Annotated in this window: 57 protein-coding genes and 4 tRNA genes (1 of these 61 cut by a window edge); 35 read left to right on the top strand and 26 right to left on the bottom strand. The window is 69.7% G+C overall.

Translation table 11 applies throughout. From position 1 onward, the window contains the following. From ACFWDI_RS21050 to ACFWDI_RS21020, 7 genes are all read right to left on the bottom strand, one after another. Positions 1–363, bottom strand: the start of a protein-coding gene (locus tag ACFWDI_RS21050; protein ID WP_385305920.1) for an ABC transporter permease. It extends 510 nt beyond the left edge of the window; 363 of the gene's 873 nt are visible here — the first part of the coding sequence; it begins with the start codon at positions 361–363; the stop codon falls past the left edge of the window. Next, positions 360–1,715, bottom strand: coding sequence for an ABC transporter substrate-binding protein (locus ACFWDI_RS21045; RefSeq protein WP_385305918.1), 1,356 nt, complete (start codon positions 1,713–1,715; stop codon positions 360–362). Before ACFWDI_RS21045 ends, ACFWDI_RS21050 begins: the two co-directional genes overlap by 4 nt. 15 nt (positions 1,716–1,730) lie before the next feature. Further along, positions 1,731–1,958, bottom strand: coding sequence for a ferredoxin family protein (locus ACFWDI_RS21040; protein WP_266533934.1), 228 nt, complete (start codon positions 1,956–1,958; stop codon positions 1,731–1,733). 33 nt (positions 1,959–1,991) lie between these two features. Further along, complete coding sequence (locus ACFWDI_RS21035; RefSeq protein ID WP_385305917.1) at positions 1,992–2,762, bottom strand: GntR family transcriptional regulator; 771 nt, start codon at positions 2,760–2,762, stop codon at positions 1,992–1,994. Between the two features lie 130 nt (positions 2,763–2,892). Continuing rightward, on the bottom strand, positions 2,893–3,600 hold the full coding sequence (locus ACFWDI_RS21030) for a GPP34 family phosphoprotein (RefSeq protein ID WP_385305915.1): 708 nt from the start codon (positions 3,598–3,600) through the stop codon (positions 2,893–2,895). Next, the gene (fahA, locus tag ACFWDI_RS21025; RefSeq protein ID WP_385305913.1) at positions 3,597–4,829 is read right to left on the bottom strand and encodes a fumarylacetoacetase; all 1,233 of its coding nucleotides are present in this window, start codon (positions 4,827–4,829) and stop codon (positions 3,597–3,599) included. Before fahA ends, ACFWDI_RS21030 begins: the two co-directional genes overlap by 4 nt. A gap of 84 nt (positions 4,830–4,913) precedes the next feature. After that, positions 4,914–6,932 carry a CocE/NonD family hydrolase gene (locus ACFWDI_RS21020; protein ID WP_385305911.1) on the bottom strand — a complete coding sequence of 673 codons (2,019 nt, stop codon included), beginning with the start codon at positions 6,930–6,932 and terminating at the stop codon, positions 4,914–4,916. Positions 6,933–7,111: 179 nt separating this feature from the next. Here ACFWDI_RS21020 and ACFWDI_RS21015 point away from each other — a divergent pair, with 179 nt between their 5' ends. From ACFWDI_RS21015 to ACFWDI_RS20995, 5 genes are all read left to right on the top strand, one after another. Continuing rightward, complete coding sequence (locus ACFWDI_RS21015; protein ID WP_385305910.1) at positions 7,112–8,122, top strand: polyprenyl synthetase family protein; 1,011 nt, start codon at positions 7,112–7,114, stop codon at positions 8,120–8,122. Positions 8,123–8,302: 180 nt separating this feature from the next. Beyond that, a complete protein-coding gene (locus ACFWDI_RS21010) occupies positions 8,303–9,313 on the top strand; it encodes a CHRD domain-containing protein (RefSeq protein ID WP_385305908.1) in 1,011 nt (336 codons plus the stop codon). A 174-nt stretch (positions 9,314–9,487) separates the two neighbouring features. Further along, positions 9,488–10,741, top strand: coding sequence for an outer membrane lipoprotein carrier protein LolA (locus tag ACFWDI_RS21005; protein WP_385305906.1), 1,254 nt, complete (start codon positions 9,488–9,490; stop codon positions 10,739–10,741). A gap of 96 nt (positions 10,742–10,837) precedes the next feature. Then, a complete protein-coding gene (locus ACFWDI_RS21000) occupies positions 10,838–11,776 on the top strand; it encodes an ABC transporter ATP-binding protein (protein WP_327325436.1) in 939 nt (312 codons plus the stop codon). Next, on the top strand, positions 11,763–12,641 hold the full coding sequence (locus ACFWDI_RS20995) for an ABC transporter permease (RefSeq protein WP_385305904.1): 879 nt from the start codon (positions 11,763–11,765) through the stop codon (positions 12,639–12,641). Before ACFWDI_RS21000 ends, ACFWDI_RS20995 begins: the two co-directional genes overlap by 14 nt. 167 nt (positions 12,642–12,808) lie before the next feature. Here the strand turns inward: ACFWDI_RS20995 and ACFWDI_RS20990 are convergent, their stop codons facing one another. Beyond that, positions 12,809–14,131: a M28 family metallopeptidase gene (locus tag ACFWDI_RS20990; protein WP_385305902.1), complete on the bottom strand. Its 1,323-nt coding sequence runs from the start codon at positions 14,129–14,131 to the stop codon at positions 12,809–12,811. 267 nt (positions 14,132–14,398) lie between these two features. On the opposite strand from ACFWDI_RS20990, the gene ACFWDI_RS20985 reads away from it, so the two are divergent. Continuing rightward, the gene (locus ACFWDI_RS20985) at positions 14,399–14,635 is read left to right on the top strand and encodes a hypothetical protein (RefSeq protein ID WP_385305901.1); all 237 of its coding nucleotides are present in this window, start codon (positions 14,399–14,401) and stop codon (positions 14,633–14,635) included. Positions 14,636–14,684: 49 nt separating this feature from the next. Here the strand turns inward: ACFWDI_RS20985 and ACFWDI_RS20980 are convergent, their stop codons facing one another. The 3 genes from ACFWDI_RS20980 to ACFWDI_RS20970 all read right to left on the bottom strand — a co-directional run bounded on the left by ACFWDI_RS20980 (position 14,685) and on the right by ACFWDI_RS20970 (position 17,247). After that, positions 14,685–15,134 (bottom strand): VOC family protein, encoded by a 450-nt coding sequence (locus tag ACFWDI_RS20980; protein ID WP_385305899.1) that lies wholly within the window; start codon positions 15,132–15,134, stop codon positions 14,685–14,687. A 125-nt stretch (positions 15,135–15,259) separates the two neighbouring features. Beyond that, the gene (gene rarD / locus ACFWDI_RS20975; protein WP_385305897.1) at positions 15,260–16,261 is read right to left on the bottom strand and encodes an EamA family transporter RarD; all 1,002 of its coding nucleotides are present in this window, start codon (positions 16,259–16,261) and stop codon (positions 15,260–15,262) included. A gap of 125 nt (positions 16,262–16,386) precedes the next feature. Continuing rightward, positions 16,387–17,247 (bottom strand): SDR family oxidoreductase, encoded by an 861-nt coding sequence (locus ACFWDI_RS20970; RefSeq protein ID WP_385305896.1) that lies wholly within the window; start codon positions 17,245–17,247, stop codon positions 16,387–16,389. A 93-nt stretch (positions 17,248–17,340) separates the two neighbouring features. On the opposite strand from ACFWDI_RS20970, the gene ACFWDI_RS20965 reads away from it, so the two are divergent. Next, positions 17,341–17,715 carry a helix-turn-helix domain-containing protein gene (locus ACFWDI_RS20965; protein WP_327325442.1) on the top strand — a complete coding sequence of 125 codons (375 nt, stop codon included), beginning with the start codon at positions 17,341–17,343 and terminating at the stop codon, positions 17,713–17,715. Between the two features lie 34 nt (positions 17,716–17,749). Here ACFWDI_RS20965 and ACFWDI_RS20960 read toward each other — a convergent pair whose 3' ends face one another. The 5 genes from ACFWDI_RS20960 to ACFWDI_RS20940 form a co-directional block, all read right to left on the bottom strand. Beyond that, positions 17,750–18,799 (bottom strand): 2-oxoacid:ferredoxin oxidoreductase subunit beta, encoded by a 1,050-nt coding sequence (locus tag ACFWDI_RS20960; protein ID WP_385305893.1) that lies wholly within the window; start codon positions 18,797–18,799, stop codon positions 17,750–17,752. Continuing rightward, the gene (locus tag ACFWDI_RS20955; protein WP_385305892.1) at positions 18,792–20,732 is read right to left on the bottom strand and encodes a 2-oxoacid:acceptor oxidoreductase subunit alpha; all 1,941 of its coding nucleotides are present in this window, start codon (positions 20,730–20,732) and stop codon (positions 18,792–18,794) included. The genes ACFWDI_RS20960 and ACFWDI_RS20955 overlap by 8 nt, the downstream gene beginning before the upstream one ends. 249 nt (positions 20,733–20,981) lie before the next feature. Further along, entirely contained in the window at positions 20,982–21,641 is a 660-nt protein-coding gene (locus tag ACFWDI_RS20950) for a LuxR C-terminal-related transcriptional regulator (RefSeq protein WP_385306086.1), read from the bottom strand. Between the two features lie 216 nt (positions 21,642–21,857). After that, positions 21,858–23,180, bottom strand: coding sequence for a sensor histidine kinase (locus ACFWDI_RS20945; RefSeq protein ID WP_385306084.1), 1,323 nt, complete (start codon positions 23,178–23,180; stop codon positions 21,858–21,860). A gap of 212 nt (positions 23,181–23,392) precedes the next feature. Next, positions 23,393–24,634, bottom strand: coding sequence for a sensor histidine kinase (locus ACFWDI_RS20940; protein WP_385305891.1), 1,242 nt, complete (start codon positions 24,632–24,634; stop codon positions 23,393–23,395). A 219-nt stretch (positions 24,635–24,853) separates the two neighbouring features. Between ACFWDI_RS20940 and ACFWDI_RS20935 the strand changes: the two genes are divergently transcribed. The 12 genes from ACFWDI_RS20935 (at position 24,854) to ACFWDI_RS20880 (ending at position 36,216) form a co-directional block, all read left to right on the top strand. Continuing rightward, on the top strand, positions 24,854–25,264 hold the full coding sequence (locus tag ACFWDI_RS20935) for an NADH-quinone oxidoreductase subunit A (RefSeq protein ID WP_385305890.1): 411 nt from the start codon (positions 24,854–24,856) through the stop codon (positions 25,262–25,264). Next, positions 25,255–25,950, top strand: coding sequence for an NADH-quinone oxidoreductase subunit B (locus ACFWDI_RS20930; RefSeq protein WP_385305888.1), 696 nt, complete (start codon positions 25,255–25,257; stop codon positions 25,948–25,950). The genes ACFWDI_RS20935 and ACFWDI_RS20930 overlap by 10 nt, the downstream gene beginning before the upstream one ends. Next, the gene (locus tag ACFWDI_RS20925; RefSeq protein WP_385305886.1) at positions 25,947–27,116 is read left to right on the top strand and encodes an NADH-quinone oxidoreductase subunit C; all 1,170 of its coding nucleotides are present in this window, start codon (positions 25,947–25,949) and stop codon (positions 27,114–27,116) included. The genes ACFWDI_RS20930 and ACFWDI_RS20925 overlap by 4 nt, the downstream gene beginning before the upstream one ends. Then, positions 27,113–28,081: an NADH-quinone oxidoreductase subunit H gene (locus ACFWDI_RS20920; protein ID WP_385305885.1), complete on the top strand. Its 969-nt coding sequence runs from the start codon at positions 27,113–27,115 to the stop codon at positions 28,079–28,081. The genes ACFWDI_RS20925 and ACFWDI_RS20920 overlap by 4 nt, the downstream gene beginning before the upstream one ends. Beyond that, positions 28,081–28,749 carry a NuoI/complex I 23 kDa subunit family protein gene (locus ACFWDI_RS20915; RefSeq protein ID WP_385305883.1) on the top strand — a complete coding sequence of 223 codons (669 nt, stop codon included), beginning with the start codon at positions 28,081–28,083 and terminating at the stop codon, positions 28,747–28,749. The genes ACFWDI_RS20920 and ACFWDI_RS20915 overlap by 1 nt, the downstream gene beginning before the upstream one ends. After that, positions 28,746–29,306 carry an NADH-quinone oxidoreductase subunit J gene (locus tag ACFWDI_RS20910; protein WP_385305882.1) on the top strand — a complete coding sequence of 187 codons (561 nt, stop codon included), beginning with the start codon at positions 28,746–28,748 and terminating at the stop codon, positions 29,304–29,306. Before ACFWDI_RS20915 ends, ACFWDI_RS20910 begins: the two co-directional genes overlap by 4 nt. Beyond that, complete coding sequence (gene nuoK, locus ACFWDI_RS20905; RefSeq protein ID WP_385305880.1) at positions 29,306–29,695, top strand: NADH-quinone oxidoreductase subunit NuoK; 390 nt, start codon at positions 29,306–29,308, stop codon at positions 29,693–29,695. The genes ACFWDI_RS20910 and nuoK overlap by 1 nt, the downstream gene beginning before the upstream one ends. After that, positions 29,692–31,698, top strand: coding sequence for an NADH-quinone oxidoreductase subunit L (locus tag ACFWDI_RS20900; RefSeq protein ID WP_385305878.1), 2,007 nt, complete (start codon positions 29,692–29,694; stop codon positions 31,696–31,698). The genes nuoK and ACFWDI_RS20900 overlap by 4 nt, the downstream gene beginning before the upstream one ends. A 27-nt stretch (positions 31,699–31,725) precedes the next feature. Then, the gene (locus tag ACFWDI_RS20895; RefSeq protein ID WP_385306083.1) at positions 31,726–33,279 is read left to right on the top strand and encodes an NADH-quinone oxidoreductase subunit M; all 1,554 of its coding nucleotides are present in this window, start codon (positions 31,726–31,728) and stop codon (positions 33,277–33,279) included. Further along, entirely contained in the window at positions 33,276–34,817 is a 1,542-nt protein-coding gene (locus tag ACFWDI_RS20890) for an NADH-quinone oxidoreductase subunit N (RefSeq protein WP_385305876.1), read from the top strand. The genes ACFWDI_RS20895 and ACFWDI_RS20890 overlap by 4 nt, the downstream gene beginning before the upstream one ends. Before the next feature lie 146 nt (positions 34,818–34,963). Continuing rightward, a complete protein-coding gene (gene htpX / locus ACFWDI_RS20885; RefSeq protein WP_385305874.1) occupies positions 34,964–35,827 on the top strand; it encodes a zinc metalloprotease HtpX in 864 nt (287 codons plus the stop codon). Further along, complete coding sequence (locus tag ACFWDI_RS20880; protein WP_385305873.1) at positions 35,824–36,216, top strand: YccF domain-containing protein; 393 nt, start codon at positions 35,824–35,826, stop codon at positions 36,214–36,216. Before htpX ends, ACFWDI_RS20880 begins: the two co-directional genes overlap by 4 nt. 79 nt (positions 36,217–36,295) lie before the next feature. Here the strand turns inward: ACFWDI_RS20880 and ACFWDI_RS20875 are convergent, their stop codons facing one another. Continuing rightward, on the bottom strand, positions 36,296–37,513 hold the full coding sequence (locus ACFWDI_RS20875; protein ID WP_385305871.1) for an APC family permease: 1,218 nt from the start codon (positions 37,511–37,513) through the stop codon (positions 36,296–36,298). Positions 37,514–37,599: 86 nt separating this feature from the next. Between ACFWDI_RS20875 and ACFWDI_RS20870 the strand changes: the two genes are divergently transcribed. Further along, positions 37,600–37,869, top strand: a complete 270-nt coding sequence (locus ACFWDI_RS20870; RefSeq protein ID WP_385305869.1) for a GlsB/YeaQ/YmgE family stress response membrane protein — start codon at positions 37,600–37,602, stop codon at positions 37,867–37,869. A gap of 119 nt (positions 37,870–37,988) precedes the next feature. On the opposite strand, the gene ACFWDI_RS20865 is transcribed toward ACFWDI_RS20870, so the two are convergent. The 3 genes from ACFWDI_RS20865 to ACFWDI_RS20855 all read right to left on the bottom strand — a co-directional run bounded on the left by ACFWDI_RS20865 (position 37,989) and on the right by ACFWDI_RS20855 (position 39,810). Continuing rightward, the gene (locus ACFWDI_RS20865) at positions 37,989–38,657 is read right to left on the bottom strand and encodes an alpha-ketoglutarate-dependent dioxygenase AlkB family protein (RefSeq protein ID WP_385305867.1); all 669 of its coding nucleotides are present in this window, start codon (positions 38,655–38,657) and stop codon (positions 37,989–37,991) included. Then, positions 38,654–39,160, bottom strand: a complete 507-nt coding sequence (locus tag ACFWDI_RS20860; RefSeq protein WP_385305865.1) for a methylated-DNA--[protein]-cysteine S-methyltransferase — start codon at positions 39,158–39,160, stop codon at positions 38,654–38,656. The genes ACFWDI_RS20865 and ACFWDI_RS20860 overlap by 4 nt, the downstream gene beginning before the upstream one ends. A gap of 161 nt (positions 39,161–39,321) precedes the next feature. Further along, on the bottom strand, positions 39,322–39,810 hold the full coding sequence (locus ACFWDI_RS20855; RefSeq protein ID WP_327325461.1) for a YajQ family cyclic di-GMP-binding protein: 489 nt from the start codon (positions 39,808–39,810) through the stop codon (positions 39,322–39,324). Between the two features lie 196 nt (positions 39,811–40,006). On the opposite strand from ACFWDI_RS20855, the gene ACFWDI_RS20850 reads away from it, so the two are divergent. Beyond that, a tRNA-Tyr gene (locus tag ACFWDI_RS20850) sits at positions 40,007–40,088 on the top strand. A 156-nt stretch (positions 40,089–40,244) separates the two neighbouring features. On the opposite strand, the gene ACFWDI_RS20845 is transcribed toward ACFWDI_RS20850, so the two are convergent. From ACFWDI_RS20845 to ACFWDI_RS20835, 3 genes are all read right to left on the bottom strand, one after another. Continuing rightward, entirely contained in the window at positions 40,245–40,742 is a 498-nt protein-coding gene (locus ACFWDI_RS20845) for a GyrI-like domain-containing protein (RefSeq protein ID WP_385305863.1), read from the bottom strand. Positions 40,743–40,807: 65 nt separating this feature from the next. Then, a complete protein-coding gene (locus tag ACFWDI_RS20840; RefSeq protein WP_385305861.1) occupies positions 40,808–41,464 on the bottom strand; it encodes an SDR family oxidoreductase in 657 nt (218 codons plus the stop codon). Positions 41,465–41,523: 59 nt separating this feature from the next. After that, positions 41,524–42,756 carry an amidohydrolase family protein gene (locus ACFWDI_RS20835; protein WP_327325464.1) on the bottom strand — a complete coding sequence of 411 codons (1,233 nt, stop codon included), beginning with the start codon at positions 42,754–42,756 and terminating at the stop codon, positions 41,524–41,526. 237 nt (positions 42,757–42,993) lie between these two features. Between ACFWDI_RS20835 and ACFWDI_RS20830 the strand changes: the two genes are divergently transcribed. The 8 genes from ACFWDI_RS20830 to ACFWDI_RS20795 all read left to right on the top strand — a co-directional run bounded on the left by ACFWDI_RS20830 (position 42,994) and on the right by ACFWDI_RS20795 (position 47,789). Continuing rightward, a tRNA-Thr gene (locus ACFWDI_RS20830) sits at positions 42,994–43,066 on the top strand. A gap of 46 nt (positions 43,067–43,112) precedes the next feature. Continuing rightward, positions 43,113–43,185: transfer RNA gene (locus ACFWDI_RS20825), tRNA-Met, on the top strand. An 85-nt stretch (positions 43,186–43,270) separates the two neighbouring features. After that, positions 43,271–43,435, top strand: a complete 165-nt coding sequence (gene rpmG, locus ACFWDI_RS20820; protein ID WP_003956487.1) for a 50S ribosomal protein L33 — start codon at positions 43,271–43,273, stop codon at positions 43,433–43,435. Between the two features lie 124 nt (positions 43,436–43,559). After that, positions 43,560–44,012 carry a MaoC family dehydratase N-terminal domain-containing protein gene (locus tag ACFWDI_RS20815; protein ID WP_385305859.1) on the top strand — a complete coding sequence of 151 codons (453 nt, stop codon included), beginning with the start codon at positions 43,560–43,562 and terminating at the stop codon, positions 44,010–44,012. Continuing rightward, positions 44,012–44,440, top strand: coding sequence for a MaoC family dehydratase (locus ACFWDI_RS20810; RefSeq protein WP_362678292.1), 429 nt, complete (start codon positions 44,012–44,014; stop codon positions 44,438–44,440). Before ACFWDI_RS20815 ends, ACFWDI_RS20810 begins: the two co-directional genes overlap by 1 nt. Positions 44,441–44,581: 141 nt before the next feature. After that, on the top strand, positions 44,582–45,139 hold the full coding sequence (locus ACFWDI_RS20805; RefSeq protein WP_385305857.1) for a TetR/AcrR family transcriptional regulator: 558 nt from the start codon (positions 44,582–44,584) through the stop codon (positions 45,137–45,139). An 83-nt stretch (positions 45,140–45,222) separates the two neighbouring features. Beyond that, positions 45,223–46,665, top strand: coding sequence for an MFS transporter (locus ACFWDI_RS20800; RefSeq protein ID WP_385305856.1), 1,443 nt, complete (start codon positions 45,223–45,225; stop codon positions 46,663–46,665). Between the two features lie 68 nt (positions 46,666–46,733). Beyond that, a complete protein-coding gene (locus tag ACFWDI_RS20795; protein WP_385305855.1) occupies positions 46,734–47,789 on the top strand; it encodes a UDP-N-acetylmuramate dehydrogenase in 1,056 nt (351 codons plus the stop codon). Positions 47,790–47,893: 104 nt separating this feature from the next. On the opposite strand, the gene ACFWDI_RS20790 is transcribed toward ACFWDI_RS20795, so the two are convergent. After that, entirely contained in the window at positions 47,894–48,526 is a 633-nt protein-coding gene (locus ACFWDI_RS20790; RefSeq protein ID WP_385305854.1) for an NAD(P)-dependent oxidoreductase, read from the bottom strand. 88 nt (positions 48,527–48,614) lie between these two features. Here ACFWDI_RS20790 and ACFWDI_RS20785 point away from each other — a divergent pair, with 88 nt between their 5' ends. Beyond that, complete coding sequence (locus tag ACFWDI_RS20785; RefSeq protein WP_385305853.1) at positions 48,615–49,208, top strand: TetR/AcrR family transcriptional regulator; 594 nt, start codon at positions 48,615–48,617, stop codon at positions 49,206–49,208. Here the strand turns inward: ACFWDI_RS20785 and ACFWDI_RS20780 are convergent. Then, positions 49,201–50,256: an adenosine deaminase gene (locus tag ACFWDI_RS20780; protein WP_385305852.1), complete on the bottom strand. Its 1,056-nt coding sequence runs from the start codon at positions 50,254–50,256 to the stop codon at positions 49,201–49,203. The genes ACFWDI_RS20785 and ACFWDI_RS20780 overlap by 8 nt on opposite strands. Positions 50,257–50,392: 136 nt before the next feature. Then, positions 50,393–51,619 (bottom strand): pyridoxal phosphate-dependent aminotransferase, encoded by a 1,227-nt coding sequence (locus tag ACFWDI_RS20775; RefSeq protein WP_327325473.1) that lies wholly within the window; start codon positions 51,617–51,619, stop codon positions 50,393–50,395. A gap of 170 nt (positions 51,620–51,789) precedes the next feature. Between ACFWDI_RS20775 and ACFWDI_RS20770 the strand changes: the two genes are divergently transcribed. From ACFWDI_RS20770 to rplA, 5 genes are all read left to right on the top strand, one after another. Next, a tRNA-Trp gene (locus ACFWDI_RS20770) sits at positions 51,790–51,862 on the top strand. Positions 51,863–51,970: 108 nt separating this feature from the next. Next, positions 51,971–52,258: a preprotein translocase subunit SecE gene (secE, locus tag ACFWDI_RS20765; RefSeq protein WP_385305850.1), complete on the top strand. Its 288-nt coding sequence runs from the start codon at positions 51,971–51,973 to the stop codon at positions 52,256–52,258. 75 nt (positions 52,259–52,333) lie between these two features. After that, on the top strand, positions 52,334–53,323 hold the full coding sequence (gene nusG / locus ACFWDI_RS20760; protein ID WP_385305849.1) for a transcription termination/antitermination protein NusG: 990 nt from the start codon (positions 52,334–52,336) through the stop codon (positions 53,321–53,323). 167 nt (positions 53,324–53,490) lie between these two features. Further along, positions 53,491–53,925: a 50S ribosomal protein L11 gene (gene rplK / locus ACFWDI_RS20755; protein ID WP_307661693.1), complete on the top strand. Its 435-nt coding sequence runs from the start codon at positions 53,491–53,493 to the stop codon at positions 53,923–53,925. A gap of 86 nt (positions 53,926–54,011) precedes the next feature. Beyond that, positions 54,012–54,734 carry a 50S ribosomal protein L1 gene (rplA, locus tag ACFWDI_RS20750; protein WP_385305847.1) on the top strand — a complete coding sequence of 241 codons (723 nt, stop codon included), beginning with the start codon at positions 54,012–54,014 and terminating at the stop codon, positions 54,732–54,734. Positions 54,735–54,868: the final 134 nt, after the last annotated feature.

Raw genomic sequence — 54,868 nt, 5'->3', positions numbered from 1 at the left:
GGGGAAGAGCAGGATCGCCACCGGGACCAGGGCGATCGCCGGGATGGGGCGCAGCACCTCCAGGACCGGGCCGAGCAGGTCGGCGGCGAGGCGGGAGCGGGCGATCGCCGTGCCCACCGTTACTCCCGCGACCGCCGCCAGTGCGAAGCCCGTGACGATACGGGTGAGGCTGTCGGTCAGGTCCTGCCAGTACGGGCCGCTGCCGATCCGTTCCCCGAACTCTCGCGCGACGTCCAGGACCGTCGGGAACTGCTCGAAACGCAGCCACACATTCACGTCGAACGCGGTCAGCAGCTGCCACAGGCCGAGCGCGCCGGCGAGCGAGAGGGCGCGCAGGGCGTACCGCGGCCAGGCGGCGGTCATGACGCCGACGCCTGCTTCAGCGCATCGGCGTACGGGACGGTACGGGCACCCGGGTGCCCCGCGACAAACGCGGCGGCCGTGGACGGCGCGACGAAGGGCCGCAGTGTCGTGCCGTCCGCCACCCATACCGCCTTCTCGGCGAACCAGAGCGTTCCGGTGGAGGCGTCGGGGACATACGCCGCCCGCACCGCATCCCGATGAGCGGAGACATAACGCAGCAGCTCCGCAGGGGAGTTGAAGGGCTGCGTCACGGTCTTGCCCGTCAGCCACACCTCACTCCTCGCGGCAGCGGACGTGGCGGTGAGCGCCTTCGCATAGCCGTCGCCGTACGCCCGCTTCACATACTGGTCGTCGACGAACGCGTCCACATCCACGTCGCCCACCAGCTTCGCCGACTTCAGCACCGGCACGTCCTTCTTCAGGGCGTCCACCAGCCGCGGCTTGAGCGTCGGGTCGAAGGTGGCGATGCCGTTCGCGCCGTTGTACAGGTAGACCACCTCGGGCGGCAGTCCGGTCGCCTTGGCCACGGACTCCGCGGCCGCCACCGGGTGCGCACGCAGATACTCCGTCGCGTCGGCCTGCGCCCGCAGGAAGTCCTCGAGCACCGCGGGCCGCTTCTTCGCGAAGTCCTCGCGCGCCGTGACGCCGTGGAACGTCGGCAGGTTCAGCTCCGCCCCGTCGTACAACGCCTTCGCCCGGCCCTGGAACGCGAGCAGCCCCGGCCACGCCACGAACTGCGAGAGCGCGTCCACGCTGCCCGCCTGCAGTGCGGAGGCGCCCACCGCCGGCTGCTGGTTGAGCTTGCGGATGTCCTTCTCCGGGTCGATGTCCGCCCGCTGCAGCGCCCGTACGAGCGTGCCGTCGGCCGCCGAACCGACACTCGTCGACACCTTCTTGCCGCGCAGGTCCTTCAGCGACGCCACCTTCGAATCCGGTGCCGTCACCACCGTGTTGAGCCCGCCGCGCAGGTTGTAGCCGGTGACCGAGACCAGCCGCGTCGGCCGGTTCAGCTGTTTGCCGCGGGCCGCGTTGATCAGCAGCGGGAAGTCGCCCATCGAACCGATGTCGATCTTTCCGGCGGTCATCTGCGCGGTGATCGGCGCGCCCGTGGCGTAGTCCTGCCACTTCACCTTGTAGGTGACGCCGTCACGCTTGCCGCGGGCGGCGAGCTCCCGCTCGAAGTAGCCGAGCGAGCGCAGCAGTGTGCCGGCCGTGACGGTGTTGATGGTCTTGGACTGGTAGCCGACCGTGACGGTGACGGTCGAGCCGTCGCCCGCCTCCGCGGAGCCGCCGCAGCCGGTGAGCGGCAGCAGCAGGGCGGCGGCGAGGAGCGCAACTGGCTTGCGTGGCATGGGAGTTCGTACCTCTCAGCGAAGCAGATAGGGCATGTTGACGGTGACCGCGTCCGTGGGACACCGGGCCGCGCACGGGCCGCAGTACCAGCACTCGTCCACGTGCATGAAGGCCTTGCCGCTGTCCGGGTTGATCGCGAGGGAGTCGAGCGGGCACATGTCGACGCAGAGCGTGCAGCCGTCGATGCACTTCGACTCGTCGATGGTCACGGGCACGTCGGCGCGCTGGGGTGCCAGAGGCATGGCTGTCTCCAGGAGAGGGGTACGGGGCGAAGGTCAGAGGGAGCGGTGGAGCAGCCCGCTCATGGTGATGCGGTCGCCGCGGAAGCGGATGAACTCCAGGTCCACGGGCCGGCCGTCGGAGAGATGGGTGAGCCGTTCCAGCATGAGTACGGCCGCGCCGCGCGGGGCTTCGAGTACGGCGGCGGAGTGCGCGTCGGCGTTGACGGCCTCCAGGGTGATCTCGGCCGTGCCGAGCGGCTGCCCGGTGAGCGTCTCGAGCAGCCGGAACACATCGGTGTGCTCCAGGTCGCAGCCGAGCAGACCGGTGCCGATGTCCATCGGGATGTAGGTGAGGTCGAGGGAGAGCGGCAGGCCGTTCAGCCGGCGCAGCCGCTCGATGTAGAGCACGTCGGTGTGCTCCGCGAGGCCGAGCCGCCGGGCCACGGGTGCGGGCGCGGCGACCGGACCGACCGTACGGACTTCGTTGGTGACGTCGCCGTGTTCGTGCAGGGTTTCGGCGAGGCCCTGCAGCCGGTCGAGGCCGTGCGAGTACTTCTCGGACACCACGACCGTGCCGACGCCCGGCTGCCGTTCGACCAGCCCCTCCGTACGCAGCAGATCCAGCGCCTGCCTGACGGTGTTGCGGGACACGCGGTAGTCGTCGCCGATCGCGCCTTCGAGCGGCAGCACGCCGCCGGGGAAGCCGCCGGTGCGCACCTGGTGGCGCAGCAGGTCGGCGAGCTGCCGCGCCTGGTCCGCGCGCAGCCGCCGCCGTCGGGCGGCGGCGAGGGGCACGGTGTGCTCACGGGTACGTTCGGCTGGCATGCCCCGGACCATACCGACGCTGCGTCGGCGGTGGTGTTGCCAGAGTGTTGCGCCATGAAGCGGCCACCGGGACACCTCGCTGACCTGCGGTGATGCGGATCAGTCGGGAAGATCTGCCACCCCGAGGGAGTCAGTCGCCGCCGTCGCCGCCGCCGCCCCCATCGCCCCCGCCACCGTCTCCGTCGCCACCGAAGCTGATGCTGGTACTGCTCGACTTCTTGTCCTGGTGTATGGCGCGGTGCACGGCGTACGGGGCCCATTGCTCCCGTACGAGAACGCGCAGTGCGCCCCGCCCCCGCCAGGACTCGAATCTCGGATGGAGCACTTTGGCGATGCCGATCGCCGCGGTGAAGGCGGCCAGCAGCCGGCTGCGGCGGTCCGGGAAGCCGGCCCACACCGACTGGGCGTAGCGCCCGCGGGCCGGGGTCGAGAAGTCCTCGGCCGCCGCGGGGTACCGGCGGTACGGGAAGATGCCAAGGAAGCGATGGGTCTCCACCCGCAGCGCGCCGCGTCCCACCAGGTGGAGCAGGCACAACTCCTCGACGTGCCGCCCGGCGCGCCTGACCCAGGGCCGGGCGCGTACGCCGTCGCCGAACCGGCTGGTGCCCGGGGCCGGGAGACTCGCCAGTATCTGCGCCGACAGCGGGTTCTGCGGCGGCAGTGGATTGACCACCGTCACCTTGCCGCGCGCCTCGGCGACCCTGCCCTGGAGCTCCAGCTCGGCGAGGGCGGCGCCGGCCAGTCCGTACTGGAGGTAGCTCCTGCTGCAGTGCCGGCGGCCCGTCACGGGGTCGAGAGCGAGCAGCAGGAGCTCCTCGGGCAGGGTGAGTCCGGTCATTGTCCGGCGCTCGGTACGATCCGGCCGGTCACTTCGCCCAGGCCCACCCGTACGCCGTCCGGGCCCGGCGCCCAGGCGGTCATGGTCACCACATCGCCGTCCTCCAGGAAAGTCCGCTTGCCCTCGGGCAGTTCGAGGGCGTCCCGGCCGTTCCAGGTGAGCTCGAGCAGCGAGCCGCGCTGGTGGACCTCGGGGCCGCTGACCGTGCCGGAGCCGAAGAGGTCTCCCGTACGGAGCGAGGCGCCGTTGACCGTCATATGGGCCAGCTGCTGGGCGGCCGTCCAGTACATCGTGGCGAACGGCGGCTCGGCGACCACATGCCCGTTGATCGCCACCGTGATGCGCAGGTCGAAGCCGCCCGGCTCCTCCTCGGCGGAGTCGTCGAGGTAGGGGAGCAGATCGAAGTCCCTGGCAGGCGCGGCGGCCCTGGCCGCGTCCAGGGCCTCGAGCGGGGTCACCCAGGCGGATACGGACGTGGCGAAGGACTTCCCGAGGAACGGGCCGAGCGGGACGTACTCCCAGGCCTGGATGTCGCGCGCCGACCAGTCGTTGAGGAGCGAGAGTCCGAAGACATGGTCGCGGAAGTCGCCGAGTGCGACCGGCCTGCCCAGCTCGGAGGGGGTGCCGACGAGGAAGGCCACCTCGGCCTCGATGTCGAGCTTCACGGACGGGCCGAAGAGCGGCGCGGCGTCGGCGGGGGTCTTGCGCTGGCCACAGGGGCGTACCACGTCCGTGCCGGAGACGACGACGGTGCCGGAGCGGCCGTGGTAACCGATCGGCAGATGCTTCCAGTTGGGGGTCAGCGCGTCCCCGTCCGGCCGGAAGATCTTGCCGACGTTGGTGGCGTGGTGCTCGCTCGCGTAGAAGTCGACATAGTCCGCGACGTCGTACGGGAGGTGCAGCGTGACCGAGCCGAGCGGGTGGAGGAGCGGCTCGATGTCCGGCCGGTGGGCGGGCACCGTGACCCAGGCCGTGAGCGCGCGGCGTACATCGCGCCAGGCGGTGCGGCCCGCGGCGAGCAGCGGATTGAGGCTCGGCTGCGCCAGCAGGGCGGCGTAGGGGGAGCCGAGGGCGTGCGCCGCCGCTCCCGCGTCGAGCACCTGGTCGCCGATGCGGACGCCGAGCCGTCGGCGGTCGGGCTCGTCGGCGGTGGTGAAGACGCCGTACGGGAGGTTGTGCGGGCCGAAGGGATCGCCTTCGGCCAGATCGAGCGGGCTCTGCTCGGGCATCGGTGCTTGCCTCGCTTTCCACGGGTGTGAGTGACACGTTACGTGGACGTTGCCCCGCGGCGGCAGGTCGCCCGCCCGACCCCGTCAGCCCGCCATGCGCGGGATGCGCTTCTCCCAGGTGCGGTGGAAGACGATCTCGCGGCCGTCCTTGCACACCACCTCGTTCGAGGTGATGAAGTCGGCCGCGTCGCAGCTGATTTCGGAGCGCGTCTCGATCCGGACGTCCCAGGCCAGTTCCGGCCGGTGCAGCCGGATCGTCCAGTCGGAGCGGGTGTGCGCGGAGTGCGGGTCGTTCTCCTGGATCGTGTACGTCTCCAGGGTGTCCTCGGTGAACTCGAGACCGTCCGGATGGACGCGGGTGCCGCCGTGGCGCGGGTCGACCTCGAGGCGCCATTCGCCCTTCGCGACATCCCGGATCACCAGCCGCTCCGGGCGCTGCTCGTCGAAGGTCGCCGGGACGCTGACTCCGAGCGGTTCGGACTGTTCGGGTTCCTCGAAGGTGATCTTGTCCGCTGTGTTCTCACCGGTCCCGGTGTTCTCCCCGGTCTCGCGTACGGGCAGTCCGAGGCGGGAGCCCACCGGGTCGAGCGTGAAGCCGGCCGAGCCGGTCTGCGGCCAGATCCAGGGCCAGTACGCGGAGGAGACGGCGAGCCGGATGCGGTGGCCCGGCGGGAAGGTGTGGCCGATGGCGCTGAGCTCGAAGGTGACGTCCTCCGTCGTGCCGGGCGGCCAGGCGTTGGCCCGTTCGCGGCCGTGGCGGGCGGAGAGGTTGAGGACGCCGCGGGTCACCAGGGTGGAGGAGCCGTCCGGGGCGACGTCGCAGAGCCGGGCGATCGCCTGGCCGTGGGGCGCGTCCAGGCGCAGCCGCAGGGTCACCCGGGGGCGGCCGAGGATCTCGATCGGGTCGCCGGTGAGGGGGAACTCGAAGCAGGCCGAGCCGGCGTCCTCGTCGCGCTGGTCGGGCGGCAGGTCGCCGTCGTTTCCGGAGGGCAGGAAGCGGCCGGCGTCCAGGCCGGTGTGGAGCGGCGAGTCGACGATCACCGGCGCGCCCTGGAGCGCGTACGGGACGGTGGTGATGTGCGGCGAGGGCCAGGCGTTGTCGCCGACCCAGTGGCCCGGCAGTTCGGCGTACGTCGTCGCGGGCGGATGCGACTCGCTGATCCAGGAGCGCAGCAGGGGCTCGGCCATGATGTCGTTCTCGAGGCCTTTGAGGTGGTGGTCCCACCAGCGCAGGGTCTCCTGCAGAAAGCCGATGGCGGGCCCGGGCGGCCGCCCCCGGTCCGGGTACTCGTGCGACCACGGGCCGATCAGCCCTCGTACACGATCGGGCGGAAGATGCTCCACCAGTCGCAGCACCGTGTCCCGGTACGGATCGTGCCAGCCACCCACCGCCAGCACCGCCGCGTCGATCGCCGAGCAGCCCTCGCGGACGCTGCCGTGCTTCCAGTAGTCGTCGCGGATCTGGTGGGCGAGCCAGGTGTGGATGCGGGGTTCGACGGCTTCCAGCCGCTTCAGCCACATCTCGCGCCACGCGTCGCCGACGAAGAGCGGGTCCGGCGGGCGGGCGACGGAGGCGAGCAGGGTGGCGGACCAGGCGTGCATGCCGGCGGCGAGCACCGAACCGCCCATGTAGTGCATGTCGTTGTCGTACCCGTCGTCCGCCGAGCAGACCGTGACGACCGCCTTCAGCGGCTCGGGCGCGAGCGCCGCGATCCGGAGCGCGTTGCGGCCGCCCCAGCCGATCCCGAACATGCCGACCCGGCCGGTGCACCAGGGCTGCCGGGCCAGCCAGTTGACGACGGCGACCCCGTCGGCCGGCTCGGTCGTGTCGTAGGCGTCGCCCGGCATGCCCTCGCTGTTGCCGTGTCCGCGGATGTCGACCCGTACCGAGGCGTAGCCGTGGCCCGCGTACCAGGGATGACGCTGGTGGTCGCGCGGCGCGGTCCCGTCGCTGAGCCGGTGCGGCAGATATTCGAGGAGTGCCGGTACGGGCTCGTCGGTGAGCGGCCGCCAGACGCGCGCATACAGCTTCGTCCCGTCCGGGAGCGGGATACGGACATCCTGATGGCCGGTGTCGTACGGGAACTCGGTACGGATGCGCATGGCAGGACCTCGGTTCAGTACAAAAGGCCCACTCATGGGTGTATGAGCTGATCCTGAACATACCGGGGGAGGCGGGAAGGCGCCCACGGTGATCGAAACGCGACCGGATACGCTGACTTGAGTGAATCCAGCGACACATCGACAATCCGTTTGATCGTCAGCAGACAGGAGATCCCCTCGTGACCGTCGTCGGGCCGTTCGGGCTGAGCGTGCGGGACCAGGCTCTTGAGGCCGATGTCCAGACCGGATTGGCGGCTGTCGAGGCGGGGCTCCTCGATGCCACCAAGAGCGAGGTTCCCTTCATCACGCAGGCCGCACAGCACCTCGTACGCGCCGGGGGCAAGCGCTTCCGGCCGCTGCTGGTGATGCTCGCCGCCCAGTTCGGTGATCCGCACGCGCCGGGTGTCGTGCCCTCGGCCGTGGTCGTCGAGCTGACCCATCTCGCGACGCTGTACCACGACGATGTGATGGACGAGGCCGAGGTCAGGCGCGGTGTGGACAGCGCCAACGTGCGCTGGGGCAACTCCGTCGCCGTGCTGACGGGCGACTTCTTGTTCGCGAGGGCCTCGCACATACTGGCCGACCTGGGCCCGGAGGCCGTACGCATCCAGGCGGAAGCCTTCGAGCGCCTGGTCACCGGCCAGATCCTGGAGACCGCGGGGCCGCGCGACGGCCGCGACCCGGCCGAGCACTACCTCGATGTCATCGGGGGCAAGACGGGCTCGCTGATCGCGGTCTCGGGGCGGTTCGGCGCGATGATGTCCGGCGCTGACGAGGGTGTCGTGGACATCCTCACCCAGTACGGGGAGCGGCTCGGCGTGGCCTTCCAGCTCGCCGACGACGTGCTCGACATCGCCAGCGACTCGCACGAGTCGGGCAAGACGCCCGGCACGGATCTGCGGGAGGGCATCCCGACCCTGCCCGTGCTGCATCTGCGTGCACAGGCGGCGGCGCACGAGCGGCCCGAGGATCTGGAGCTCGTCGCGCTGCTCGACGGGGATCTGACGGACGACGACCGGCATGCCGAGGCGCTGCGGCTGCTGCGCGCCCATCCGGCCCTCGAGCAGGCCAGGCGGGACACCGTGCGGTACGCGGAGGAGGCGCGGGCGATGCTCGCTCCGCTGCCCGAGTGCTACGCCAAGGCCGCTCTGGAAGAGCTGTGCGACGCGGTGGTCCACCGCGCGGGCTGACCCCGTCCGTTTGCCTGTACGACACCTCCCCTACACCCTCCTGGCGGGTGTGCGCACGCCCTCTCGCGATCTGTGACGCGGGTCACATTGTTGGATTGAGTCTAACCTAGGATCCACTCCGTACTCATGCCCAGAAGCTGACGCAGTGGGCGTTGGCATCGTGTACGGGGAGATTTCGTAATGAAGCGGAACACGACCATCCTTATCGGTACCGCCGTCGCCGCCGCGGCCGGTGTCGCCCTCACCGTCCTGCCGGCCTTCGCCGACAGCAACAGCTCCGCCGCCGGGCACTCGGGCCACGCGGACAGCAGCGCGGGCATCGCCGTACAGAGCGGCGCCGGCAGCCGCTCCGACCGCGGCGCCGCCCTCTTTGTGGCGAGCCTGAACGGCGCGAGCGAGGTGCCGGTCCAGGGCGGGCCCGCCGTCGGTGACCGCGACGGTGCCGCGCTGGAGTTCGTGAAGGTCAAGGGGGACAAGGTGTCCGTCGCCGTGAAGTTCCGCGGCACCGACAAGCCGACCGCCCTCCACATCCACCAGGGCGTGAAGGGCACCAACGGCGGCATCAAGATCGACTTCACCGGCCTGCTGAACAAGGGCAAGACCAAGAGCAAGGGCTGGACCGGCGCGGTCACCGGCACGGTCAAGGTCACGGACAAGGCCGTGCTCGACGCCTTCAAGACAGATCCGAGCGGTTTCTACGCCAATCTGCACACCGCCGAGTTCCCGGGCGGCGCGGTCCGCGGCCAGTTCCACAAGGTGACCAACTCCTTCGCCTTCGACAAGGCGCTCGACAACGTGCAGGCCTCCGTCGTCAAGGGCAAGCAGATCTACGAGTGCAAGAAGGGCGACGACGGCAAGCTCTCCTTCCAGCAGCGTGATGTGCGCGCCGTCCTCGGCGGGCACATCGCCCACTCCTTCATCGCCCCCAACTCCGGCACGCCGCAGTGGATCGCACCGGACCACAGCGCCGTCACCGGCAAGCTGATCAGCAAGACACCGAACGGCGACAAGAACATCGCCGAGCTGGACCTCCAGGCCACCCAGTCCGGCAAGAAGCGGGGGCTGTTGGCGAACACCCAGGAGATCTTCCGGCTGAACACCGTGGGCGGCGTCGCCCCGGCCGGCAGCTGCGAGCAGGGAGCGATCGTGGGCGTCCCCTACGGGGCGGACTACGTCTTCATTCAGAAGTAACCGGTCCTGCAACAGGGCTTGCGGCGCTTCCCCCACTGGTTGGGGGAGGCGCCGCGCCTCTACTGTCATCCCAGAGCAGTAGGCCAAGTTGCTCCCGCGGTCTGACGCTTCTGCAGGCCCGGTTTGGTCAGATGAATACACCACGCCTGACCAACCACGGAGGTAGGGCACACCATGGCACCGAACGACAGCGCACAGACCACCGAAGAGGCCCAGGACCTCGCAGCGGGCCGCCGCAAGGCAGCGCGCTACATCGTCCCGGTCGCGGTGGCCGGGGTGGCGGCGGCGACCATCGGGCTCGTCCCGGCGCTCGCTGCTTCCGGTGACCCCGATCTGCCGAAGATCAGCGCGCAGAAACTCATCGAGAAGATGGCCGCGTCGGACACCCAGCAGCTCTCCGGCACGGTGAAGATCAACACCGACCTCGGCATCCCGTCGCTGGGCGGTCTGGCGGGCCTGGGCGGCGGCTCCCTCGGCCCCAAGGGCGGGGAGCAGGACGGGTCGGGCTCGTCCGCCGCTCCCGAGGGCAAGCTGATGGAGCTGGCCTCCGGCTCGCACACCCTGCGGGTCGCGGCCGACGGCCCCGACAAGGCGAAGGTGTCGATCCTGGAGGACACCGCCGAGTACAGCCTGATCCACAACGGCGACGAGGTCTGGGCTTACGACAGCGCCTCGAACGAGGCCTTCCACGCCAAGGACGACGGCAAGGGCGACAGCTCCGGCAGGAAGGGCTCCGGCAAGGAGCACCAGGCCCTGCCGAAGGACCTCCCCAGCACGCCCAAGCAGTTCGCCGAAGAGGCGCTCAAGGCCGCGGGCGACACCACCTCGGTGACCGTCGGCGGTACGGCGCAGGTGGCCGGCCGCGATGCGTACCAGCTGGTCATCAAGCCCAAGCAGAGCGGCTCGACGATCGGCTCGATCAAGGTCGCGGTGGACGCCAAGAACGGCGTGCCGCTGAAGTTCACGCTCACCCCCAGCAGCGGTGGCAAGGCCGCGATCGACGTCGGCTTCACCAAGGTCGACTTCTCCGAGCCGGACGCGTCGACCTTCAACTTCACCCCGCCCAAGGGCGCGAAGGTGACGGAGGCCGACGAGCTGAAGCAGGACAAGGGAGCCAGGAACCACGAGGACTTCATGGGCCTGGAGGACTTCCAGGGGCTGAACGTCATCGGCAAGGGCTGGAACGCCATCGCCAAGATCGAGGCGCCGGGCGGCGAGGGAATCACCCCGCCGAAGAAGGACGGCGATGTGCCGCCGGAGGCCGAGAAGTTCCTGGACGCGCTGGGCGACCAGGTCCACGGCACGTTCGGCTCGGGCACGGTCTTCAAGACCCGCCTGGTCAATGCCCTGATGACGGACGACGGCACGGTCTACGTCGGCGCCGTGACCCAGGACGCGCTCGTGAAGGCCGCGAACGAGGCAAAGTAACACCAGGTCAGGCATGACGACGCGTGCTTACCGTCCGCCCCGCCGTACGCTCCGTACGGTGGGGCGGACCGCTGACCGAGTGAACGGGGGACCGGAATGACAGCCGTCATCGAGACGCATGGGCTCACCAAGCGTTACCGGGGCGGGCAGTTGGCCGTCGAGCGGCTCGATCTCAGCGTGCCTGACGGCAGCGTCTTCGGGTTCCTCGGCCCCAACGGCTCCGGCAAGACCACCACCATCCGGATGCTGATGGGGCTCATCGAGCCGACCGCAGGCAGCGCCACGGTCCTCGGTCTGCCCATGCCGCGCGCCGTCCGCACCGTACTTCCGCAGGTGGGGGCGCTGATCGAAGGGCCCGCGCTGTACGGGTTCCTGAGCGGCCGCGACAATCTGCTGCGCTACGACTCCGCCGACCCGAGCGCCGATCCCCGAACACGGCGCACCCGTGTCGCCGCCGCGCTGGACCGGGTCGGGCTGACGCAGGCCGCGGGCAAGAAGGCCAAGGCGTACTCGCTCGGGATGAAGCAGCGGCTGGGGCTGGCCGCCGCGCTGCTGCAGCCGCGGAAGCTGCTGGTGCTCGACGAACCGACGAACGGTCTCGATCCGCAGGGCATGCGGGAGATCCGTTCCCTGGTACGGGAGCTGGCGGCCGACGGCACCACGGTCTTTCTCTCGTCCCATCTGCTCGACGAGATCGAGCAGGTCTGCACGCATGCCGCGGTGATGGCCCAGGGCCGGCTTCTCACCCAGGGCCCGGTCGCCGACCTCGCGGCGGGCACGCGCGGGCGGCTGGCCGTCACCACCCCCGACCCCGCCGACGCCGCCCGGCTCCTCAAGGAGCTGGGGGTCACCGATCTGGCCGTGACCGGGGACGGGGTGACGGGCGAACTGCCGGCCAAGGAAATCGAGCTGGCGGAGATCAACGCCGCGCTGGTGCAGGGTGGCGTACGGGTACGAGGCTTCGGCATCGAGCGCGCCTCGCTCGAGGACGCCTTTGTCGCGCTGACCGGAGAGGGCTTCGATGTCGCAGGCTGACACTCTCGTACGCGAAAGGACGAGCAGCCCGCTGTGGACGTTCGGCCTCTTCCGCTCCGAGCTGACCATCACCTTCCGCCGCTGGCGCACGCTCGCGCTGCTGGGAGTGCTGGCCGCCGTACCCGTACTGATCGGCATCGCCATCAGGGTCGAGACGAGCGGCGGCGGGCCGGTCGGCGACGGCAGGGGTGGCGGCCCCGCTTTCATCACCCAGATCACCAACAATGGCCTGTTCCTGGTCTTCGCCGCGCTCGCCGCGACCCTCCCGGTCTTCCTGCCGATGGCGATCGGCGTCGTCGCGGGTGATGCGATCGCGGGCGAGGCGAACTCCGGCACCCTGCGCTATCTGCTGGTCGCCCCGGCCGGACGCAGCCGGCTGCTGCTCGCCAAGTACGCCACCGCCTGCGCCTTCTGCCTGGTGGCGACCCTGGTCGTGGCGGTGTCCGCGCTCGCCGTCGGCTCGCTGCTCTTCCCGCTCGGCGATGTCACGACCATTTCCGGCACCCGGATCTCCTTCGGCGACGGACTGCTGCGCGCCGCGCTGGTCGCGGCCGTCGTCGCCGCCTCGCTGAGCGGGCTCGCGGCGCTCGGTCTCTTCATCTCGACACTCACCGGCAGTGGCATCGCAGCGATGGCGACGACGGTCGGACTGGTGATCACGGTGCAGATCCTGGACACGATTCCGCAGCTGCACGGGATCCATCCGTATCTCTTCCCGCACTACTGGCTGTCGTTCGCGGACGTGATGCGGGAGCCGGTCTACTGGGACGAGGTGCTGAAGAACCTCGGTCTGCAGGGGGTGTACGCGGCGGTGTTCGGGTCGGCGGCGTGGGCGCGCTTCACGGTGAAGGACATCACCGCGTGAAGAACCTCACCGGGTGAAGAGCTCCTCGGGTGAAGAACTCCTCGGCCCGGGCGGCCGCGTCCGTGTCGCTCTCCATCCGACCCGTGCGCGTACCCCAAAGATGACTGCATGCGTGCGCAGATATGCACACGCATGCAGCCTGTGGGGGGTGGCGGTCGTGGGACCTCTCAGAAGGTGAGCTTGAAGCTGTTGATGTAGCCGGTGTCCTGCGCCGCCTTGTCCTGGACCCGCAGCTTCCAGGCGCCGTTGGCGACCTCGGAGGAGGCGTTGACCGTGTACGTCGCCTGGACGTTGTCCGCCGAGTCGGAGGAGCTGAACGGCTTCAGGTTGTACACCGTTCCGTCCGGGGCGACCAGGTCGACGACCAGGTCGCCGCGCCAGGTGTGGATGATGTCCACGCCCGCCTTGAGGGTGGCCGGGGCGTTGCCCGTACGGCCCGTGACGTTGACCGTCGAGGTGACAGCCGCGCCGTTGTCCGGGATGGCGACGTCCGTCGTGGTCTCGTACACGTCACCCGGCGGTGTGGTCGTCCCGGCGGACAGCGTCCAGATCGCATGCGCGATCGCATCGCTGTTGCGGTCGAGCGCGGTGTCGTCGATGTTCGACGAGGTGTCGCAGGAGGAGTGGTAGCAGCGGTCGAAGGCCTGGCCGGCCGTGCCGCCCCACTTCTGGGCCTGGGCCGCCGTCTTGGTGTAGTCGGCGCCGGTGAACAGGCCGCCGACGGGGACGCCCGCGTTCTTGAACGGCGCGTGGTCGGAGCGGCCGTCGCCCTCGGTCTCGATCTCGGTCGGGATGCTGAGCCCCGCGAAGTAGTCCTTGAAGGTCTTCTCGATCGTCGGGTCGTCGTCGTACACGAAGTAACCGGGGTTCGGCGAGCCGATCATGTCGAAGTTCAGATAGCCGGAGATCTTCGAACGCTCGGCGGCGGGAAGGTTGTTGACGTAGTACTTCGACCCGACCAGACCCAGTTCCTCGGCACCCCACCAGCCGAAGCGCAAATGCTTCGCCGGCTTGAACTGGGCGCGGGAGACGGCGAGCGCGGTCTCCAGGACGGCCGCCGAGCCGGAGCCGTTGTCGTTGATCCCGGCGCCCGCGCCGACCGAGTCGAGGTGCGAGCCGGCCATCAGAATCTGGTTGGCGTCACCGCCCGGCCAGTCGGCGATCAGGTTGTAGCCGGTCGCGCCGCTGGAGGTGAACTGCTGGAGGGACGTGGTGAATCCGGCCGCATCCAGCTTGGCCTTCACATAGTCGATGGACGCCTTGTAACCGGCCCGGCCGTGCGCACGGTTGCCGCCGTTGGCGGTGGCTATCGACTGGAGCTGGGTGAGATGCGCCTTGACGTTGGCGAGCGGAATGTCGGGGGCGGCGAGCGCGGGCGCCGGGGTGGCGGGTGCCGGGGACGCGGTCGCTGCGGGCGCGGCGCTGACGAGCAGACCGGCGAGGGCGAGCGCGGCGGCCGCGGCCGTGCGTCTGGGGACAGAGAATTTCATGTGTGGGGGCTCCGGATTCCGAACGGGGGCGGGACGGAACGTGCGAGACGCCCTGGGACGGCGGGTCCCAGGGCGTTGGAGCTGTTGGTGCGCAGTGCGTGCTGAGAGTTCAGCGAGAGTTTGACTCACCGTCAAGGGCGGAAACCGGACAGTCGCGTTCGTATAGCGGACTGGACGGATCGCGGAATGGTCAATGCCGCGGTGCTGTTCGAGTACGAGGCTCGCAGGTCAGGAGCGGACGGCGCAGTTGGGCCGCAAGCTGTGTGCATGCCCATGCCCGCGCCGATGCCCATGCATATGCACGTGGACCTGTTCCCCATCCTGGAGGCCTTGGTCCGGCAGGTTCTGAGCGTCGGTGTGGTCACGCTGCTCTTCACCGTGTGCGCGATGGGTCTGCTGGTGGGCGTTCTTGCGCTGGCCACACGGCGCGTTCGCCGCCGCCGGAGCGAGGCCGAGGAGGAGTGCGGGGGGCTGGAGTCCTTCACTTGGGAGGAATCGGAGTAGGCGGATCCGCCGGCTCACTGCCCCGCTGCCCCACTGCCCCACCGCCCCACTACTCCACGCAGAATTCATTGCCCTCGGGGTCGGCCATGGTCGACCAGACGCCCACCGGCTCGTCCGCGTGGTACAGAACCGTCGCTCCCAGGCCCTCCAGCCGTGCGACCTCCGCCTCGCGCCGCTCGGGGCCGACGTGCAGGTCGAGATGGAGCCGGTTCTTGGCCGTCTTCGCCTCCGGTACGCGCTGGAAGAGGAGCCTGCGCCCGTGGCCCATCCCGCTGTCCTTGTCGAAGGGGTCGTCCGGATGCCGGACGGCGGCGTAATCGCGAAAGGCGTCCCGGCCGTGCGCCTGGAGCGTCGAGTCGTCCGGCAGTTGACCGTATCCGCGCAGGCGCTCGATGAGGGCGCTGTGGTCCTCGAGCTCGTAGCCGAGGGCCGCGGCCCAGAAGTCGGCCTGCGCGTGCGGGTCGGACGTATCGATGACGAGCTTCCAGTGCAGTGTCATGCCAACCAGTTATATGGCAACGCGGCGCTCGGCCGCGGCGCGTGCGTGGCCGAGCGTCAGGCGTGGGTTCCGCCTGCGATGCGGGGGACTGGCCGGTCCGGCCGGTCCGGGAGCCCCGCCGTGCGTCAGGCGGTGGGTTCCGTCTGCGGGGCGGGAGTCGAAGCCGAAGTCGGTGCGGGTGCGGGTGCGGGTGCGGACGCCGCGGCCGCGCGGGCCGCGCTCGCGAGGCGCAGCGCCGCCTTCGTACGCCGAGCCGTCCGCAGCGCGTCCCATGTCAGGCAGGTCAGCGCCAGCCACACCAGCGCGAAGCCCGCCCACCGCTCCGCAGGCATCGCCTCGTGGAAGTACAGGATCCCCAGCAGGAACTGGAAGACCGGAGCCAGATACTGCAGCAGCCCCAGGGTGGAGAGCGGTACCCGGATCGCCGCCGCGCCGAAGCAGACCAGCGGCGCGGCGGTCACCACGCCCGTCGCGGCGAGCAGCGCCGCATGGCCGGTGCCGTGGGTGCCGAAGGTGGCCGAGCCGTCCGCGCCCAGCCAGAGCAGAAAGCCCAGCGCCGGGAGGAACTGGATCGCGGTCTCCGCGGCCAGCGACTCGAGACCGCCGATGTTGACCTTCTTCTTCACCAGGCCGTACGTGGCGAACGAGAACGCGAGCGTGAGTGAGATCCACGGCGGCTGTCCGTAGCCGATCGCCAGCACCAGCACCGCCGCGAAGCCGGTGGCGACCGCCGCCCACTGCATCGGGCGCAGCCGCTCCTTCAGCAGCAGTACGCCCATCGCGATGGTGACCAGCGGGTTGATGAAGTAGCCGAGCGAGGCCTCGACGACATGGCCCGAGTTCACGGCCCAGATGTAGACGCCCCAGTTGACGGTGATGACCGCCGCCGCGACCGTGATGAGCCCCAGCTTCCGGGGCTGCCGTATCAGCTCACGGATCCAGCCCCACCGCTTCAGCGCCAGCAGCGCGATGCCGACGACGACCAGTGACCAGACCATCCGGTGGGCGAGGATCTCCACCGCACCGGACGGCTTCAGCAGCGGCCAGAAGAGCGGGACCAGGCCCCACATCCCGTAGGCCCCTATCCCGTACAGCAGTCCCGCCCGCTGTTCACCGTCCGACTTCACTGGCCCCTCCTGCCCTGCGTGCATCACCTCGTTGAAGGTACGCGGCGCGGGGGCAGGCTGTCATGTCCGTATCGCTATACGGTCATGACGGAACCTGGTCCGTCATGCCGTGTCGTCCGGGCGGTTCAGACCGCCGCGAGGGCCGCCGCGACCGAGTCGGCGAGCGGGGTCGTAGGACGGCCGGTCAGCCGGGCCAGGTCGCCCGTCGTGCCGGCCAGCAGGCCGCGCCCGACCGCCGCGTCGACGTCGACGAAGATCTCGGCGAGCGGCCCCGGCAGGCCCGCGCCGGTGAGGATCTGCAGGTGCGTCCCGGCCGGGACGCTGTTGTACGTGATCGTCCGGCCGGTCTGCCGGGACAGCTCGGCGGCGTACTCCTCGAAGGACCAGGCCACGTCGCCGCTCAGCTCGTATGCCTGCGCCAGGTGGCCCTCGCCGGTCAGCACGGCGGCCGCGGCCGCGGCGTAGTCCGCGCGGGCGGCGGAGGCTATCCGGCCCTCGCCCGCGCTCGCGACCACGGCGGAGTGCTCCAGCACCGGGGCGAGGTGCTCGGTGTAGTTCTCGGTGTACCAGCCGTTGCGCAGGAAGGTGTACGGCAGCCCGGAGTCGAGGATCACCTGCTCGGTGGCCTTGTGCTCGGCGGCCAGCTGGAAGTCGGCGTCGGGCCCGCCCAGCACGCCGGTGTACGCGAGCTGCGCGACGCCCGCCGCCTTCGCGGCCTCGATCACCGCGGTGTGCTGCGGCAGCCGTTGTCCGACCTCGCTGCCGGAAATCAGCAGGACGCGGTCGTCGGCGCGGAAGGCCCCGGCCAGCGACTCGGGCTCGCTGTAGTCGGCGATGCGCAGCTCGACGCCGCGCGCCGCGAGATCCGCGGCCTTCTCCTTGTTGCGTACAACGGCGGCGATCCGCTCCGCGGGGACCGTGGCCAGCAGCTCGTCGACGACGAGACGGCCGAGGGCTCCGGTGGCTCCGGTGACAACGATGCTCATGGGGGATTTCTCCTTCTTCGATGTGATTCCAGAGCTCACCCTACGTGGGGCACTAACCGTGCGTAAGTACCCACTTTGAAGTAAGGTACTGGTATGGCCGTAAGTAGAGATCCCGACGTCAATCACGCGATGTGCCCGTCGCGTCTGATCCTCGAGCACGTCACCAGCCGCTGGGGTGTGCTCGTTCTCGCCGCCCTGCTGGAGCGCTCGTACCGCTTCAGCGAGCTGCGGCGCGAGGTCGGTGGTGTCAGCGAGAAGATGCTCGCCCAGACCCTCCAGACGCTGGAGCGCGACGGCTTTGTGCACCGCGACGCCAAGCCGGTGATCCCGCCGCGCGTCGACTACTCGCTGACCGCGCTCGGCAAGGAGGCCGCCGAGCAGGTGTGGGGGCTGGCCCGCTGGACGGAACGGCGGATGCAAGAGGTCCTGGTGGCGCGCGCGGCATACGACGAAGCCCGGACCTCCTGACGGGAGATCCGGGCCTCGGACGGTGCGTGGAGCGTCAGCCGACGACGGTCCAGGTGTCGTTCCCGGCGAGCAGCGCGGCCAGGTCGCCCTTGCCGTTCTGCTCGATGGCGGTGTCGAGCTGGTCGGCCATCATCGTGTCGTAGACCGGCCGCTCCACACTGCGCAGCACCCCGATGGGCGTGTGGTGCAGAGTGTCCGGGTCGGCGAGGCGGGAGAGCGCGAAGGCCGTGGTCGGGCTGGCGCTGTGCGCGTCGTGGACCAGGATCTGCGACTCGTTCTCCGGCGTGATGGCGACGACCTTCAGGTCACCCGTCGCCAGGTCCCGTACGACACCCTTGTCGCCGTCGTTCCCGAAGCGGATGGGCTGTCCGTGCTCGAGGCGGATGATCGCCTCCTCCGCCTGCTGCTTGTCCTTCAGCACCTCGAAGGCGCCGTCGTTGAAGATATTGCAGTTCTGGTAGATCTCCACCAGCGCCGTGCCCCGGTGGTCGGCGGCCTGGCGGAGCACCTCGGTGAGGTGCTTGCGGTCGGAGTCGACGGTGCGCGCCACGAAGGACGCCTCGGCGCCGATCGCCAGCGACACCGGGTTGAAGGGCGCGTCCAGCGAGCCCATCGGCGTCGACTTGGTGATCTTGCCGACCTCGGAGGTCGGGCTGTACTGGCCCTTGGTGAGTCCGTAGATGCGGTTGTTGAAGAGCAGGATCTTCAGGTTCACATTGCGGCGCAGCGCGTGGATCAGGTGGTTTCCGCCGATGGAGAGGGCATCGCCGTCACCGGTGACGACCCAGACCGACAGATCGCGGCGCGAGGACGCGAGCCCGGTCGCGATGGCGGGAGCGCGGCCGTGGATGGAGTGCATCCCGTAGGTGTTCATGTAGTACGGGAAGCGGGAGGAGCAGCCGATTCCGGAGACGAAGACGATGTTCTCCTTCGCCAGGCCGAGTTCGGGCATGAAGCCCTGCACGGCGGCGAGGATCGCGTAGTCACCGCAGCCTGGGCACCAGCGCACTTCCTGATCGGACTTGAAGTCCTTCATGGACTGCTTGGCGTCGGCCTTGGGCACCAGCGAGAGCGCCTCAGTCATTGATGGCCTCCTTGAGAGCTGCGGCGAGCTGCTCGGCCTTGAACGGCATGCCGTTGACCTGGTTGTAGCTCTGTGCGTCGACCAGATATCTCGCCCGGATCAAGGTGGCGAGCTGGCCGAGGTTCATCTCGGGTACCACTACCTTCTGGTAACGCTCAAGAACCTCGCCCAGATTCCTCGGGAACGGGTTGAGGTGGCGCAGATGGGCCTGCGCGATGGGGAGGCCGGCGGTGCGCAGTCGGCGTACGGCGGCCGTGATCGGCCCGTACGTCGAGCCCCAGCCCAGGACGAGCGTGGTCGCGCCGTGCGGATCGTCGACCTCGACGTCGGGGACCTCGATGCCGTCGACCTTGGCCTGGCGGGTGCGGACCATGAAGTCGTGGTTGGCCGGGTCGTAGGAGATGTTGCCGGTGCCGTCCTGCTTCTCGATGCCGCCGATCCGGTGCTCGAGTCCGGGCGTCCCCGGAACCGCCCAGGGACGCGCCAGGGTCTGCGGATCACGCTTGTACGGCCAGAACACCTCCGTACCGTCAGCCAGCTCGTGGTTCGGGCCGGTGGCGAACTGCACACGCAGGTCCGGGAGCTCGTCGATCTCGGGGATCCGCCACGGCTCGGAGCCGTTGGCCAGATAGCCGTCGCTCAGCAGCAGCACCGGGGTGCGGTAGGTGAGCGCGATCCGGGCCGCCTCGAGAGCGGCGTCGAAGCAGTCGGCGGGCGTACGGGGCGCGACGATCGGGACCGGGGCCTCGCCGTTGCGTCCGTACATCGCCTGCAGCAGATCGGCCTGCTCGGTCTTGGTGGGCAGACCGGTCGAGGGCCCGCCGCGCTGGATGTCCACGATCAGCAGCGGCAGCTCCAGGGAGACCGCAAGACCGATGGTCTCCGACTTCAGCGCCACGCCGGGGCCGGAAGTGGTGGTGACACCGAGCGCGCCGCCGAAGGCCGCACCCAGCGCCGCGCCGATGCCCGCGATCTCGTCCTCGGCCTGGAAGGTCCGTACGCCGAAGTTCTTGTGCTTCGAGAGCTCGTGCAGGATGTCGGAGGCCGGTGTGATGGGGTACGAGCCCAGGTAGAGCGGCAGATCGGCCTGCTTGCTCGCGGCGACCAGCCCGTAGGAGAGGGCCAGATTCCCGGAGATATTGCGGTAGGTGCCGGTGGGGAACGCCTTGCTCGCCGGCGCGACCTCGTAGGAGACCGCGAAGTCCTCGGTCGTCTCGCCGAAGTTCCAACCCGCCCTGAACGCCGCGATGTTCGCCTCGGCGATCTGCGGCTTCTTGGCGAACTTGCTGCGCAGGAAGGTCTCGGTGCCCTCGGTCGGCCGGTGGTACATCCAGCTCAGGAGCCCCAGCGCGAACATGTTCTTGGAGCGCTCGGCCTCCTTGCGGGAGAGTCCGTACTCCTTGAGCGCCTCGACGGTGAGAGTCGTCAGCGGCACCGGGTGGACGCGGTAGGCGTCCAGCGAGCCGTCGTCCAGGGGCGAGGCGTCGTAGCCGACCTTGGCCATCGCCCGCTTCGCGAATTCGTCGGTGTTGACGATGATCTCGCCGCCGCGCGGCACATCGGCGATGTTCGCCTTGAGGGCGGCGGGGTTCATGGCGACCAGCACGTTCGGCGCGTCGCCCGGGGTGAGGATGTCGTGGTCTGCGAAATGCAGCTGGAAGCTGGATACGCCCGGGAGGGTTCCGGCAGGCGCCCGGATCTCGGCGGGGAAGTTCGGAAGTGTGGAGAGGTCGTTGCCGAACGACGCGGTCTCCGAGGTGAACCTGTCACCTGTGAGCTGCATACCGTCACCGGAGTCACCCGCGAAGCGGATGATCACCCGGTCCAGTCGACGGATTTCCTTCTCGCCGGCGGGCCTGCGCTGCTCGCCGACGAGAGCCTCATCGGACTCGTCATCGGCCTGCTCGGCTGGGCTACTGACCTGGCTGGTCACTGAACTGGACCTCCCTCGAGGCGGCTGTCCGGGCCCGGCCGGCCCACCGGCCGTCCCAATGCCACCCTACGTCCGTAAGGGTGGCCTTCCCTGGACCGCTCATATGCCGGACGTCTTTTTGAGACGCTCTGATGCCCTGGTTTGCCATGCTCCGCTCCGCCCCCCGGGTCCGTGGGTAAAGACGCTCCCTGTCCATTATTTGTTTCTGGGTCTGCCGCTCCACTCAATATCTGACAGAGTGTCAGTCAATTAGGAGTTCAGGTAGGTCAGCACCGCCAGTACACGCCGATGATCCCCGTCACTGGGGGAGAGTCCGAGCTTCAGGAAGATATTGCTGACATGCTTCTCGACCGCGCCGTCGCTCACCACGAGCTGCTTGGCGACCGCGGAGTTCGTCCGGCCCTCGGCCATGAGACCGAGGACTTCGCGCTCGCGCGGCGTGAGCCCGGCCAGCACATCCTGCTTACGGCTCCGGCCCAGCAGCTGCGCCACCACCTCGGGGTCCAGCGCGGTACCGCCCCGAGCCACCCGGACCACGGCGTCCACGAACTCACGCACCTCGGCGACCCGGTCCTTGAGCAGATAGCCCACGCCGCGGCTGCTGCCCGCGAGCAGCTCGGTGGCGTACCGCTCCTCGACGTACTGCGAAAGGACCAGTACCCCGACCCCGGGGTGTTCCTTGCGCAGCCGCACCGCCGCCCGTACGCCCTCATCCGTATGAGTGGGCGGCATCCGCACGTCCGCGACCACCACATCCGGCAGCGCGTCCTCCGCGGCCAGGTCGGCGACCGTCTTGATCAGCGCATCCGCGTCCCCCACGCCCGCCACGACATCGTGTCCGCGGTCGGTCAGCAGCCGGGTCAGGCCCTCCCGAAGCAGCACTGAGTCCTCGGCGATGACCACCCGCACTCTGTCCTCCACAACCCTGCAGCCCCCATGTCGATGTGCTTCCCACCCCTGCACCTTCCAGCATCCCAGTATTCGGACCGGATTGCGGGGTATTCAGCCTCGTGGGGGACCCCCCGGACGAAGTCTGGGGGAGTCTGGGGTTCGGGCTCGGGGCTCGGGGGCCGGGGCTCGGGACCTCGGGCCGGGGAGCCCCGACGTGGGCAGGAGCTCTCGGGGTCAGCCGCGCCAGGGAAGCTCGGCCGTCACGGTCGTCGGGCCACCGACCGGTGAGTCCACGGCCAGGATTCCGTCCACGGCGTCCAGTCGCTCGGCCAGACCCGCGAGGCCGGTGCCGGCCGAGGTGTCCGCGCCGCCCCGGCCGTCGTCCGTGACCTGCAGCATCAGCCGGTCCTGGGAGCGCCAGACATCCACCGTGGCACGGCCTGCCTGTGCGTGCTTGCTGACGTTCTGGAGCAGCTCGGAGACGGTGAAGTACGCGATGCCCTCGATGGCGGGGGCCGGCCTGGCGGGCAGGTCCACCTCCACGCTCACCGGGACTGTGCAGCGTGAGGCGACGGAGGAGAGCGCGGCGTCCAGTCCGCGGTCGGTCAGTACGGCGGGATGGATGCCGCGGGCCAGATCGCGCAGCTCCTGCAAGGCCACTTTCACCTCGCCGTGCGCCTCGTCCACCATGCGGGCGGCGGCGTCCGGATCCTCGAGCAGCTTCTCCTTGGCGAGACCGAGGTCCATGGCGAGTGCGACCAGGCGGGCCTGTGCGCCGTCGTGCAGATCGCGCTCGATACGGCGCAGATCGGCGGCCGCCGTGTCGACGACCACGCCGCGGTCCGACTCCAGCTCGACGACGCGCGTGGCGAGCCTGGAGGGCCCGAGGAGCCCGGCGACCAACACCCGGTCCACGCTCACCAGACCGCGCATGAGCCAGGGGGTGGCGAGCGTGAGGACCAGGCCGATCAGGCTGGTCACGGCGAGTTCGAAGGGCTCGTCCAGGTAGAAGTTGCGCGTGCCGTCGCGCGTGCCGTCGCCGTACACCTGCAGGCCGTCCTGGCCGGCGTACACCGGGAAGACCCATTGGTAGAGCGGGTAGAGCAGCAGGGTCCAGCCGGTCACCCAGAAGGTCAGCGAGACGCAGAAGGCGAAGACCGCCCACGGGAAGTGCAGCACCGCGTAGATCAGATGCCGCCAGGATGCCCCGCTCTTGAGGACCGCACCGACCCAGGGCATCAGCCCGCTCTTCTTGCCGCGCAGGGGCGCGGGGTCGGCGACGTCGAGGCCCAGCAGGGCGCGGGCCCGAGCGCGCTCCAGCGCGCCGAGCCCGCGGCAGCCGACCAGACCGGCGGCCAGGACCGGGATCCCGAGGAAGGTGACGAGCAGCCCCGCACCGAGCGAGACGGTGGTGATCGCGAAGGTGAAGAACACGATGCTCATCGGGAGGCTCAGCAGCAGATAGCCGAACTCGCGCCAGGTGCGGCCCTCGAGCGGTGCGCGCAGCGCGGGGGGGATGAAGTGGTCCCGGGTCTCCGGTCGGTAATCCGTGGCCATCGATGTCGTCCGTTCTGCGATGCGGGCTGTCATGACTCAAGGCTGCTGCGGCCGTGGGCCGCACACCATGAGGGCGGTTCCCGTCTTGGGGCGGGGGTTTTCCCCACCATGGGGGTATGTGGGGGCGGGGCGGACCGGCACCCCCGGCACCCCGGCGCCGCCCCCGCGCGCCGCGCTGCCCCCCCGTCCGCGCGCCGCGCCCCCCGCCCCCGTCAGCGTTTGCCGCTGCCGCTGCCGCTGCCGCTGCCGCTGCCGCTGCCGCTGCCGCTGCCGCTGCCGCGCTCCCGCCACGGCAGCTCCGCCGTGACGACGGTCGGCCCACCGACCGGTGAGTCCAGCACGAAGAGCCCGTCCACCGCGCCCAGCCGCTCGGCCAGACCCGCCATGCCCGTACCGCCGTCCAGTGACGCACCGCCGCGTCCGTCGTCCTGGACCTGGATCAGCAGCCGGTCGTTCGCCCGCCAGACATCCACCGAGACGTTCTTCGCCTGCGCGTGCTTGCTGACGTTCTGGAGCAGCTCGGAGACGGTGAAGTACGCGATGCCCTCGATCGCCTCGGCCGGTCGCTCCGTCAGATCGACGGTCACCTTCACCGGGGCCGTACAGCGTGAGGCGACGGAGGAGAGCGCGGCGTCCAGTCCGCGGTCGGTCAGTACGGCGGGATGGATGCCGCGGGCCAGATCGCGCAGCTCCTGCAAGGCCACTTTCACCTCGCCGTGCGCCTCGTCCACCATGCGGGCGGCAGCGTCCGGATCCTCGAGCAGCTTCTCCTTGGCGAGACCGAGCCCCATGGCGAGCGCGACCAGGCGGGCCTGTGCGCCGTCGTGCAGATCGCGCTCGATACGGCGCAGATCCGCCGCTGCCGTGTCGACGACCACACCCCGGTCCGACTCCAACTCGGCGACACGGCGCTCCAGTTCGTCGGAGGGGGAGAGCAGACCGCGCACCATCGCACGGTCGGCGTTGGCCAGTCCGCGTGCGACGAAGGGGAGTACGGGCCAGAGCACGAACAGGCTCACCAGCGTGATCGTGAAGGTCAGCACACCCCAGGGCAGCCGGATGAAGGAGTACAGCACCGACCGCCACGCCACCGGGTCCTTCAGGCCCACCCATAGCCAGGAGATGAGTCCGTCGCGGCGCTGGGATCCGTGCAGGGACCCGTGCAACGGGCTCGGCTCGTCTATCCGTACGCCGAGCAGCGCGCGGGCCCGGGCCCGCTCCGCCTTGCCGAGGTGGCGCGCGCCCGCGAGGCCGAGGGCGAGGAGCGGCAGACCGATCACCGTCACCGACAGTGCCACGCCGGTGAAGATCGTGAACGCCACGTAAACAAACCCGATCAGGGCGATCGGCAGATTGGTGAGGAGATGCGCGACCTCCGTCCAGCTGTGGCGGCCGAAGGCGAAGCGCGCGGGTGGCAGCCGGTCGTTGTCGGGAACGGTGATGCTTGCGGTCATACGCCCCACCCTGCCGGGCCGGGTCGCCGCACGCCATGGGGTGCATGGGTGGGATGAAGTAGGGATAACCCCACCCGATGCGAGACGCGACTGCTTACGGTCTCTTTAGCAGGGCCTAGACTCGCGTGCGTATAGATCGTCGTACAGATCGTCGAATAGATCACCTAGATCACCTAGATCACCTGGATCACCAACGAGGTCAGGGAGCGAGGGGCGGACGTGCCGGAACCGACCGTGGCCGTGCTCGCGGCGGACCACTTCGCCAGCTATTTCGAGAGCTATTCGGTCGTCGGACTGCTCGCGCTGATCGGCGTGCTGTTCGTCGCCGTGGCCTTCGGGGCGGGGCGGCTGCTGCGGCCTGTGGTGCCGACGCCGGAGAAATTGCTGACGTACGAATGCGGAGTGGACCCGGTGGGCGAGGGCTGGGCGCACACCCAGGTCCGCTATTACGTCTATGCCTTTCTGTACGTGATCTTCGCCGTCGACTCGATCTTCCTCTTCCCGTGGGCGACGATCTTCGCCGCCGCCGGGTACGGCGCGACGACACTCGTGGAGATGTTCATCTTCCTCGGCTTCCTGGCCGTGGGACTGCTCTACGCATGGAAGAAGGGCGTCCTGACATGGGCGTGACCCCGGAGATCTCTTCGAACCCGGAGATCGCTTCGACCCCGGCGACCCCGGCGACTCCGGCGACTCCGGAGCTCCTGCCGGAGCCGAAGCGTCTGGGCGTTCTTTCGCGCCTGGCCCCGGAACCCATGAAGGTGGTCCTCAACTGGGGGCGCCGCTACAGCCTCTGGGTCTTCAACTTCGGGCTCGCCTGCTGTGCGATCGAGTTCATCGCCGCCTCGATGGCGCGCCACGACTTCATCCGGCTCGGCGTGATCCCCTTTGCGCCCGGCCCGCGTCAGGCGGACCTGATGGTCGTCTCGGGCACGGTGACGGACAAGATGGCGCCTGCGGTGAAGCGCCTGTACGAGCAGATGCCCGAGCCCAAGTACGTCATCTCCTTCGGCGCCTGCTCCAACTGCGGCGGCCCGTACTGGGATTCGTACTCCGTGACCAAGGGCGTCGACCAGATCATCCCGGTCGATGTGTACGTGCCCGGCTGCCCGCCCCGTCCCGAGGCGCTGCTGCAGGGCATCCTGATGCTGCAGGAGAAGATCGCGCGCGAGTCGCTCGGCGAGCGGTACTCCGCACGTCCCTCTGCCGCTGCTCTGCAGAGCGGCCTGGTGCGGCCGCCGGCCGCGCCGTCCCCGGCCACGGCCACGGCGCCGACTCCGGCTCCGGCTCCGGCTCCGGAGGAGAGTGCCGAGTGACCACCACCGCCTATGACCGCCTTCCGGAAGCCGCCGCCGAGATCTTCGGCGAGGAGACCACTGCCGAGCGGGCGTACGACCTGCTGACGGTCGACGTCCCCGTCGGCTCCTGGATCGCCGCGCTCGAGATCGCCCGCGACAAGCTGGGCTGCACCTACTTCGACTGGCTGAGCGCGGTCGACGAACCGGGTACGGGCTTCCGGGTCTGCGCCCATGTCGTGTCTCTCGAGGGCCGGAGCGTACGCCGCCTGCTGGTGCGCACCACGGTCCCGCACGAGGCCCCCGCACTCCCGTCCGCCGTTGAGATCTACGCGGGCGCCGCCTGGCACGAGCGCGAGACGCACGAGATGTTCGGCATCTCCTTCACCGATCACCCGCACCTGGTCCCGCTGCTCCTGCCGGACGGTTTCGAGGGCCACCCGCTGCGCAAGGACTTCGTCCTGGCGGCCCGGGTCGTGAAGGCGTGGCCGGGCGCGAAGGAGCCGGGGGAGTCGGAGCACGGCGGCCCCAAGCGCCGCCAGATGCTCCCGCCCGGTGTCCCGGACCCGAACGAATGGGGCCCCCTCAAGGGTCAGCTCCCCCCGGCCGCTGCCCGCCCGGCGAGGTCGGCGCGCACGGCCGGCGCCGGCGCCACCGGCGACCGCCCGCCTCGTCGCGCCCGTAGCGTCTCGGAGGGCTCGGCGTCCCAGACACCGGAGGCGACGCCGACGACTCCCGAGGCTCCGGCCACGCCTCGTCGTGCCCGGAGCGTGTCGGAGGGCTCGGCGACGCAGCGGACTGCGACGACGGAGGAGAAGCAGGGGACGGAGGCGACGGAGGGCAAGCCCGCGACGCGCGAGGCTCCCGCGGCGCCCAGCGAGCCCGAGGCGCCCTCCCCGCAGTCGGCGCAGGGGACCCGCAGTTCGGACGCCCCCTGGCACAAGCCGCGCCCCGCCTTCGACGACGCAGCCGCACCCGAGGCTCCCGCACCTGAAGGCCCGGCACCTGAAGGCCCGGCACCTGAAGGCCCGGCACCCGAGGGCCCCGCACCCGAGGGCCTGGCACCCGAGGCTCCCGCGGCGGCCGATGAAGCCGCCCCGACCAAGCCCGCCTCGCCCGAACCCACCCCGCCCGAGACCGACGAATCCGCACCCGACTCGGCCGAACGCCCCGGAGGAGACGCGTGAACGACGCTCTCGACGTCGCCACCCGGCTGGTCATCATCTTCGCCGTGTTCCTCGTCCTTCCTCTTGTCATCGGGCAGACCGAGCACAAGGTGATGGCCCATATGCAGGGCCGCCTCGGCCCCATGTACGCGGGCGGTTTCCACGGCTGGGCCCAGCTCGTCGCGGACGGAGTGAAGTTCGCGCAGAAGGAGGACGTGGTCCCGGCCAACGCCGACCGCCGGATCTTCCAACTCGCCCCCGCCGTCGCCCTCCTTCCGTACCTCCTCGTACTGGTCGCGATCCCGATCGGCCCGAGCGAGGGCGCGGTCGGGATGGTCGTCGACGCGGGCATCTTCTTCGTGCTCGCCGTGATGGGTGTCGGGGTGCTCGGCTCGCTGATGGCGGGCTGGGCTTCGGCCAATAAGTTCTCCCTCCTCGGCGGTCTCCGTACCGCCGCGCAGCTGCTGGCGTACGAGCTGCCGATGCTGCTGACCGCCGCCTCCGTCGCCATGGCGGCCGGCACCGTCTCGCTGCCCGGCATCCTGAACGCCTTCGAGTGGTGGTGGCTGCCCTGGCAGATCGTGGGCGCCCTGGTCTTCTTTGTCGCGGGCCTCGCCGAACTCCAGCGCCCGCCCTTCGACATGCCGATCGCCGACTCCGAGATCATCTTCGGTGCCTATACCGAGTACACCGGCCTCCGTTTCGCGCTGTTCCTGCTTGCCGAATACGCGGGCATCGTCGTCCTGTGCAGTCTGACCACCGTCCTTTTCCTGGGCGGCTGGCACGGCCCGTTCGGGGCCGACGGCCTGGGCTGGGTCTGGACCCTGCTCAAGACGGCCGTGCTCGCCTTCGTCGTCATCTGGCTGCGCGTGAGCTATCCACGCATGCGCGAGGACCAGCTGCAGAAACTCGCCTGGACCACACTCGTCCCGCTCGCCCTCGCCCAGATCGCCCTCACCGGCATCGTGAAGGTGGTGATCCAGTAATGCCTCCGATCCCCGGATCCGGCCTCGCGAAGGGCCTCGCCGTCACCCTGCGGACGATGACGAAGAAGACCGTCACCGCGCAGTACCCGGACACCCAGCCCGAACTCCCGCCCCGCACCCGCGGCGTGATCGGTCTGTTCGAGGAGAACTGCACGGTCTGCATGCTCTGCGCCCGTGAGTGCCCCGACTGGTGCATCTACATCGACTCCCACAAGGAGACGGTCCCGGCCACGGCCCCCGGCGGCCGCGAGCGCAGCCGCAATGTCCTCGACCGGTTCGCCATCGACTTCGCGCTCTGTATGTACTGCGGTATCTGCATCGAGGTCTGTCCTTTCGACGCGCTGTTCTGGTCCCCGGAGTTCGAGTACGCGGAGACGGACATCCGCGAGCTCACCCACGAACGCGACAAGCTCCGCGAGTGGATGTGGACGGTGCCCGCGCCGCCCGCGCTCGACCCGGCCGCCGAGGAGCCGAAGGAGCTCGGCGCCGCCCGCAAGGCGGCCGAGAAGCTCGCGGCCGCGCAGGCGGAGGCCAACGAGGCACCGGCCGCCGCGTCCGACGGCACGACCCGGACCGACGGCACCACCACCCGGGGGGCCGACGGCACCCCGCCGTCCGACGGCACCCCGCCGGCCTCGCCGCCCGCGGGCGAGGGAGGCCCGGCATGATGCTCGCCGCAGCCGAAACCCATGGCTTCCTCTCCCCGACCGGCGTCGAGATCCTCTTCGCCCTCGTCGGCCTCGCCACCCTCGGCGCGGCCGTCATGGCCGTCACGACAAAGCAGCTGGTGCACGCAGCCCTCTGGCTGGTCGTGGCGCTCGGCGGCCTCGCCGTCGAATACCTGCTGCTGACGGCGGAGTTCATCGCCTGGGTGCAGGTCCTGATCTACGTCGGTTCCGTGGTCGTCCTCCTTCTCTTCGGGCTGATGCTCACCAAGGCCCCCATCGGCCGCTCCCCGGACGCCGACTCCGGAAACCGCTGGGTCGCCCTCTCCGTGGCCGTCGCCGCCGCGGGCTCCCTGGTCTGGATGGTCGTGGACGCGTTCCGTACGACCTGGATCGACCTGGACGGACCGGCCCAGGGCTCCACCCAGGTGGCCGGCCAGATCCTCTTCCGGCACTGGGTACTGCCTTTCGAGGCGCTCTCCGTACTGCTGCTCGCCGCCCTCGTCGGCGCGATCGTCCTGTCCCGCAAGGACGCCAAGGACCTCGAGGGGAAGAGCTGATGCACCTCGCCTATCCCGCCGTGCTCGCCGTCCTCCTCTTCAGCGTGGGGCTGTACGGAGTACTCGCACGCCGCAACGCGATCCTTGTCCTGATGTCCGTCGAGCTGATGCTCAACGCCGTCAACCTCAACCTCGTCGCCTTCGACGTCTGGCTGCGCGACACCCTGCACGCCGGCCAGGCACTCACCCTCTTCACCATCGCCATCGCCGCCGCGGAGATCGGCATCGGCCTGGCGATCGTCCTGACGGTCTACCGCAACCGCGGAAGCTCGGACGTCGACAGACTCCGCGACACCGCCGAGGGCCCCGACGACACTCCTGACGCCTCCGACGCCTCCGACGCCTCCGACGCGACCGCCACGGCGAAGAAGGCGGAGGCCACCGCGTGACCACTACGACCCTCGCCGTCCTCGTCCCCCTCCTTCCGTTCCTGGGCGCCGCTGCCGGACTACTGCTCGGTCGCATCGCCCCCGGTTTCGTACGGCCCCTGGCCGTCCTGCCGACACTCGGCGCAGCCGCCATCGCCGTCGTCGTCGCGATCCGCCAGGGTGGGGGGAAGGCGATCGAGGCCTCGACCCAGCTCACCCCCACCGGGTCGGTCCCGATCGACCTCGCCCTCTACCTCGACGGATTCGCGGTCCTCGTCGCCGTGCTGGTCGGGGTCGTCGCGTCCTGTGTGCAGATCTACTCGACGGGCTATCTCCGCGACGACCCGCGCTATCCCTCGTACGCGGCTCTCGTCTCCCTCTTCACCTCCGCGATGCTGCTCGTCGTCTACTCCGGCGACCTGATGGTGCTCCTGGTCGGCTGGGAGATCATGGGCATCTGCTCGTACTTCCTCGTCGGCCACTACTGGGAGACGCCCGAGGCACGAGCCGCCTCCCTCAAGGCATTCCTGGTCACCAAGCTCGGCGATGTCCCCTTTCTGATCGGTCTGTTCGCACTCGCTGACGACGCCGGCACGTTCCAGATCACCGGGATCCTCGGCTCCGTCGCGGCCGGTGGCATCCAGCACCCCACCCTCGTCGCGCTGCTGCTCCTCGCGGGTGTGGCGGGCAAGTCGGCGCAGTTCCCGCTGCACACCTGGCTGCCCGACGCGATGGCGGGCCCCACTCCCGTCTCCGCGCTGATCCACGCCGCGACGATGGTCGCGGCCGGTATCTACTTCGTGGCCCGGCTCCTTCCCGTCTTCGCCGCCTCCGCGGCAGCTCTCACCGTCCTCGCCGTGATGGCCGCGGTCACCATGGTCGGCTCGGGGCTCGCGGCCCTCGCCCAGGACGACATCAAGCGCGTCCTCGCCTACTCGACGATCGGCCAGCTCGGCTATATGTCGGGTGCCCTGGCCGTCGGTGACCGTGGTGCCGCCGTCTTCCACCTCATGTCTCACGGAGCGTTCAAGGCACTGCTCTTCCTTGCCGCCGGCGTGATCATCCATGCCTCCGGCACCAACTCGCTCGCCACCATGTCCCGGATGAGCGGCCTCGCGAAGCGCGTTCCCGACGCCTACTGGACGATGACTGTCGCCCTGCTCGCGCTCGCCGCGATCCCTCCCTTCGCCGGCTTCTTCTCCAAGGAAGCCGTCCTCGTGGCCGCCGAGCACGCCGCGCTCGGCGAAACCGACATCGCACCCGGGGCCGCGGGGTGGCTGGTGCTCGTCGCCGGACTGCTGACCGCCCTCCTCACCGCCGCATACGCGACCCGCCTCTGGCTGCTCACCTTCCGCGGCCGTGGAGCCGAAGCCCCCGACCACGGCCGACAGCCCATCACCATGAACGCCGTGCTCTGGGTTCTCGCCATCCCCTCACTCGGTTTCGGGCTGACCTTGACCTACATCGACGACTGGTTCGACGGCCACAGCCTCACCCCGACCGTCACCACCGCCGTACTCGGCACCGGTGTCGCGCTCGTCGGCGGACTGATCACCTACGGCACCTGGCGCGCCGTGCAGTTCCGGCAGGACGCCGCCCGTACGCCCATGGGTGTCGTCGCCGCCCACCCGGACGCCGCGCCGTTCGTTTCCGAGGCCGAGGCCATTGCCGCCCACACCGCTGCCTTCGGCGATCCCGCAGCGGCCCCCGATCCGAGCGACCCTGGCCGCCTCCTGCTCGGCCCGCTCCACCGCCACGCCGCGGCCGGCTTCCACGTCGACGCCGTCTACTCCGCTCTGTTCGTACGTCCCGTCCGGGCTGCCGCCCAGCTGGTCCGCTTCCTTGACCGCGAGGTCGTCGAGACGTACGTACGCGGCGCGGGCACCGGCCCCCGCTGGCTCGGCGCCGCCGTCCGCCGCGCCCAGACCGGCAATGTGCAGACCTACCTCGGTGCGCTGCTCGCCGGTTCCGTCGCCCTGGCGATCGCCGCCGTCGTCCTTGCCAACGTCAACGCCGGATCGTGAGCCGTGATCGATATCAGCGAGTCCGTGATGCAGTTCCTTCTCGCGTTCATCGTCGTCGGCCCGCTCGTCGGCGCCGCGGCCGCGCTCCTGCCCGCCCCGCCCGGGCTGCGCGGCAAGAGCCCGGACCAGGCGGTCCTGCGCCACGGCGTGACCGTCACCGGCGTGATCCTCGTCGCCGCGATCGTCCTGGCCCTCGGCTTCGACCATGACCACCCGTCCAAGATGCAGGCCACGACGGACATCAGCTGGATCGCCGCACTCGATGTGCGGATCCACTTCGGCATTGACGGCATTTCGCTCCCCCTTGTCGTCCTGACCGCGCTGCTGACCTTCCTCTGCGCGCTGTACAGCTACTTCAAGATGCCTTCGGGCCCGTCCCCGAAGGCCTTCGTCGCGCTGCTGCTCGTCCTCGAATCCGGGACTCTCGCGACCTTCGCCGTCCTCGATCTGCTGCTCTTCTTCCTGGCCTTCGAGATGGTCCTCATCCCGATGTACTTCCTCATCGCCCGCTGGGGCGGCGAGGCGCGGCAGTCCGCCGCCTGGAAGTTCATCCTCTACACGCTGCTCGGCTCCGTCGTGATGCTGCTCGGCCTGCTGCTGATCGGGCTGAAGACCGGCACCTTCGACATGGTGGCACTCGCCACTGACAACGGCCGTGGGCTCAGCGCATCCGTGCAGGTCATCGCGGTTCTGGCGATCGGGATCGGCCTCGCCGTGAAGACTCCGATGTGGCCGCTGCACAGCTGGCTCCCGGATGCCCACACCGCGGCGCCGACCGTCGGCTCCGTCCTCCTCGCCGGCGTGCTGCTGAAGATGGGTACGTATGGATTTGTCCGTATCCTGCTCCCCATCGCCCCCGACGGCATGCAGACCTTCGCGCCGTATCTCGCCGCCTTCGCCGTCGCCGGCATCGTCTACGGATCCCTCGCCTGCCTCGCACTTGCCAAGCAGGGTGCGGGCGGCGATCTCAAGCGCCTGATCGCATACTCCTCCGTCGGCCACATGGGCTTCGTGCTCCTCGGCATCGCCACGTTGACCCCCACCGGCGTCAACGGCGCGCTTTTCGCCAACATCGCCCACGGCCTCATCACCGGCCTGCTCTTCTTCCTGGTCGGAGCGCTCAAGGACCGCTACGGCACGGCCGACCTCGACACCCTCGCCGGCGCAACCGGCGCCGCGCTCTACGGCCGCGCCCCGCGCCTCGGTGGCTTCCTCGCCTTCGGCGCCGTCGCCTCGCTCGGGCTGCCGGGCCTGGCCGGATTCTGGGGCGAGATGCTCGCGATGTTCGGTGCCTTCCGCCCCGCCGACGGGCTCAGCCGCCCCGCCTTCCTCACCTTCATGGCGATCGCCGGCTTCGGCACACTGCTCACCGCCGCGTACCTCCTCGTCGTCGTACGCCGTGTCTGCATGGGCGCGAAGCCCGCCGAGGAGACACCGGAGCTCGCCGACATCCAGACGTACGAATTCGCCGCCTGGACCCCGCTCGTCGCCCTCACCGTCCTCGCCGGACTGTGGCCCGCGGTCCTCCTCGGCCTCACCGACCCGGCCGTGCAGAAGCTCCTCGCAGGAGGCAAGTCGTGACCGTGGCAGCCGACAGCGTCACCAGCCTCGTCCAGTCCGTCGACTGGCTCACGGTCGCGCCGCCCACCATCACCGCGGTGGTCGCCCTGATCGTGCTCGTCGCCGACCTCTTCGTACCCGAGAGGCGCAAGCCGCTGCTCGGCGTCGTCGCGATCGCCGGCCTCGTCGCCGCGCTCATCACCCTCCTGCCGCTGCGCAAGGGCAACCGCGCGACGTTCTGCCTCACGACGGACCCCGACGCCTGCAGCTACACCGCCGATCACTTCGCGCTGGTCATCCAGTTCCTGGTGCTCGGGGGCGCGCTGCTCACCGGGCTGCTGTCGTTCCACGACACCAGGAGGAAGCTTCCCGCGGGGGAGTTCTGGTTCCTGCTGCTCTCCTCCGCGGCCGGCGCCGCCCTGCTGCCCGCCTCGCGCGACCTCGCCACCCTCGTCGTCGCCCTCGAGGTCGCGTCGCTGCCCGCCTTCGCGCTCGTCGGCCTCAGGCGCGGAGACCGGCTCTCCAGCGAAGCAGCCCTGAAGTTCTTCCTCTCCTCGGTCACCGCGACTGCTGTGATGCTCCTCGGCGTGAGCTTCGTGTACGCCGCGACGGGCACCCTCCACCTCACGCAGGTCGCCGCCGGACTCGACAACGTCCCCGGTCAGCTGGGCACCCTCGCCAAGGCAGGCGTTGCCCTGACCCTCGTCGGCTTCGCCTTCAAGACGGCCGCCGTTCCCTTCCACTTCTGGGTCCCCGACACCTATGTGGGCGCCCCGCTGCCCGTCGCGGCGTATCTCTCCGTCGTCGGAAAGGCGGTCGGGTTCTCCGGCCTCATCCTGGTGACGGTCATCGCGTTCCCCGCTTACGCGGACGTCTGGGGTCCGGCCATCGCCGTCCTCGCCGGTCTCACCATGACGGCGGGCAATGTCGCGGCGCTGCGCCAGTCGGCCACGCGCGCGTGGAGCGCGGTACGCCTGCTGGCCTGGTCCTCCGTGGCGCAGGCCGGCTACCTCCTGGTGCCGATCGCGGCCGCGGCCTACTCCAGCGACGACCAGATCGGCGCGACCGTCGCGTACGCCCTGATGTACGCCGTGGTGAACCTCGGGGCCTTCGCGGTCGCGGCGCTCGTCGCCCGTACGAAGCCGCTGAACCGGATCTCCGACTACCGCGGCCTCTACGCCACCCGACCGCTCGTCGCCCTCGCCATGGGCTTCTTCCTGCTCTGCCTCGCCGGTCTGCCGCCCGGCATCATCGGCCTGTTCGCCAAGGTGACCGTCTTCTCCTCGGCCGTCGAAGCGGGCCTCGGCTGGCTGGCCGTCGTCATGGCCATCAATGTCGTGATCGCCCTCTACTACTACCTGCAGTGGACGGCGATCCTCTTCCGCGCTCCGGAGGCTGTCGCGGAGACCGCCGAAGAGGGTGCCGAGACGGCCGAACCGGTCCGCGGCGGCGCCCCGACGCTGGTCACTGTCGCCATCGTCCTGACCGCCGTCGTCGGTGTCGTCCTCTCCGGCTACCCCCAGCTGGTTCTTCGCTTCGCTGCGAGCAGCCTGTTCTGAGCGCCACCCGAACGGCCCAGCCCAGGGCCGAGCGCACAAGGGAACTCGCCTCCTTCGCCTGGCGTTGACCAGTAGAGAAGGGTCCACTGAAGAGTGGAGCAGCACCACGCAAAGGGTCCCCTGCCGCACCATTTGGAGGGCGTACCGTGCACCGCCGGCACAATGGGCTGAAGACCGCCGTACTCCTCGGGGGACTGTCCGCACTCATCCTCGTCATCGGCAGCTTCTTCGGCCGTACGGGCCTGCTCGTCGCGCTCCTCGTCGCGCTCGGCACCAATGCGTACGCCTACTGGAACAGCGACAAGCTGGCGCTGCGGGCCATGCGTGCCCGCCCCGTCAGCGAATTCGAGGCACCCGCGCTCTACCGCATCGTCCGCGAGCTGTCGACCGCCGCCCGCCAGCCCATGCCCCGCCTCTTCATCTCGCCGACCCAGGCCCCCAATGCCTTCGCCACCGGCCGCAACCCGCGCAATGCCGCGGTCTGTTGCACCGAGGGGATCCTGCGGATCCTCGACGAACGCGAGCTGCGTGGCGTCATCGGCCACGAGCTGAGCCATGTCTACAACCGCGACATTCTCATCTCCTCGGTCGCCGGTGCGCTCGCCTCCGTGGTGATGTTCCTGGTGAACTTCGCCTGGCTGATCCCCATCGGCCGCTCCGACGACGACGAGGGCCCGGGCCTTGTCGGCATGCTGCTGGTCATGATCCTGGGCCCGCTGGCCGCTTCCGTGATCCAGCTCGCCGTCAGCCGTTCGCGCGAGTACGAGGCCGACGCTTCGGGCGCTCAGCTCACCGGCGACCCGCTCGCCCTGGCGAGCGCCCTGCGCAAACTCGACGCCGGTACGAAGCAGTTGCCGCTGCCGCCCGAGCCGCGGCTGGAGACCGCGAGTCATATGATGATCGCGAATCCCTTCCGTCCAGGCCAGGGGCTCTCCAAAATGTTCTCCACCCACCCACCCATGGCGGAGCGCATCGCCAGACTCGAGCAAATGGCAGGTCACCGCCCGTGAAGACAATCCTGAACGTCATATGGCTGATCCTGTGCGGCTTCTGGATGTTCCTCGGCTACCTGTTCGCCGGACTGCTGCTGTGCATCACCATCATCGGCATCCCCTTCGGCCTGGCCGCGTTCCGTATCGGTGTCTACGCACTCTGGCCCTTCGGCTACACCGTGGTCGAGCGCCGCGACGCCGGCGCGCCGTCCTGCGTCGGCAATGTGCTGTGGCTGGTCCTGGCCGGCTGGTGGCTGGCGCTGGGCCACATCGTCACCGGCATCGCCCTGTTCATCACGATCATCGGCATCCCACTGGCCATCGCCAACTTCAAGCTGATCCCGGTCTCCCTGCTGCCCTTCGGCAAGGAGATCGTCCGCACGGACCAGCCGTTCATCTCTCGGTAGGCCGCGGAACGGCCCTTCGCCGACCCGCCCTCGTAGCCCGGGCTGTGCCGGCCGGAGTTCCGCGCCCGAACGTGAGGCCTCAGAGCCGCCGCACCCCGTACACCGCCGCGCCCACCGCCAGCACTGCCGCGCCCGCGGCCACGGACGACAGCGGTAGCGCGAAAGCCAGCACCAGGCAACCCACAAGGCCAGTACTCGCCACTGCCCGGCCCCGGGAACTCAGCGTCCAGGCCGAGGCGTTGGCGATTGTGTAGTACACCAGCACTCCGAACGACGAAAAGCCGATCGCCCCACGCACATCCGCCGTCGCCGCCACCACCGCGACGACCGCCCCCACGGCCAGCTCCGCACGGTGCGGCACCTGGAACCGCGGGTGCACGGCGGCCAGCGCTCCCGGCAGATGGCCGTCCCGGGCCATCGCCAGCGTCGTACGGGAGACGCCGAGAATCAGCGCGAGCAGAGACCCGAGCGCCGCCACCGCGGCCCCCACTCGAACGACGGGCGCCAGCCACTGGGCGCCCGCCGCCCGTACGGCATCGGCGAGCGGAGCTGTCGCCCGCCCCAAATCACCGGCTCCCAGCACAGAGAGGACGGAGACCGCGACGCACACATAGACCACCAGAGCGATGCCCAGCGCCAGCGGGACGGCGCGCGGGATGGTACGTGCCGGATCGCGCACCTCCTCGCCCAGCGTGGCGATCCGCGCGTACCCGGCGAAGGCGAAGAACAGCAGCCCCGCTGCCTGCAGCACCCCGCCGGCCGAGGCGTCCGCGCCCACGTCCAGCCGTCCGAAGTCCGCAGCCCCCGACCCGAGGGAGACCACCACGACCGCAGCGAGGACCGCCAGCACCAAAGCCACGATCGCCCGCGTCAGCCACGCCGACTTCTGAACGCCCCCGTAGTTCACGGCAGTCAGCGCCACCACCGCGGCGACCGCCACCGCGTGCGCCTGCCCCGGCCACGCGTAGGCCCCGACTGTCAGCGCCATCGCCGCACACGATGCCGTCTTCCCCACGACGAACGCCCAGCCCGCCAGATACCCCCAGAACGCGCCGAGCCGCTCCCGTCCGTACACGTAGGTCCCGCCGGATGCCGGATACAGGGCGGCGAGCCTTGCCGACGACATGGCGTTGCAGTACGCGACCACCGCGGCCAGCGCCAGGCCGAGCAACAGCCCCGACCCGGCAGCACTGGCCGCCGGGCCCAGCGCCACGAAGATGCCCGCCCCGACCATCGACCCCAGCCCGATCACGACCGCGTCGAAGACCCCCAGTGACCGCCGCAACCCCTGTGCCATGCGTCGCAGGCTACTGATCTCCGCAACCACGCCGCATCCGGCCTGCGTCCTCCACGACAACACCGTACGAAAGGCAGGTTCACGGCATGGGAATCATCAGCTGGCTCATCCTCGGACTGCTTGCCGGGGTCATAGCCAAGATCCTGCTCCCGGGACGCGACCCGGGCGGCCTGATCGGCACCACTCTCATCGGTATCGCCGGCGCTTTCACCGGCGGCTGGATATCGGCCCGCTTCCTGGACCGGCCGATCACCAATGAGTTCTACGACGGCGCCACTTGGGCCGCGGCCATCGGCGGCGCGCTCGTCCTGCTGATCGCCTACCGGATCCTGTTCGGCCACTCCCGCTCGCGCTAGCCGGCGCTGCCCGGGCCCTGCATGGTCCGCGTCCGGACACGGACCCGGACCTGGGCCCGGACGCGGACGCGCACCGCGGACTCGGACCCGGCTCGAACCGGAGCCCGCCCCGGGTCCGCTCAGTCCGGCAGTCCGGTCTCCCGCAGGGTGATGTTCAGACGTCCACCGCTCATCCCCGTCGCCGGGTCGGCTGTCCCCGCGTACACCTTCGGCACCCCGTGGTACGCGAAGCGCGACGAACCTCCGAAGACGAACAGGTCCCCGGAAGCCAGCTCCACATCCGTGTACGGCCGCCCCCGCGTCTCGGTGTTCCCGAACCGGAAGACGCAGCTGTCGCCGATGCTCAGCGACACCACCGGCGCACCGGACCGTTCCTCTCTGTCCCGGTGCATGCCCATCCTCGCCGCGCCGTCATAAAAGTTGATCAGTGCGGTGTCGGGGCTGTACTCGGCGGGGGAGTAACCCTGATCCTCCCCGTACGCCTCGACCAGCGCCCTACGCCCCAAGTCCACCAGCCAGTCCGGGAATTCGGCGACCCGTGCGCCGTTCACATCGTCCGCGGTACGGGAGTACCGGTACGGCTGCCAGTGCCATCCGACGCACACGGTCTGTACGGACATCACGCCGCCGCCCGGCAGCGCGGTGTGCCGGAGCGGTACGGGACCGCGCGCCCAGCTCCGGCATGCCTCGACCAGTTCCCGCTGCCGGTCCACGGGGAGCCACCCCGGCACATGCACGGCGCCGGGGGCGACGACCGCCCGTTCCCTCGGGAACAGGGTTCCGCTCACGATGCCGCCAGGGCGCCTTCGAGCCCGAGGAGCCGCTCCTTGCGCTCAAGCCCGCCCGCGTACCCCCGAAGCGCCCCGTCCGCCCCGATCACCCGGTGGCACGGCCGTACGACCAGCAGCGGATTGCGACCGATCGCGGTCCCCACGGCGCGCACGCCCACCGCCGATGTGCCGACCCGCGCGGTGATCTCCCCGTACGTCGCCGTCTCCCCGTACGGAATCTCCTCCAGTGCCTGCCACACGCGCCGCTGGAACGCCGTCCCGCCGTCGACGTACTCGATCTCGAAGTGCGTCAGCCGGCCCTCGAAGTACGACGTGAGCTGGGTGCCGATCTCCTCGAAGGACTCCGGGGCACGCCGCCACCCGTCCTGGACGACGGCGGCGCCCTTCTGTCCGGGCAGGGAGAGCGAGGCGAGTGCGGTGCCGCCCTTCGCCGTCGCGGACGCCTCGCCGACCAGCAGCAATGCGCCCAGCGGGCTGTCGATGGTCGCGTAGACCGTCATGGCTTGTTCCTTCCCTCGCAGCGTGTCCTACGCCCTACGCCTACGAGTCTGCGACCCCGGTCCCGCCGAAGCTGGCGGGATTCGGACGTCACACCGCGCAGGGCGGGGGCGGAGCGACCGAGCTGCTCCGCCCCCGGTCCGCCCGGCGCGCCCCGCCGGAGTCAGCGGTAGTTCACGAACTGCAGCGCGAACTCGAAGTCCTGCCCCTTCAGCAGCGCCTGCACGGCCTGCAGGTCGTCCCGGCTCTTCGAGCTGACCCGCAGCTCGTCACCCTGGACCTGCGCCTTGACGCCCTTCGGGCCCTCGTCGCGGATGATCTTCGCGACCTTCTTGGCGTTCTCCTGGGAGATGCCCTCCTCGATCGAGGCGAAGATCTTGTACTCCTTGCCGGACAACTGCGGCTCGCCCGCGTCCAGCGCCTTCAGTGAGATCCCGCGCTTGACCAGCTTGGACTGGAAGACGTCGAGGATGGCGGCGACCCGCTCCTCGGAGTTGGCCTGCATAAGGATCTTCTCGCCGGACCAGGCGATCGACGCCCCGACGTTCTTGAAGTCGTAGCGCTGCGAGATCTCCTTCGCGGCCTGGTTGAGGGCGTTGTCGACCTCCTGCCGCTCGACCTTCGAGACGATGTCGAAACTGGAGTCGGCCATGTCCTGTGGCTCCTTGTATCGGGTGCGTGGAGGCGCGGCCAGAACTGCCCGGGCCGCTCCCGCAAGCCTAGCCACCCGCACCCGCCCCGAGTGCTGATCAATCCGGTGGCGAAGCACCCCCGGGCATCAGGTATCGTTTACGTCGTTGCCACGGAGCACCACCCCACAGAGGGTGACTTTCACGGCGACATCCCATGGCGGTGTGCCCGAGTGGCCAATGGGAACGGACTGTAAATCCGTCGGCTCTGCCTACCCAGGTTCGAATCCTGGCGCCGCCACGTGATGACGATGGCCCCCGATCTGCGGAAACGCGGACCGGGGGCCATCGACGTATACAGGATCGAGCCCGAAGCAGCAGCCCGGCGTACGCCGGTCAGCCGCTCACCCCGGGACACCTCCCCGTGGACGGCAGGCTGCTCGGCGACCACGCCCCCTCAGTCGGCCAGCCGGAACGCGAGCTGGATCTCCCATTTGGACATGTCCGGCTCCACCCGCGGGTCCGTCAGATACGACTCGATACGGCAGGCCCAGCGCTCAACGCCGTCCACCACCGTCATGTCCCACTCCAGGCCCTCCCGCGCCGCCCACTCCCGCAGCGCGGTGATGGTCGCGAACAGCCGGTCGGGGTGGCCGGTATGGGTGACCGTCACATAGCGGCCCGCGGGCAGTACCGCGATGCCGATGTCGCCCTCCGGCTCCGGCGCGGAGACGACGGGCATCCCCGCTTCGACCTCCGACTCCCCGTCCATGTCGATGGCGTTGAAGCGGAAGAACGGGGCCCCGTTGAACTCCGCACCGCGGCTGGTCAGCCAGCCGATCAGTTCCGGCAGTCGGTCCGCGATCACGGCGAAGGCGTCCATTCGTACGGCCCCGCGGACGAAGGCGTACAGCTGCTCCCCGCGCTCCACGACCGTCGGCTGGATCTCGGACATCTGTTTCCTCATGGCATCAAGGACTGTGCGGTGAACGGGAATTCATCGGAACAGCGCCCCGCCGGTCAGTTTCCGGCGACGTCTTTGACCGCGACGGTCACCGGCACCGAGCCGCTGATCAGTTCCAGCGTCAGCCCTGCCGTTGCCGGCGACTCCACGAGCTCCGCGAGCACGGCCGCCACATCGTCACGCGGCACTGTGCCAGGGCCCGTCGAGGCTTTCAGCTGTACGAGACCGGTGCCCGCGTCGTTCGTCAGCATGCCAGGCCGCAGAATCGTCCACTCGAGGCCGGACTTGGACCGTACGTAGTCGTCTGCGGCGCCCTTCGCCCGCAGATAGACGTCGAACTCCGATTCGCCCGGGTGCTGGGCGTCGGCGCCCATCGACGACACCACGATGAACCGCCGTACGCCTGCTCGTTCCGCCGCGTCCGCGAAGAGCACCGCGGCGCTGCGGTCCACCGTTTCCTTGCGTGCGGTGCCGCTGCCCGGGCCCGCGCCCGCCGCGAACACCGCCGCTTCGGCGCCCTGCAGCACCGCCGCGACCTGCTCGACCGAGGCCGACTCCAGGTCCAGGAGGACCGGTTCGGCCCCCGCTTCCCGCAGGTCGGCGCCTTGTTCCGGCTTGCGGATGATGCCCGCGACCTCGTGTCCGCGCGCCGAGAGCAGACGCTCAAGACGGAGCGCGATCTGACCATGTCCTCCAGCGATGACAATGCGCATGACTACGACGGTACGTCCGAAGCGCGCCGCTCGCTCACGGACCGGCGTCCGGTCGCGGCTCAGGGACCGGTGTCCGGCCGCCCCTGCCGCGGCAGTTCGAGCGCGACGGCGACCGCCGAGTCGCAGTACTCACGCACCGCGCTGGTACGGGCCACCACCCGCCCGCGGTGAATGACGATCCGGCTGTACGCCAGCGACAGCACGCCCGAGATCCGCTCGCCGCGCACCGCCAGCAGCTCCGCCGGGAAACCGGCCTCCACCCGCACCTCGGGCAGCCCCATCGCCTCCCGGGCGGCCCCGGCCACGGCCCGGTAAGCGTCCTTGGACCGCATCCGGCCCTGCGAGGCCAGCAGATACGCCGCCTCCAGCGGATCCCCGCGGCCCACCGGGTTCGACACGTCCCGCAGCGCCCCGCTGCCCGCCGCGACCCGCACTCCCGCCGCGCGCAGCAGCCGCACCGGTGCGTTGCCCCGGTGTTCCACGGCCCCGCAGCCGCCCTGCGGCACACAGACCACCGTGACGCCGGCCGCCGCGAGCTGGTCGGCGGCCCTGGATGCCGACTCGCGCGGCTGTCGAGCGAGCCCCGCGCACGGCCCGATCACCACTCCCGAGCGCAGCCCGCCCGCCATGGCCGCCAGCCGTGCGAGCCGCGCCGGATCGTCGCCGTGGGTGTGCAGGTCGACGGGGCAGCCGTGCTCGGCGGCGACCTCCAGCACCGCCTCCGCGTACCCGGTCGGATCGGGGTCGGCGTCCGGACAGCCGCCCACCACCCCGGCGCCCATCTTCATCGCGTCGCGCAGCATCGCCAGACCGTCCGCCCCGGCGACGCCCGTGAGTAGCCGGGGCACCGCGACGGCCGTCAGATCCGCCAGCCCGCGCAGTGAGCGCCGAGCCTGGAGCACTGCCTCCAGCGGGCCGAGACCCTGCACATCTCCGATGCGTACGTGCGAGCGCAGCGCCGTCGCGCCGTGCCCGAGCTGCAGCAGCGCGGCCTCGGTGGCCCGCCGCTGGACATCTTCGGTCTCGTACGAGACGGGGCCGGGGGAGTCGGCGGTGAGCGCGGTGTCGCCATGGGCGTGCGGTTCGGCCGGGGCGGGCAGCAGCAGATAGCCGCGCAGGTCCACGCGGGCGGAGCGCGGGGTGAGGCTGCCCGCGGTGCCGACCGCCTCGATGCGTCCGCCACTGAGCCGTACGTCGACGGTGCGGCCGTCCGTGAGCCGGGCGCTGCACAGGAGCAGCGCAGTGGTGTCCGCGGTGGCGCCGTCGGGGGGCTGCGGCTGGCTGTCGGGCATCGCGCTCCTGCGTGGGGCGGTGGGGCTCGGGCGGCGCGACGAGGGCAGGATCACGCAGCGTGAGTCGAGCCTAGGGGCGCTCGGAGCGCGCTTCGAGGAGGAGCGCAATAGTCGTACCGGTGTGGCCACGAGTGGCGTACGGGACGGGCGGTGCGGAAGCCGGGCTGAGGACCGGGCAGCGGGCCACGAAACGGATTTGGGCGATCGGCGACCGACCGTGTAATGTCTTCATCGCTCGCCCCAATAGCTCAGTCGGTAGAGCGTCTCCATGGTAAGGAGAAGGTCTACGGTTCGATTCCGTATTGGGGCTCTGATGTCGGAGATCCTCACCTTCGGGTGAGGGGATCCGGTATCGAAGCGGTGTAGCTCAGTCGGTAGAGCAAGCGGCTCATAATCGCTGTGTCACCGGTTCAAGTCCGGTCACCGCTACATACAGTAGCCGATTGTGGGGTCGGTCCTCCGATCGGCTACTCTTTTATGCGTTCATCCGTCCATCCGTCCAAGGAGCACTCACGTGGCTGCCACCGACGTCCGCCCGAAGATCACGCTGGCCTGCGTGGAGTGCAAGGAGCGGAACTACATCACCAAGAAGAACCGGCGTAACAACCCGGACCGACTTGAGATGAAGAAGCACTGCCCGCGCTGCAACTCGCACACGGCGCATCGCGAAACCCGCTGAATCAGGCTCGTACACGAGGCCGCCCCCACTGGGGGCGGCCTCGTGTCGTTTGTAGTGGCCAAATCCCGGCAGGGCCAATCCAATCCGGCCCAGCAGGGTCAATCCATCAGGAGGGAGCCAGTCCATGGCGCTTGACCAGTCCTTCGTGGGGCGGACCTATCCGCCCACCTCGCCTTACGAGGTCGGCCGGGAAAAGATCCGGGAGTTTGCCGAGGCGGTGGGTGACGCCAATCCCGCGTACACCGACCAGGAAGCCGCCAAGGCGCTCGGCCACGCCGATGTGATCGCTCCGCCGACTTTCGCCTTCGCGATCACATTCAAGGCTGCGGAACAGGTCATTCAGGATCCGCTGTTGGGACTGGACTACGACCGTGTGGTGCACGGCGACCAGAAGTTCGCGTACACGCGGCCGGTGCGGGCGGGGGACCGGCTGACGGTCACCTCGACCATTGAGGCCATCAAGTCCCTTGCCGGCAACGACATCGTGGATATCCGCGGTGAGGTGCGCGACGAGTCGGGCGAGCATGTCGTGACCGCGTGGACGAAGCTGGTGGCGCGCGCCGCCGAGGAGGCGTGATGACGGCGAAGATCTCTTACGCGGACGTCGAGGTCGGCACCGAGCTGCCGGCCCAGAACTTTCCCGTGACGCGCGCCACGCTGGTGCAGTACGCGGGCGCCTCCGGGGACTTCAACCCGATCCACTGGAACGAGAAGTTCGCCACCGAGGTCGGGCTTCCGGATGTGATCGCGCACGGCATGTTCACCATGGCCGAGGCGGTCCGGGTGGTGACGGACTGGGTCGGCGACCCGGGCGCCGTCGTCGAGTACGGCGTTCGCTTCACCAGGCCCGTCATCGTTCCGAACGACGAGCAGGGCGCGCTGATCGAGGTCAGCGGCAAGGTCGCGGCGAAGCTGGACGACAACCGGGTGCGCGTCGACCTGACGGCGATGAGCGCCGGGCAGAAGGTGCTGGGGATGTCCCGGGCCGTGGTCCGGCTCGCCTGAGGTACGAAGACCGGTAGGAGAGATGTGTAAGGGGCACCCGCCATGGCGGGTGCCCCTTACTTTGTCTTCGTCCGGTGCCCCGCGCCGCCTCGCCCGCGCCGCTTCTTGACTTAGTTAGTGATTGGACACTAACTTACTCGCATGGCCAGGATGAGCGCAGACGAGCGACGCGAGAGCGTCATCCGCGCCGCGATCACCGAATTCGCGCGCGGCGGCTACAACGGCACCTCCACCGAGGCGATCGCCAAGCGGGTCGGCGTATCGCAGCCGTACCTCTTCCGTCTCTTCAAGAACAAGCGGGAGCTCTTCCTCGCAGCGGCGCTCCGCTGTCTGGAGGAGACCCCGAAGGCGTTCGCCGACGCCCTGGAGCGGCGTCCCGACAGCTCACCGCTGGAGGCGATGGCGGCGGCGTACATGGAGCTCATCGGTGACGGCGACAAGCTGCTGATGCAGATGCAGACGTATGTCGCCGTGGCCTCCGCCGAGGCGGCGGGGGACCACGAGTTCGGTGAGCGGATCAGGGCCGCCTGGGCCGAGATCTGGGACCAGGGGCAGGCCGCCTTCGCCGGGGACGTGAACGAGACGACCGACTTCCTCGGTTGCGGCATGCTGATCAACGTCCTGGTGGCGCTGGGCTTCCCGGAGGATCACCGGGTGTGGGCCGGGCTCGACATGTCCGACATCAGGGCTTCGCGCTAGTTGCAGGATCCCGCTTCCTCGGGGGGTGGGGAGAGTTCTGCCCGTGAAAGTTAGTCATCAATAACTAACCCTCTGGGGGAGCAGTGAACCAGCAAACAGCCCGCCGCGGCAGCGCCGCCTGGGCCCTCGTCATCACCAGCGTCGCCAGCTTCATGGCGGCCCTCGACAACCTTGTCGTCACCACCGCCCTCCCCTCCATCCGCAAGGATCTCGGCGGTGCGCTGGAGGACCTCGAATGGACGGTGAGCGCGTACACCCTCACCTTCGCCGTACTGCTGATGTTCGGGGCGGCCCTCGGTGACCGCTTCGGCCGCCGGAAGCTCTTCATCGTCGGCCTCACGATCTTCACCGGTGCCTCCGCCGCGGCCGCGCTCGCACCCGGTATCGACGCCCTCATCGCCGCCCGCGCCGTCCAGGGCGTCGGCGCCGCGGTCATGATGCCGCTCACCCTGACCCTCCTCACGGCGGCCGTGCCCGTCGCACGCCGCGGCGCGGCCCTCGGCATCTTCGGCGCCGTCACCGGCCTCGCCGTCGCCAGCGGCCCTCTCATCGGCGGCAGCCTCACCGAACACATCTCGTGGCAGTGGATCTTCTGGCTGAACGTCCCGATAGGCGTGGCCCTGCTGCCGCTCGCCCGGCTGCGCCTCGACGAGTCGTACGCCCCGAACGCCCGGCTCGACGTCCCCGGCACCCTCCTCGTCAGCGGCGGCCTCTTCGGCATCGTCTACGCGCTGGTCAACGGCAACGCCGACGGCTGGACCAGTACCCCGATCCTCGCCGGTCTGATCGTGGGCACCGCACTCCTCGCCGGCTTCGTCCACCACGGCTTCAACAACAAGAACCCCATGCTCCCCATGCGGCTCTTCCGCAGCCGCGCCTTCTTCGGGATCAATATCGCGAGCCTGCTGATGTTCCTGGGGATGTTCGGCTCGATCTTCCTGCTCAGTCAGTTCCTGCAGGGCGTCGCCGGCTATTCGCCCACCGAGGCGGGCCTGCGGATGCTGCCCTGGACCGGTATGCCGCTGATCGTCGCGCCCATCGCCGGATACCTCTCCGACAAGATCGGCGGCCGCCCGGTCGTCGTCACCGGACTCGCCCTCCAGGCGATCGGCCTCGGCCTCTTCGCCCTGGTCATCGAGCCCGGTGTCTCGTACCCGGCCCAGCTTCCCGGCCTGATCCTCGGCGGTATCGGCATGGCGCTCTACTTCGCCCCCGCTGCCAGTGTGGTCATGTCCAGCGTCAGTCCCGCCGAGCAGGGCATCGCCTCCGGTGCCAACAACGCCCTGCGCGAGGTCGGCGGAGCCCTCGGTGTGGCGGTCCTCGGCGCGGTCTTCGCGGCCCAGGGCGGCTACGAGTCCGCCGACGCCTTCACCGACGGCACCGTCCCGGCACTGTGGATAGGCGCCGGAGCGGTGGCTCTCGCGGCACTGATCGCCCTGCTGATCCCGGGCCGCCGCCGCACGGTCGAAGCAGGTCCCCAGGAGGCTTCCCCGGCCGCCGAGGAGCGCGAGCCCATCGCCGTATGACGGCCGGAGTGCGCAGACGGTCCGTGGCCCCGCCCGAGCGGTGGGCCACGGACCGTACCCTTGTCCCCGTGCAGGAACTCCACGACGCTCCCCTCGCCCCCCTGACCACCTTCCGGCTCGGCGGCCCCGCGACGCGCCTCGTCACGGCCACCACCGACGACGAGGTGGTCGCCGTCGTACGCGAGGCGGACGCCGCCGGCACCCCGCTGCTGATCATCGGCGGCGGCAGCAATCTGGTCATCGGGGACAAGGGCTTCGACGGCACCGCGCTCCGTATCGCCACGCGGGGCTTCGAACTCTCCGGTACCAAGCTGGAGTTGGCGGCCGGTGAGGTCTGGACGGACGCGGTCGCCCGCACCGTCGAGGCGGGGCTCGCGGGCATCGAGTGCCTGGCCGGCATCCCCGGTTCGGCCGGTGCGACGCCGATCCAGAACGTCGGCGCGTACGGCCAGGAGGTCTCCAGCACCATCACCGAGGTCGTCGCCTACGACCGTCGCACCGGCGAGACGGTCATCGTCCCGAACGCCGAGTGCGCCTTCTCGTACCGCCACAGCCGCTTCAAGCAGCACCCCGAGCGCTATGTCGTGCTGCGCGTCCGCTTCGAGCTGGAGGACGCGGACGGCCTGTCCGCGCCTCTGAAGTACGCCGAGACAGCCCGCGCCCTCGGCGTCGAGGCCGGCGACCGCGTCCCGGCCGCAGCGGCCCGCGAGACCGTACTCAAGCTGCGTGCAGGCAAGGGCATGGTGCTGGACCCCGAGGACCACGACACCTGGTCCGCCGGGTCCTTCTTCACCAATCCGATCCTCGAGCAGGCCGCGTACGAGTCCTTCCTGGCACGCGTCCACGACCGCCTCGGCCCGGACATCGCGCCGCCCGCCTTCCCGGCGGGGGAGGGGCGTACCAAGACCTCGGCGGCCTGGCTGATCGACAAGGCCGGCTTCACCAAGGGATACGGCACCGGGCCCGCGCGTATCTCCACCAAGCACACGCTGGCCCTCACCAACCGTGGCGAGGCCACCACCGAGGACCTGCTGGCGCTCGCCCGCGAGGTCGTGGCGGGTGTGCGCGAGGCCTTCGGCGTCACGCTGGTCAACGAGCCGGTGACGGTCGGCGTCAGCCTGTGAAGCTGACGGTCGGCGTCAGCCTGTAAAAGCTGTTGGAACCCGCCGGGTTCCAGCGTTGCCCGGGTCCGCCCGGCAGCCGGTTCGTCCTCGATCTCCCCCCAGGGCTAGTACGCCACCCCGACTCCCTGCTTCACCGTCGCCGGGTCGTCGACCATCGCCAGCATCGCGTGTGCCACATCCGCCCGGCCGATCATCCTGCCGCGGCGCGGACTGCCGCCGACGGCCGTCCGGTAGGAGCCCGTCAGCGGCTTGTCCAGCAGCCGCGGCGGGCGTACCGAAGTCCAGTCCGTCGTGCTGCGTGCCAGCTCCTCCTCCATCGTCCGGAGGTCGTCGTACACAGCCTTCAGCGCTGTGTTGATGGCCGCCAGCATCGCGCGGTCCAGCAGCGGCTGGCGCTCCGGGACCGGGCCGAGCGGGGCCGCGCTCACCACCAGCAGCCGACGTGTCCCCTCCGCCTCCATCGCCCACAGCACCGAGCGCGTCAGCTTCGCCGCGATCCCGGCGTCCGCGCGCTTGCGTGCGCCGAGACCCGAGAGCACCGCGTCGCGCCCGGCGACGGCCTCCCGCAGCGACTCGCCCTCCTTCAGATCCGCACGGAAAACCTGCAGGCCGGGGCCCGTGACCGTGAACCGCGCCGGATCGCGAACCACCGCCGTCACCTCGTGCCCCGCCGCCAGTGCCTGCGTGACGATCTCCTGCCCGATGCCGCCGGTCGCGCCGAAAACGGTGAGTCTCATGGCCCGCACCTCCATGGTGGGTAAGTATTCACTCACCTCTAGAGTGGGTAAGTACTCACTCACCCGTCAAGTGCCTTTCGGAGGTTCCATGCAGAGACCGGCCCGCGCCCGCATCCTCGACGCCGCGCATGAGCTCCTGCTCACCATCGGCCTCGCCCGTGCCACCACCAAGGAGATCGCCAAGGCGGCCGGCTGCTCGGAGGCGGCGCTCTACAAGCACTTCGCGAGCAAGGAGGAGCTCTTCGTGACCGTGCTGAAGGAGCGGCTGCCCAGGCTCACCCCGCTGCTGGACACACTCATCGCCGACCCGGCGCGGCGCACCGTCGAGGAGAACCTCACCGAGATCGCCCGCGAGGCCGCGCTCTTCTACGCCCAGAGCTTCCCGATCGCCGCTTCGCTCTACGCCGACCCCCGGCTCAAGCAGCGCCACGACGCGGCCCTGCGCGAGCTGGGCGCAGGCCCGCACATGCCCATCCGGGACCTCGACGCCTATCTGCGCGCCGAGCAGGACGCCGGCCGGGTGCGCGCCGACGCGGACACCTACGCGGGCGCGTCCCTGCTTCTCGGTGCCTGTACGCAACGGGCCTTCGCGTACGACATGACCGCGGACGGAAAGCCTCCGCAGCCGCTCGACGAGTTCGCCGCGGGACTCGCCCGTACGCTGCTGCGCGGAATCAGTTAGCCGGCCCGTCGGTCAGCCAGTCGTCGATGCCGGCCAGCAGCTTGTCCCTGATCTCCTCGGGCGCCGCCGAGCCGCGCACGGACTGCCGGGCCAGCTCCGCGAGCTCCGCGTCGGTGAAACCGTGGTGCGTCCGCGCCAGCTCGTACTGCGCCGCCAGCCGGGAGCCGAAGAGCAGCGGGTCGTCCGCCCCGAGCGCCATCGGCACCCCGGCGTCGTACAGCGTCCGAAGCGGTACGTCCGCCGGCTTCTCGTACACGCCCAGCGCCACATTCGACGAGGGGCACACCTCGCAGGTCACCCCGCGCTCGGCCAGCTTCCGCAGCAGCTGTGGGTCCTCCGCGGCCCGTACGCCGTGACCGATCCGGGAGGCGCGCAGATCGTCCAGGCAGTCCCGTACGGACGCGGGTCCGGTCAGCTCGCCGCCGTGCGGCGCAGCCAGCAGGCCGCCGTCCCTGGCGATCGCGAAGGCGCGGTCGAAGTCCCGTGCCATGCCCCGGCGTTCGTCGTTGGAGAGACCGAATCCGACGACCCCTCGGTCCGTGTACCGCACCGCGAGCCGCGCCAGCGTGCGCGCGTCCAGCGGATGCTTCATACGGTTCGCCGCGACCAGCACCCGCATACCGAGACCGGTCTCCCGTCCGGCGCGCTCCACCGCGTCCAGGATGATCTCCAGCGCCGGAATCAGACCGCCCAGCATGGGGGCGTACGAGGTCGGGTCGACCTGTATTTCAAGCCACCCCGAGCCGTCCCGTACATCCTCCTCGGCCGCCTCGCGCACCAGCCGCTGGATGTCCTCGGGCGAGCGCAGACAGGACCGGGCGATGTCGTAGAGCCGCTGGAAACGGAACCAGCCGCGCTCGTCGGTCGCCCGTAGCTTGGGCGGTTCGCCGCTGGTCAGGGCATCAGGCAGATGGACGCCGTACTTGTCGGCGAGCTCGAGCAGGGTGGTGGGTCGCATCGACCCGGTGAAGTGCAGATGCAGGTGGGCCTTGGGCAACAGCCTGAGGTCTCGTTCAGCGGCTCCGCCGCGGGCACGAACTTGCTCCATTGAAGGATCTTGCCGCACCTGCCCGCCGTCCGGCAGCCCCTTTCCCCGATCGGGTCCTTGCCCGAACGAAGAAACGGAACGGAAACGGGCCCCCGGCCGAAGCCGGGAGCCCGTCAGCCCACTCACGTGAGCAGATTCAGTCGCGCGCCTCGGCCAGCAGCTTCTGGATCCGCGAGACACCCTCGACCAGGTCCTCGTCGCCCAGTGCGTACGAAAGCCGCAGATAGCCCGGCGTACCGAAGGCCTCGCCGGGAACCACCGCCACCTCGACCTCGTCCAGGATCAGCGCGGCCAGCTCGACCGAGGTCTGCGGACGCTTCCCGCGGATCTCCTTGCCCAGCAGCGCCTTCACCGTGGGGTACGCGTAGAACGCGCCCTCGGGGGTCGGGCAGAGCACACCGTCGATCTCGTTGAGCATCCGCACGATGGTCTGGCGGCGCCGGTCGAAGGCGGTCCGCATCTCGGCGACCGCGTCCAGGTTCCCGGAGACCGCGGCCAGCGCCGCGATCTGCGCGACATTGGAGACGTTCGACGTGGCGTGCGACTGCAGGTTGGTCGCGGCCTTGATCACGTCCTTGGGGGCGATCATCCACCCCACGCGCCAGCCGGTCATGGCGTACGTCTTGGCGACACCGTTGACGACGATGCACTTCTCGCGCAGCTCGGGGACGAGCGTGGGGAGCGAGGTGAACTTCGCGTCGCCGTAGACCAGGTGCTCGTAGATCTCGTCGGTGAGGACCCACAGGCCGTGCTCGGCGGCCCAGCGGCCGATCGCCTCGGCGTCGGCCTCGCTGTAGACCGCGCCCGTCGGGTTCGAGGGCGAGACGAAGAGGACGACCTTCGTACGCTCCGTGCGCGCCGCCTCCAGCTGCTCTACGGAGACCCGGTAACCGGTGGTCTCGTCGGCCACGACGTCAACGGGCACACCGCCCGCGAGGCGGATCGACTCGGGGTAGGTCGTCCAGTAGGGAGCCGGCACGATGACCTCGTCGCCCGGGTCCAGGATCGCCGCGAACGCCTCATAGATCGCCTGCTTGCCACCGTTGGTGACCAGGATCTGGGAGGCGTCGACCTCGTAGCCGGAGTCGCGCAGCGTCTTCGCGGCGATGGCGGCCTTGAGCTCGGGGAGCCCTCCGGCCGGGGTGTAGCGGTGGTACTTCGGGTTGCGGCAGGCCTCGATCGCGGCCTCGACGATGTAGTCGGGTGTCGGGAAGTCCGGTTCACCCGCGCCGAAGCCGATCACCGGACGGCCGGCGGCCTTGAGGGCCTTTGCCTTGGCGTCGACGGCGAGGGTCGCGGACTCGGAGATCGCGCCGATGCGGGCGGAGACCCGGCGCTCGGTGGGAGGGGTTGCAGCGCTCATACGGGCCATCGTCCCAGACAGCAAACGGACCCGGCACACGTGTTTCGAGTAGCGGACAGGAACCGGCCAGGAGCTATCTGTTCGACGCCGGGCCTGCAACCACGTACACTCACTCGTCGTTGGCCCTCACCAACCACATCTACGGATGGGGTAGGTTGGGGAAACCACAAAGGGTCGTAGCTCAATTGGTAGAGCACTGGTCTCCAAAACCAGCGGTTGGGGGTTCAAGTCCCTCCGGCCCTGCTACACACACCTTCGCCAGGTTGTGTGCGCATGTACGTACATTAAATGAACCGCCGTGCGGCTCCACCGGGCGCGGCGCGGCCACGACCCGGAATCAGGTGAAAGATCGTGACGGACGCCGTGGGCTCCATCGACATGCCTGATGCCGATGATGAGGCGCCGGAGTCGAAGAAGCGGAGCCGCAAGGGCGGCAAGCGCGGGAAGAAGGGCCCTCTGGGCCGACTCGCGCTCTTCTACCGACAGATCGTCGCCGAGCTGCGCAAGGTCGTCTGGCCCACTCGTAGCCAGCTGACGACGTACACCACAGTGGTGATTGTCTTCGTAGTCGTCATGATTGGTCTGGTGACCGTGATTGACTATGGGTTCCAGGAAGCCGTCAAGTACGTCTTCGGCTGATCCCGCGGAGGGCGCCGGCAGCGGCGCCCCTTTCGCATGTTCCACCCCATCTGTATCCAGGAAGAAGCAGCCACCGTGTCTGACCCGAACCTGAACGACGCCGTCGAGCCCGTGGAGGGCGAAGAGACTGCGGCGACGGCCGAGGCGGCCGAGGCTGCGCCGGACACGGTCGACATCGACGCGCTCGACGACGACGCGCTCGACATCGTCGAAGGGGCCGACGAGGTCGACCTCGCCGAGGCTGCCGACGCCGCTGTGGGTGAGCCGGCCGAGAAGGCCGCGATGCACGTCGAGGACGAGGCCACCGCGGTGGCCGAGGTCGAAGAGGACGAGGCCGCCGCGGTGGCCGAGGTCGAAGAGGACGAGGCCGCCGCAGCCGACGTCGACGAGGACGCCGAAGAGGCCTCCGGCGCCGAGGACGAAGAGCCCGCGGAGCCCGAGGCCCCTGCCGACCCGGTCGCCGCTCTCCGCGACGAACTTCGCGGACTGCCCGGCGAGTGGTACGTCATCCACACGTACGCCGGGTACGAGAAGCGCGTGAAGGCGAATCTGGAGCAGCGTGCCGTCTCGCTGAACGTCGAGGACTTCATCTACCAGGCCGAAGTGCCCGAGGAAGAGATCGTCCAGATCAAGAACGGCGAGCGCAAGAACGTCCGCCAGAACAAGCTTCCCGGCTACGTCCTGGTCCGTATGGACCTGACCAACGAGTCCTGGGGCGTCGTCCGCAACACCCCCGGCGTCACCGGCTTCGTGGGCAACGCCTACGACCCGTACCCGCTGACCCTGGACGAGATCGTCAAGATGCTCGCCCCGGAGGCCGAGGAGAAGGCCGCCCGCGAGGCCGCAGAGGCCGAGGGCAAGCCGGCTCCGGCCCGCAAGGTCGAGGTCCAGGTGCTGGACTTCGAGGTCGGCGACTCGGTCACCGTCACCGACGGCCCGTTCGCGACGCTGCAGGCCACGATCAACGAGATCAACGCCGACTCGAAGAAGGTCAAGGGCCTCGTCGAGATCTTCGGCCGCGAGACCCCGGTCGAGCTCAGCTTCGACCAGATCCAGAAGAACTAGTTCGTTCTGGAACATACGCCTCCGAACAGGTCAGAACGGCTCTCGCAGCCGCTCTGACCTGCTCGGTTTTTGGCCGCGCAGCTGTACCCGTTATCGTTGTGCGGTATGCCTCCATCCGGATGACTGGATGGAGCGCTGAAAACTCTCACTAGGACCCGGAGAGAGCAATGCCTCCCAAGAAGAAGAAGGTCACGGGGCTTATCAAGCTCCAGATCCAGGCCGGCGCGGCCAACCCGGCTCCGCCGGTCGGCCCCGCGCTCGGTCAGCACGGCGTCAACATCATGGAGTTCTGCAAGGCCTACAACGCCGCGACCGAGTCGCAGCGTGGCATGGTCGTGCCGGTGGAGATCACGGTCTACGAGGACCGTTCCTTCACCTTCATCACCAAGACTCCGCCGGCCGCCAAGCTGATCCTCAAGGCCGCGGGTGTGGACAAGGGCTCCGGCGAGCCGCACAAGACCAAGGTTGCCAAGCTCACCGGCGCCCAGGTCCGCGAGATCGCCACGGTCAAGATGCCCGACCTGAACGCCAACGACCTGGACGCCGCGTCGAAGATCATCGCCGGCACCGCCCGTTCCATGGGCATCACGGTCGAGGGCTGACAGCTCAGCTCCCCGTACGACCTCTCAGTGGTAGGACCAAGCGCTGGTCCGCACCACGACTCCACCCCTGAACCTCAGGAGCAGAAGTGAAGCGCAGCAAGACTCTCCGCGCTGCGGACGCCAAGATCGACCGGGAGCGCAACTACGCCCCGCTCGAGGCCGTCCGTCTCGCCAAGGACACCGCCGCCACCAAGTTCGACGGCACCGTCGAGGTCGCCTTCCGCCTGGGCGTTGACCCGCGCAAGGCCGACCAGATGGTCCGTGGCACCGTCAACCTTCCGCACGGCACCGGCAAGACCGCCCGGGTCCTGGTCTTCGCGACCGGTGACCGTGCTGCGGCCGCGGAAGCCGCGGGCGCCGACATCGTCGGCTCCGACGAACTGATCGACGAGGTTGCGAAGGGCCGGCTGGACTTCGACGCCGTCGTCGCCACCCCGGACCTCATGGGCAAGGTCGGCCGCCTCGGCCGCGTGCTCGGTCCGCGTGGTCTGATGCCGAACCCGAAGACCGGCACCGTCACCCCCGATGTCACCAAGGCTGTGAACGACATCAAGGGCGGCAAGATCGAGTTCCGCGTCGACAAGCACTCGAACCTGCACTTCATCATCGGCAAGGTCTCCTTCGACGAGACGAAGCTGGTCGAGAACTACGCCGCGGCGCTGGAGGAGATCCTCCGTCTCAAGCCGTCCGCCGCGAAGGGCCGCTACATCAAGAAGGCGACCCTGACCACGACGATGGGCCCCGGCATCCCGCTGGACTCCAACCGCACCCGCAACCTCCTCGTCGAGGAGGACCCGGCTTCCGTCTGAATCTGACGGCAGCCGCGGGTCTCGCGTACTGAAGCCGGTCCCCGCACACAAGACCGAAGTGGGGGGGACGGGGTTATTAGTTAGCGCGGTGGTTGGGCTGCGGTAGGGTTATGTGTTTTAGCTGTGAGCACAGG

Source organism: Streptomyces sp. NPDC060064, assembly GCF_042736455.1.
In the GTDB taxonomy this organism is placed as follows: domain Bacteria; phylum Actinomycetota; class Actinomycetes; order Streptomycetales; family Streptomycetaceae; genus Streptomyces.
The sequence above is the reverse complement of the archived record's forward strand: the minus strand, read 5'-3'. Positions and strand labels throughout refer to the sequence as shown.

Excerpts from the sequence above, each read along its gene's own strand:
- ACFWDI_RS21045 (WP_385305918.1), bottom strand. The coding sequence starts at position 1,715 with ATGCCACGCAAGCCAGTTGCGCTCCTCGCCGCCGCCCTGCTGCTGCCG.
- ACFWDI_RS21040 (WP_266533934.1), bottom strand. The coding sequence starts at position 1,958 with ATGCCTCTGGCACCCCAGCGCGCCGACGTGCCCGTGACCATCGACGAG.
- ACFWDI_RS21035 (WP_385305917.1), bottom strand. The coding sequence starts at position 2,762 with ATGCCAGCCGAACGTACCCGTGAGCACACCGTGCCCCTCGCCGCCGCC.
- ACFWDI_RS21030 (WP_385305915.1), bottom strand. The coding sequence starts at position 3,600 with ATGACCGGACTCACCCTGCCCGAGGAGCTCCTGCTGCTCGCTCTCGAC.
- fahA (WP_385305913.1), bottom strand. The coding sequence starts at position 4,829 with ATGCCCGAGCAGAGCCCGCTCGATCTGGCCGAAGGCGATCCCTTCGGC.
- ACFWDI_RS21020 (WP_385305911.1), bottom strand. The coding sequence starts at position 6,932 with ATGCGCATCCGTACCGAGTTCCCGTACGACACCGGCCATCAGGATGTC.
- ACFWDI_RS21010 (WP_385305908.1), top strand. The coding sequence starts at position 8,303 with ATGAAGCGGAACACGACCATCCTTATCGGTACCGCCGTCGCCGCCGCG.
- ACFWDI_RS21005 (WP_385305906.1), top strand. The coding sequence starts at position 9,488 with ATGGCACCGAACGACAGCGCACAGACCACCGAAGAGGCCCAGGACCTC.
- ACFWDI_RS21000 (WP_327325436.1), top strand. The coding sequence starts at position 10,838 with ATGACAGCCGTCATCGAGACGCATGGGCTCACCAAGCGTTACCGGGGC.
- ACFWDI_RS20995 (WP_385305904.1), top strand. The coding sequence starts at position 11,763 with ATGTCGCAGGCTGACACTCTCGTACGCGAAAGGACGAGCAGCCCGCTG.
- ACFWDI_RS20990 (WP_385305902.1), bottom strand. The coding sequence starts at position 14,131 with ATGAAATTCTCTGTCCCCAGACGCACGGCCGCGGCCGCCGCGCTCGCC.
- ACFWDI_RS20985 (WP_385305901.1), top strand. The coding sequence starts at position 14,399 with ATGCCCATGCCCGCGCCGATGCCCATGCATATGCACGTGGACCTGTTC.
- ACFWDI_RS20980 (WP_385305899.1), bottom strand. The coding sequence starts at position 15,134 with ATGACACTGCACTGGAAGCTCGTCATCGATACGTCCGACCCGCACGCG.
- ACFWDI_RS20970 (WP_385305896.1), bottom strand. The coding sequence starts at position 17,247 with ATGAGCATCGTTGTCACCGGAGCCACCGGAGCCCTCGGCCGTCTCGTC.
- ACFWDI_RS20965 (WP_327325442.1), top strand. The coding sequence starts at position 17,341 with ATGGCCGTAAGTAGAGATCCCGACGTCAATCACGCGATGTGCCCGTCG.
- ACFWDI_RS20960 (WP_385305893.1), bottom strand. The coding sequence starts at position 18,799 with ATGACTGAGGCGCTCTCGCTGGTGCCCAAGGCCGACGCCAAGCAGTCC.
- ACFWDI_RS20945 (WP_385306084.1), bottom strand. The coding sequence starts at position 23,180 with ATGGCCACGGATTACCGACCGGAGACCCGGGACCACTTCATCCCCCCC.
- ACFWDI_RS20940 (WP_385305891.1), bottom strand. The coding sequence starts at position 24,634 with ATGACCGCAAGCATCACCGTTCCCGACAACGACCGGCTGCCACCCGCG.
- ACFWDI_RS20930 (WP_385305888.1), top strand. The coding sequence starts at position 25,255 with ATGGGCGTGACCCCGGAGATCTCTTCGAACCCGGAGATCGCTTCGACC.
- ACFWDI_RS20915 (WP_385305883.1), top strand. The coding sequence starts at position 28,081 with ATGCCTCCGATCCCCGGATCCGGCCTCGCGAAGGGCCTCGCCGTCACC.
- ACFWDI_RS20910 (WP_385305882.1), top strand. The coding sequence starts at position 28,746 with ATGATGCTCGCCGCAGCCGAAACCCATGGCTTCCTCTCCCCGACCGGC.
- nuoK (WP_385305880.1), top strand. The coding sequence starts at position 29,306 with ATGCACCTCGCCTATCCCGCCGTGCTCGCCGTCCTCCTCTTCAGCGTG.
- ACFWDI_RS20895 (WP_385306083.1), top strand. The coding sequence starts at position 31,726 with ATGCAGTTCCTTCTCGCGTTCATCGTCGTCGGCCCGCTCGTCGGCGCC.
- ACFWDI_RS20875 (WP_385305871.1), bottom strand. The coding sequence starts at position 37,513 with ATGGCACAGGGGTTGCGGCGGTCACTGGGGGTCTTCGACGCGGTCGTG.
- ACFWDI_RS20870 (WP_385305869.1), top strand. The coding sequence starts at position 37,600 with ATGGGAATCATCAGCTGGCTCATCCTCGGACTGCTTGCCGGGGTCATA.
- ACFWDI_RS20860 (WP_385305865.1), bottom strand. The coding sequence starts at position 39,160 with ATGACGGTCTACGCGACCATCGACAGCCCGCTGGGCGCATTGCTGCTG.
- ACFWDI_RS20855 (WP_327325461.1), bottom strand. The coding sequence starts at position 39,810 with ATGGCCGACTCCAGTTTCGACATCGTCTCGAAGGTCGAGCGGCAGGAG.
- ACFWDI_RS20845 (WP_385305863.1), bottom strand. The coding sequence starts at position 40,742 with ATGTCCGAGATCCAGCCGACGGTCGTGGAGCGCGGGGAGCAGCTGTAC.
- ACFWDI_RS20840 (WP_385305861.1), bottom strand. The coding sequence starts at position 41,464 with ATGCGCATTGTCATCGCTGGAGGACATGGTCAGATCGCGCTCCGTCTT.
- ACFWDI_RS20835 (WP_327325464.1), bottom strand. The coding sequence starts at position 42,756 with ATGCCCGACAGCCAGCCGCAGCCCCCCGACGGCGCCACCGCGGACACC.
- ACFWDI_RS20815 (WP_385305859.1), top strand. The coding sequence starts at position 43,560 with ATGGCGCTTGACCAGTCCTTCGTGGGGCGGACCTATCCGCCCACCTCG.
- ACFWDI_RS20810 (WP_362678292.1), top strand. The coding sequence starts at position 44,012 with ATGACGGCGAAGATCTCTTACGCGGACGTCGAGGTCGGCACCGAGCTG.
- ACFWDI_RS20805 (WP_385305857.1), top strand. The coding sequence starts at position 44,582 with ATGGCCAGGATGAGCGCAGACGAGCGACGCGAGAGCGTCATCCGCGCC.
- ACFWDI_RS20790 (WP_385305854.1), bottom strand. The coding sequence starts at position 48,526 with ATGAGACTCACCGTTTTCGGCGCGACCGGCGGCATCGGGCAGGAGATC.
- ACFWDI_RS20785 (WP_385305853.1), top strand. The coding sequence starts at position 48,615 with ATGCAGAGACCGGCCCGCGCCCGCATCCTCGACGCCGCGCATGAGCTC.
- ACFWDI_RS20780 (WP_385305852.1), bottom strand. The coding sequence starts at position 50,256 with ATGGAGCAAGTTCGTGCCCGCGGCGGAGCCGCTGAACGAGACCTCAGG.
- ACFWDI_RS20775 (WP_327325473.1), bottom strand. The coding sequence starts at position 51,619 with ATGAGCGCTGCAACCCCTCCCACCGAGCGCCGGGTCTCCGCCCGCATC.
- rplK (WP_307661693.1), top strand. The coding sequence starts at position 53,491 with ATGCCTCCCAAGAAGAAGAAGGTCACGGGGCTTATCAAGCTCCAGATC.